The 46568-nt window shown below is 75.7% G+C and carries 39 protein-coding genes; 24 read left to right on the top strand and 15 right to left on the bottom strand.

Annotation, left to right across the window (positions count from 1 at the left end):
- Positions 1-1410, bottom strand: a 1410-nt coding sequence (locus ABD353_RS27320) for an FAD-dependent monooxygenase (RefSeq protein ID WP_344626340.1), incomplete at its 3' end; no start/stop codon positions are given.
- 115 nt (positions 1411-1525) lie between these two features.
- Between ABD353_RS27320 and ABD353_RS27315 the strand changes: the two genes are divergently transcribed.
- From ABD353_RS27315 to ABD353_RS27290, 6 genes are all read left to right on the top strand, one after another.
- Positions 1526-3073: an MFS transporter gene (locus tag ABD353_RS27315; protein ID WP_344626339.1), complete on the top strand. Its 1548-nt coding sequence runs from the start codon at positions 1526-1528 to the stop codon at positions 3071-3073.
- 119 nt (positions 3074-3192) lie between these two features.
- Complete coding sequence (locus ABD353_RS27310; RefSeq protein WP_344626338.1) at positions 3193-4143, top strand: aldo/keto reductase; 951 nt, start codon at positions 3193-3195, stop codon at positions 4141-4143.
- Between the two features lie 166 nt (positions 4144-4309).
- Positions 4310-5419 (top strand): ScbA/BarX family gamma-butyrolactone biosynthesis protein, encoded by a 1110-nt coding sequence (locus ABD353_RS27305; protein WP_344626337.1) that lies wholly within the window; start codon positions 4310-4312, stop codon positions 5417-5419.
- Between the two features lie 88 nt (positions 5420-5507).
- Positions 5508-6188 carry an HAD family hydrolase gene (locus ABD353_RS27300; protein WP_344626336.1) on the top strand — a complete coding sequence of 227 codons (681 nt, stop codon included), beginning with the start codon at positions 5508-5510 and terminating at the stop codon, positions 6186-6188.
- Positions 6189-6297: 109 nt separating this feature from the next.
- The gene (locus ABD353_RS27295) at positions 6298-7395 is read left to right on the top strand and encodes a 3-oxoacyl-ACP synthase III family protein (RefSeq protein ID WP_344626335.1); all 1098 of its coding nucleotides are present in this window, start codon (positions 6298-6300) and stop codon (positions 7393-7395) included.
- Between the two features lie 291 nt (positions 7396-7686).
- Positions 7687-8610, top strand: coding sequence for a ScbA/BarX family gamma-butyrolactone biosynthesis protein (locus tag ABD353_RS27290; protein WP_344626334.1), 924 nt, complete (start codon positions 7687-7689; stop codon positions 8608-8610).
- Between the two features lie 59 nt (positions 8611-8669).
- Here ABD353_RS27290 and ABD353_RS27285 read toward each other — a convergent pair whose 3' ends face one another.
- Positions 8670-9113, bottom strand: a complete 444-nt coding sequence (locus tag ABD353_RS27285) for a MarR family winged helix-turn-helix transcriptional regulator (protein WP_344626333.1) — start codon at positions 9111-9113, stop codon at positions 8670-8672.
- 227 nt (positions 9114-9340) lie between these two features.
- Here ABD353_RS27285 and ABD353_RS27280 point away from each other — a divergent pair, with 227 nt between their 5' ends.
- The gene (locus ABD353_RS27280; RefSeq protein WP_344626332.1) at positions 9341-10270 is read left to right on the top strand and encodes a hypothetical protein; all 930 of its coding nucleotides are present in this window, start codon (positions 9341-9343) and stop codon (positions 10268-10270) included.
- A 75-nt stretch (positions 10271-10345) separates the two neighbouring features.
- Here ABD353_RS27280 and ABD353_RS27275 read toward each other — a convergent pair whose 3' ends face one another.
- Positions 10346-11710 carry a cation:dicarboxylate symporter family transporter gene (locus ABD353_RS27275; RefSeq protein WP_344626331.1) on the bottom strand — a complete coding sequence of 455 codons (1365 nt, stop codon included), beginning with the start codon at positions 11708-11710 and terminating at the stop codon, positions 10346-10348.
- Positions 11711-11862: 152 nt separating this feature from the next.
- On the opposite strand from ABD353_RS27275, the gene ABD353_RS27270 reads away from it, so the two are divergent.
- Both ABD353_RS27270 and ABD353_RS27265 read left to right on the top strand, forming a co-directional pair.
- The gene (locus ABD353_RS27270) at positions 11863-13524 is read left to right on the top strand and encodes a sensor histidine kinase (protein WP_344626330.1); all 1662 of its coding nucleotides are present in this window, start codon (positions 11863-11865) and stop codon (positions 13522-13524) included.
- Positions 13521-14219 (top strand): response regulator, encoded by a 699-nt coding sequence (locus ABD353_RS27265; protein WP_344626329.1) that lies wholly within the window; start codon positions 13521-13523, stop codon positions 14217-14219. Before ABD353_RS27270 ends, ABD353_RS27265 begins: the two co-directional genes overlap by 4 nt.
- On the opposite strand, the gene ABD353_RS27260 is transcribed toward ABD353_RS27265, so the two are convergent.
- Positions 14220-14822, bottom strand: coding sequence for a class I SAM-dependent DNA methyltransferase (locus tag ABD353_RS27260; protein WP_344626328.1), 603 nt, complete (start codon positions 14820-14822; stop codon positions 14220-14222).
- Between the two features lie 219 nt (positions 14823-15041).
- Between ABD353_RS27260 and ABD353_RS27255 the strand changes: the two genes are divergently transcribed.
- The 4 genes from ABD353_RS27255 to ABD353_RS27240 all read left to right on the top strand — a co-directional run bounded on the left by ABD353_RS27255 (position 15042) and on the right by ABD353_RS27240 (position 20239).
- Entirely contained in the window at positions 15042-16403 is a 1362-nt protein-coding gene (locus ABD353_RS27255) for a diaminobutyrate--2-oxoglutarate transaminase family protein (protein ID WP_344626327.1), read from the top strand.
- Positions 16400-17842, top strand: a complete 1443-nt coding sequence (locus tag ABD353_RS27250; RefSeq protein ID WP_344626326.1) for a pyridoxal phosphate-dependent decarboxylase family protein — start codon at positions 16400-16402, stop codon at positions 17840-17842. The genes ABD353_RS27255 and ABD353_RS27250 overlap by 4 nt, the downstream gene beginning before the upstream one ends.
- Before the next feature lie 427 nt (positions 17843-18269).
- Positions 18270-18989 carry a tRNA-dependent cyclodipeptide synthase gene (locus ABD353_RS27245; protein ID WP_344626325.1) on the top strand — a complete coding sequence of 240 codons (720 nt, stop codon included), beginning with the start codon at positions 18270-18272 and terminating at the stop codon, positions 18987-18989.
- Positions 18990-19036: 47 nt separating this feature from the next.
- Positions 19037-20239 (top strand): cytochrome P450, encoded by a 1203-nt coding sequence (locus ABD353_RS27240; protein ID WP_344626324.1) that lies wholly within the window; start codon positions 19037-19039, stop codon positions 20237-20239.
- A 19-nt stretch (positions 20240-20258) separates the two neighbouring features.
- Here ABD353_RS27240 and ABD353_RS27235 read toward each other — a convergent pair whose 3' ends face one another.
- The 5 genes from ABD353_RS27235 to ABD353_RS27215 form a co-directional block, all read right to left on the bottom strand.
- Positions 20259-21065, bottom strand: coding sequence for an inositol monophosphatase family protein (locus ABD353_RS27235; RefSeq protein ID WP_344626342.1), 807 nt, complete (start codon positions 21063-21065; stop codon positions 20259-20261).
- Positions 21066-21162: 97 nt separating this feature from the next.
- A complete protein-coding gene (locus ABD353_RS27230) occupies positions 21163-22335 on the bottom strand; it encodes a type III PLP-dependent enzyme (protein WP_344626323.1) in 1173 nt (390 codons plus the stop codon).
- Positions 22332-24110 carry an IucA/IucC family protein gene (locus tag ABD353_RS27225; protein WP_344626322.1) on the bottom strand — a complete coding sequence of 593 codons (1779 nt, stop codon included), beginning with the start codon at positions 24108-24110 and terminating at the stop codon, positions 22332-22334. Before ABD353_RS27225 ends, ABD353_RS27230 begins: the two co-directional genes overlap by 4 nt.
- A 47-nt stretch (positions 24111-24157) precedes the next feature.
- Positions 24158-25849, bottom strand: coding sequence for an IucA/IucC family protein (locus tag ABD353_RS27220; protein WP_344626321.1), 1692 nt, complete (start codon positions 25847-25849; stop codon positions 24158-24160).
- The gene (locus tag ABD353_RS27215) at positions 25846-27042 is read right to left on the bottom strand and encodes an ATP-grasp domain-containing protein (RefSeq protein ID WP_344626320.1); all 1197 of its coding nucleotides are present in this window, start codon (positions 27040-27042) and stop codon (positions 25846-25848) included. Before ABD353_RS27215 ends, ABD353_RS27220 begins: the two co-directional genes overlap by 4 nt.
- A gap of 341 nt (positions 27043-27383) precedes the next feature.
- Here ABD353_RS27215 and ABD353_RS27210 point away from each other — a divergent pair, with 341 nt between their 5' ends.
- On the top strand, positions 27384-28157 hold the full coding sequence (locus ABD353_RS27210) for a (2Fe-2S)-binding protein (RefSeq protein ID WP_344626319.1): 774 nt from the start codon (positions 27384-27386) through the stop codon (positions 28155-28157).
- Between the two features lie 60 nt (positions 28158-28217).
- Here ABD353_RS27210 and ABD353_RS27205 read toward each other — a convergent pair whose 3' ends face one another.
- Both ABD353_RS27205 and ABD353_RS27200 read right to left on the bottom strand, forming a co-directional pair.
- The gene (locus ABD353_RS27205; RefSeq protein WP_344626318.1) at positions 28218-29108 is read right to left on the bottom strand and encodes a DMT family transporter; all 891 of its coding nucleotides are present in this window, start codon (positions 29106-29108) and stop codon (positions 28218-28220) included.
- Between the two features lie 73 nt (positions 29109-29181).
- Positions 29182-29937, bottom strand: a complete 756-nt coding sequence (locus ABD353_RS27200) for a MerR family transcriptional regulator (protein ID WP_344626317.1) — start codon at positions 29935-29937, stop codon at positions 29182-29184.
- A 207-nt stretch (positions 29938-30144) separates the two neighbouring features.
- On the opposite strand from ABD353_RS27200, the gene ABD353_RS27195 reads away from it, so the two are divergent.
- From ABD353_RS27195 to ABD353_RS27170, 6 genes are all read left to right on the top strand, one after another.
- On the top strand, positions 30145-31698 hold the full coding sequence (locus ABD353_RS27195; RefSeq protein ID WP_344626316.1) for a flavin-containing monooxygenase: 1554 nt from the start codon (positions 30145-30147) through the stop codon (positions 31696-31698).
- Positions 31695-32663 (top strand): alpha/beta fold hydrolase, encoded by a 969-nt coding sequence (locus ABD353_RS27190; protein WP_344626315.1) that lies wholly within the window; start codon positions 31695-31697, stop codon positions 32661-32663. Before ABD353_RS27195 ends, ABD353_RS27190 begins: the two co-directional genes overlap by 4 nt.
- Positions 32660-33592 (top strand): SDR family oxidoreductase, encoded by a 933-nt coding sequence (locus tag ABD353_RS27185; RefSeq protein WP_344626314.1) that lies wholly within the window; start codon positions 32660-32662, stop codon positions 33590-33592. Before ABD353_RS27190 ends, ABD353_RS27185 begins: the two co-directional genes overlap by 4 nt.
- A 253-nt stretch (positions 33593-33845) precedes the next feature.
- A complete protein-coding gene (locus tag ABD353_RS27180; protein ID WP_344626313.1) occupies positions 33846-34850 on the top strand; it encodes a zinc metalloprotease in 1005 nt (334 codons plus the stop codon).
- Positions 34851-34944: 94 nt separating this feature from the next.
- A complete protein-coding gene (locus ABD353_RS27175; RefSeq protein ID WP_344626312.1) occupies positions 34945-35718 on the top strand; it encodes an SDR family NAD(P)-dependent oxidoreductase in 774 nt (257 codons plus the stop codon).
- 73 nt (positions 35719-35791) lie between these two features.
- On the top strand, positions 35792-37642 hold the full coding sequence (locus ABD353_RS27170; protein ID WP_425555260.1) for an ABC transporter ATP-binding protein: 1851 nt from the start codon (positions 35792-35794) through the stop codon (positions 37640-37642).
- A gap of 100 nt (positions 37643-37742) precedes the next feature.
- Here the strand turns inward: ABD353_RS27170 and ABD353_RS27165 are convergent, their stop codons facing one another.
- On the bottom strand, positions 37743-38183 hold the full coding sequence (locus ABD353_RS27165; protein WP_344626341.1) for a MarR family winged helix-turn-helix transcriptional regulator: 441 nt from the start codon (positions 38181-38183) through the stop codon (positions 37743-37745).
- A 135-nt stretch (positions 38184-38318) separates the two neighbouring features.
- On the opposite strand from ABD353_RS27165, the gene ABD353_RS27160 reads away from it, so the two are divergent.
- Positions 38319-39200, top strand: a complete 882-nt coding sequence (locus ABD353_RS27160; protein WP_344626310.1) for an alpha/beta fold hydrolase — start codon at positions 38319-38321, stop codon at positions 39198-39200.
- Here ABD353_RS27160 and ABD353_RS27155 read toward each other — a convergent pair.
- On the bottom strand, positions 39173-39844 hold the full coding sequence (locus ABD353_RS27155; protein ID WP_344626309.1) for a lysophospholipid acyltransferase family protein: 672 nt from the start codon (positions 39842-39844) through the stop codon (positions 39173-39175). The genes ABD353_RS27160 and ABD353_RS27155 overlap by 28 nt on opposite strands.
- A 197-nt stretch (positions 39845-40041) precedes the next feature.
- Positions 40042-42276, bottom strand: coding sequence for a bifunctional glycosyltransferase/CDP-glycerol:glycerophosphate glycerophosphotransferase (locus ABD353_RS27150; protein ID WP_344626308.1), 2235 nt, complete (start codon positions 42274-42276; stop codon positions 40042-40044).
- Between the two features lie 919 nt (positions 42277-43195).
- Here ABD353_RS27150 and ABD353_RS27145 point away from each other — a divergent pair.
- The 3 genes from ABD353_RS27145 to ABD353_RS27135 all read left to right on the top strand — a co-directional run bounded on the left by ABD353_RS27145 (position 43196) and on the right by ABD353_RS27135 (position 44388).
- A complete protein-coding gene (locus tag ABD353_RS27145) occupies positions 43196-43471 on the top strand; it encodes a hypothetical protein (protein ID WP_344626307.1) in 276 nt (91 codons plus the stop codon).
- 170 nt (positions 43472-43641) lie between these two features.
- Positions 43642-44064: a YjbQ family protein gene (locus ABD353_RS27140; protein WP_344626306.1), complete on the top strand. Its 423-nt coding sequence runs from the start codon at positions 43642-43644 to the stop codon at positions 44062-44064.
- Between the two features lie 99 nt (positions 44065-44163).
- Positions 44164-44388 carry a hypothetical protein gene (locus tag ABD353_RS27135; protein WP_344626305.1) on the top strand — a complete coding sequence of 75 codons (225 nt, stop codon included), beginning with the start codon at positions 44164-44166 and terminating at the stop codon, positions 44386-44388.
- Between the two features lie 61 nt (positions 44389-44449).
- On the opposite strand, the gene ABD353_RS27130 is transcribed toward ABD353_RS27135, so the two are convergent.
- On the bottom strand, positions 44450-46568 hold a 2119-nt coding region (locus ABD353_RS27130; protein WP_344626304.1), incomplete at its 5' end, for an SbcC/MukB-like Walker B domain-containing protein.

Here is a 46568-nt window from a genome sequence, read left to right as displayed (position 1 = left end):
CCCCCCCCCGGGGGGGCCGGCGGTGCGGCGGGCCAGTTCGGCGGCGAGGCCGGCCGGGCCGGCGGCGGCGAGGGTCCAGCCGGCGGGCTCCTCGCCGGAGCCGGCCGGTGCGGTCGCGGCGGCCAGCGGGCGGGGCAGCACGGCGCCGGTCCGCAGCCCGCCGGGCAGCCGTCCGCGGAGGCGGCAGCCGGTGAGCCCGGACGGTTCCTGGGTCTCCCGGACGGGCGGGTAGGCGAGCCGGCGCCCGGCCATCACCGGTCCGTAGAGCCGGGAGAGCAGGCCGGTGCGGTCGCCGAGCCGGAAGGCGGCGTCGCGGAGCAGGACCTCGGCCGGGCCGTCCACCAGCCAGGCGCGGGTCTGGATGTCGGTGTCGCGGACGACCCGCCGGGCGACCGCGGAGCGCTCCGGCCCGTAGCCGTCGAGCAGGGTGGCGGGCGCCTCGCCGTGGATCACCGCCGCGAGCTTCCAGGCGAGGTTGTGGGCGTCCTGCAGGCCGGTGTTGAGGCCCTGGCCGCCGGCCGGGCTGTGCACGTGGGCGGCGTCGCCGGCGAGGAAGACCCGGCCGAGCCGGAAGTCCCCGGCGTGCCGGGCGTGCACCCGGAAGACGCTCTGCCAGACCGGCTCGCCGATCCGGACGCCCTGCGGCCCGCGCTCGTCGACGATCTCCTGCATCATCGCGACACCGACGTCCTGGCCGGGCGGCAGGCTGGAGAAGAAGCGGAAGATGCCGTCGGGCAGCGCGACGACGACCAGCGCGCCCTGCGGGGACTGGTAGTAGTGCGCCTGGTCGGCCGGGAGTTCGCCCTCGATCGGGGCGTCCACCAGGGCGAAGGCGGTCTCGTAGGTGCTGCCGAGGAAGCCGGTGCCGATCTGGGCCCGGACGGCGCTGCCGGCCCCGTCGGCGCCGATGACGAAGGGCACCCGGGTGCGCTCGATCCGGCCGTCCCGGTGCTCCAGCACGGCGGTGACCCCGTCGGTGGCCTCGACCCGGCCGGAGAAGTCGAGGTTGTCGAAGCAGAGCAGGCGGACGCCGCGCTCCACCTTGCCGCCGAGTTCGTGCAGCCGGGCCTCGACGACGTCCTCGGTGGCGCTCTGCGGCAGGCAGAGCGGGGCGAGGTCCTCGGTGAAGCCGAAGGTGCCGAGCGGCCGCCGGTCGGAGTAGTACCGGAAGGCGTTGATCCGGACGGAGGCGGCGCGGATCGCGTCCAGCATGCCGAGGTCGTCGAGCACGTCCAGGGTGCGCGGCCAGAGCAGCAGGGCCTTGGGGAGGCGGGCGGCGGCCGGGGCCCGGTCGACGATCCTGACCCGGACGCCGCGGCGCAGCAGTTCGCAGGCGGCGAGCATGCCGGTCGGTCCTCCGCCGACGACCAGGACGTCGACGTCCGATGCGGTGATCGCTTTGTCTGTCATGGAACTGACTCCTCGTCTGCCCGGAGGCTGAGTAGCAGATTGACGCTGTCCATAAGATATCTTATGGTCGTCTCGGTTTGTGAAGTACGTAGATGACTGATGGATGGGGGAAGTGATGAGCGTCCTGGCGGAGCAGGACCTGGCCGCGCCGCGCGCGGGCCGCGCGGCCGGCGGGCCGGCGATCATGGTGGCGGTCGCGCTGGCCAGCGTGATGCTGCCGCTCACCGTCACCGGGCCGGCCGTGGCGCTTCCGGCGCTGGCGACCGACCTGGGGGCCGGCGTCGGCGCCGCACAGTGGGTGCAGAACGCCTACGGCGTCACCTTCGCGGCCTGCCTGCTGGCCGCCGGCGGCCTCGCCGACCGCTTCGGCCGGCGGCGGGTGCTGCTGATCGGCGTCCAGGTGTTCCTGGCGATGTCGCTGGTCTGCGCGCTGGTGCCGAACATCATGCTGGTCGACCTCGCCCGGGCGCTGCAGGGCGTCGGCGCCGCCGGTGTCCTCACCAGCGGCGCGGCGATCCTCGCCGCCTCCTTCGACGGACCGGCCCGGGCCAGGGCGTTCGGCGTGCTCGGCGCCTCCTTCGGGTTCGGCCTGGCGCTCGGCCCCCTGGTCGCCGGTGTGCTGGTGGCCTCGGTCGGCTGGCGGGCGGTGTTCCTGCTGAACGTCGTGCTCGGCGCGGTCGTGCTCGCCCTGGTGCCGCGGCTGCCCGAGTCCCGCGACCCGGCCGCCCGCCGGATCGACCGGGGCGGACTGGTGACCTTCAGCGGCAGCCTGGCCCTGCTGGCGCTGTACTTCGTCGAAGGCCCGGAGCAGGGCTGGACGAGCGTCGCCGCGATCGGCTCACTGGTCGGCGCGGCCCTGTTCATGCTGCTCTTCGTGCTGGTCGAACTGCGCGTCGAGCGGCCGATGTTCGACCTGTCGCTGTTCCGCCGGCCGACCTTCGTGGTGGTGGTCTGCCAGCCGTTCACCATCACCTTCGGGTTCGTGGTGCTGCTGGTCTACCTGCCGCAGTACCTGCAGGGCGTCGGCGGCCGCAGCGCCACCGAGGCCGGCGCACTGCTGCTGCCGCTCACCCTGCCGGTGCTGGCCCTGCCGCTGGTCGCCGGGAAGATCGCCGCCCGGCTGCCGCTGCGGGTGATGCTCGCCGCCAGCTCCGCGCTGATCGCCGCCGGATCGCTCTGGCTGGTGGTGCTCGGCCCGGACGCCGGCTGGGCGCAACTGACCGGACCGCTCGCGGTGTTCGGCGTCGGCGTGGGCAGCGCCTTCGGCGTGATGGACAACGCCGCGGTCAGCGTCGTCCCGGTCGAGCGCTCCGGAATGGCCTCCGGCATCTTCAACACCATGCGCATCACCGGCGAGTCGGTCGCCATCGCCGGGGCCGGCGCGCTGCTGGCCGGCCTCTCCGCCGCGGGCCTGCAGGGCCGGGTGCCGGGGCTGGACACGGCCGGCGAACGCGCCCTGGCCGGCGGCGCCGTGCAGGGCGGGCTGGGCGAGCAGCTCGGCACCCTGCCCGCCGGGGTCCGCGCCGCCGCCTCGGACGCGGCCGCCGACGCCCTCACCTCGGCGATGCACACCGGATTCGTCGTCCTCGCCGTGCTCGCGCTGATCGGCGCGGTCACCACCTTCGCGGTGGTCCGCGACCGGGAGCTCACGGGCACCTCCTGACCGCGTCCGGCGCGGGGCGCGGCCCCCCCCCGTCCCCGCGCCGGACGCACCCCGGCCCCACCACCGCCCCCACACCCCCGAACCCAGCACCGCCATTCGACAGAGGAGAACACCGCACCATGCGCACACGACAGTTGGGCAGCACCGGGATCACCGTCGGCGCGATCGGCCTCGGCTGCATGGGCATGAGCTTCGCGTACAGCCCGACCCGCCGCGACGACGCCGAGTCGGTCCGGGTGATCCACCGGGCGATCGACCTCGGCGTCACCCTGATCGACACCGCGGACGTCTACGGCCCGCACACCAACGAGGAGCTGGTCGGCCGCGCGATCCGCGACCGGCGGGACGAGATCGTGCTCGCCAGCAAGGCCGGCCTGGTCGTCCGGGACGGCGAGATCCTGCCCGACGGCCGCCCCGAGCACCTGCGCGCCGCCGCCGAGGGCTCGCTGCGCCGCCTCGGCATCGACCGGATCGACCTCTACCAGCTGCACCGGGTCGACCCGGCGGTGCCGGTCGAGGAGTCCTGGGGCGTGCTCGCGGAGCTCGTCCGCGAGGGCAAGGTCGGCGCGATCGGCCTCTCCGAGGCGACCGTCGAGCAGCTCGACGCCGCGCACGCCGTCCACCCGGTGGCCACCGTGCAGAGCGAGCTCTCGCTGTGGAGCCAGGACCAGCTCGACGAGGTGGTGCCGTGGGCGGCCCGCCACGGCGCCGGCTTCATCGCCTACTCGCCGCTCGGCCGCGCCTTCCTGACCGGCGCCATCACCTCGGCCGCCGCACTGGAGGGCGAGGACTGGCGGCAGGGCAACCCGCGCTTCCAGCCGGAGGCGATCGAGGCCAACCAGAAGCTGGCCGAGGGCGTGGCCGAGGTCGCCGCCCGCTACGGGGCGACGCCCTCGCAGGTCGCGCTGGCCTGGGTGCTGGCCCAGGGCGAGCACGTGGTGCCGATCCCCGGCACCAAGCGGCTCGCCTACCTGGAGGAGAACGCCCGCGGCGGCGACCTCGCGTTGGAGGCCGAGGACCTGGCGCTGCTGACCCGGCTCGGCGCCACCGCCGTCGGCACCCGGTACTGACGGCCGGCCGCGCCACCGGCCGGCCCCCGCAGCCACCACCGAACCACCACCGCAACCACCGCGGCGCCCCGCAGCCCGCAGGGGGGCACCCGGACCGAGGGCGCCCGCCGCACCGGTGCCAGGCCGACCCCTGGACCGCATCCGAGGAGCAACGAGGAGGAACCGCATGACCACCGCACCGCTCGCCCCCGTCGAGGCACCGAGCCACCCGGCCGAGGCCGTCCCGCTGTCCTGGGCCACCACCCTGGACCGCGGACTGGTCCACCGGGACGCCGTCGGCGAGGTCTTCGTCACCGACCTGCGCGGGGACGAGGACGGCCACTACACGGCCGCCGCCCAGCTGCCCCGCTCGCACGCCTACTACGGCGACCACCTGCTCCGGCCCGGCACCCACGACCCGGTGCTGCTGCTGGAGGCCGCGCGGCAGGCCACCCTGGCCGGGGCGCACCTGTTCCACGGCATTCCGACCGACCACAAGTTCATCCTGACCTTCCTGCGGATCCACCTGATCCGGCCGCAGCTGCTGACCATCGGCGACAGCCCGCTCGACCTGGTGCTCAAGGTGACGGTGACGGACCGCCGGGTCCGCGAGGGCCGGGTGACCGGGCTCGACCACCGCGTCGACCTCACCGTGGACGGCACCGTGATCGGCTGGGCCGGCGTCGGCCTGCGCTTCCGCGACCCGGCCGGCTACCGCGAGATGCGCCTGCGCAACCGCGACGGCGCCGCGCTCCCCAGCACCGCGGTGCTGCCGCCGCAGACCGGCGGCACGGGCGGCCCCGGCCTGCCGGCCGCCCCCGACCTGGTCGGCCGCGCCGACCCGCGCAACGTGGTGCTCCTCGACCCGCGGCTCGCCGCCGGCGGCGCCACCGCGGTGCTGCGGATACCGGCCGGCAACCCGAGCATGTTCGACCACCCGCAGGACCACCTGCCGGGCATGGTGCTCGCCGAGGCCGCCCGCCAGCTCGCCCTGTTCACCGCGCTGGACACCCGTGGGCTGTCCGCCGCCAAGACCTTCCCGGTCGACCTGGCCGTCACCTTCGCCCGGTTCGGCGAACTGGAGCCGCGGACGGTGCTGACGGCGACCCTCGGCGACGAGAAGCCGCTCGGCGCGGAGGCCGGCGAACACGCCTACTACACCCAGGGCGGCCCGCTCGACCTGGACGAGGCCGAGCCCGGCGCCGCCGTCACCCAGCTGCCGGTCGTGGTGGACGCCCGCCAGAACGGCGAGTCGATCGCCCGGTTCGTCCTCTCGCTGGCACGCATCCGCGGCTAGCAGGCTGTACGCGTACCCGGCGGGCCCGGGCGCACCGCCCGGTGCGGCCCGGCCCGTGACCGACCGACAGCACAGCAGGGGGAGACCGATGTCCAGCACCGCCGCCGCGTTCTTCGACGTGGACGAGACCCTCGTCCGGGTCAAGAGCATGTTCCACTTCCTGGAGTTCTACCTGCGCCGCCGCGGCGAGCCGGAGGGCACCTTCGCCCGGCTCACCGCCGACCTCCGGGCCGCCGCCGCGGCCGGCACGCCCCGGCAGGTCGTCAACCGCGCCTACTACCGGCTGTACGCCGGGGAGAGCGCGGAGCGGCTCGCCGCGGCCGGTGAGGCCTGGTTCGAACGGGCCGTCGAGGACGACCTGTTCGTGCCGGAGACGGTCACCGCGGCCGAGCGGCACCGGGCCGCGGGCGACGCCCTCGTCCTGGTCTCCGGCTCCTTCTTCGCCTGCCTCGACCCGATCGCCGCCCAGCTGCGGGCGGACTGGACGGTCGGCACCCGGCCGGTGGTCCGCGGCGGCCGGCTCACCGGCGAGGTGGTCGTCCCGGTGATCGGCGCGGTCAAGGGCCGGGTCGCCTCGGCGGTCGCCGGCGTCCGAGGCGTGGACCTCGCCCGCTGCGCCGCGTACGGGGACCACTCCAGTGACATCCCGCTGCTGGCCGCGGTGGGCCGGCCGGTCGCGGTCGGCGACGACCCGGTGCTCACCGCGCACGCCGAACTCGCCGGCTGGCAGCGGCTGGTGCCCGCCGAGCCGGTGCGGGCGGCGGTCTGAGCACGTGCTGCGCACCCCCGCCCGGCGGGCCCGGGGGAGCGGCGCGGACGGCACCCGGCCGGGGCCGTACCGCGCGGCGACAGGCCCGCACCGACGACAGGAGGGGACCATGACACCGATCGGCATCGTGGGCACCGGCTCGTACGTGCCCGCGGAGGTCGTCAGCAACGAGGAGGTCGCGGCCGGGGCGGGCGTGACCGCGGAGTGGATCGAGGAGAGGACGGGCATCGGCCGGCGGCACCGCGCCGCCCCGCACGAGGCCACCTCCGACCTGGCCGCCGAGGCGGCCCGCAGAGCGCTCCGGCAGGCCGGGGTGACGGCAGACCGGCTCGCCTTCGTGGTGGTCGCGACGTCCACCCCGGACCATCCGCAGCCCGCCACCGCCAGCATCGTGCAGCACCTGATCGGCGCCCGCCGGGCGGCCGCCTTCGACGTCAACGCCGTGTGCAGCGGTTTCGTGTACGGGCTGGCCGTCGGCACCCAGATGCTCCGCGGCGGCACCGACCCCGCCGCGCCGTACGGACTGGTGATCGGGGCGGACATCTACTCCCGGATCCTCGACCGGGAGGACCGGAGGACGGCCGTGCTGTTCGGCGACGGCGCGGGCGCCGCCGTGCTCGGGCCCGTCCCGGCCGGGCTCGGCGTGGTGCAGACGCTGCTGCAGGGCCGCGGCGACCAGCACCGGCTGATCGGCGTCGCGGCCGGCGGCAGCCGCCGGCCGGCCTCGGCGGAGACGGTCGCCGAGGGCGGGCACTGGTTCCGGATGGACGGGCGGGCGGTGCGCGGCTTCGTCCACGAGGCGCTGCCCGGCGCGGTCTCCACGCTGCTCCGGCGGGCCGGGGTGCCCGCCCGCGAGGTGCGGCACTTCGTCCCGCACCAGGCCAACGGGGTGATGCTGAACCAGGTGTGGCCGGAGCTCGGACTGCCCGGCGCCACCATGCACCTGACGGTCGACCGGCATGCCAACACCGGCGCCGCCTCGGTGGCCGTCACCCTGGACGCGGTGCACCGCCGCGGCGGGCTGGAGCGCGGGGACCTGGTGCTGCTGGCCGGCTTCGGCGGCGGGATGAACATCGGCGCCGCCCTGCTGCGCTGGGCGCTGGACCAGCCGGCCGGCCCGCTCGGCGAGCCGGTGTACCGGGCCGAGGACGAGGCGGCCGAACGGCTCGCCTCCTGGGGGCTGCTCTCCGGGGCCGCCCTGCGCTGAGCGGGCCCCGGCGGCGAGCCGCGGTGCGCGTGCCCGGACGGCCGGGCCCGTGCCCCGCGGCTCGGCCGCGTCCGGGCGCGGCGGGACGCCCGGGAGGGGGCCGCACCACGTCCGGGTGCCGCCCGGGCGGCGTACCGACGAGCGTCCGGTGACGGCTTTCTGACGCTCCGTCGGTGTTCAGTAAAGGGATGTCAAAACCGGTCGGCCCGACTCGGAAACCCCTTCGAAAACAAACCGGTTGGTCTGTAGGATTGGGGACACCCGGTGAACACCCGAAGGGGGATTTGTACGGTGTCCCAGATACTGGACCTGCGTCCGGAGGATGTGCTGTTCGCCCGCACGGTCGACCGCGCGCTCGTGCACCGGGCCGCGGTGTCGGAGGTGCTCCTGACGGACTGCCGACCGGTCGGCGACCTGGACTTCGTCCTCGGCGCGCAATGGCCCCGCGGCCACGGCTTCCACCTGCCGGTCGCCGACCGCTGGTACGACCCCGTCCTGATGGCGGAGACGGTCCGCCAGGCCGGCCTGGTCGTCGCGCACACCGCCTTCGGCGTCCCGCTCGACCGGCACTTCCTCATGTGGGACGTGGCCTTCGAGGCCGACCCGGCCGCGCTCGCCTTCACCGGCGCGCCCGCCAACCTCTCGCTCATGGCCACCTGCGAGGACGTCCGCCGGCGCGGCACCGGCCTCGCCGGCATGCGGATCCGGATGCACGTGCTGCGCGACGGCCGGGCCCTCGGCACCGCCACCGGCGCGCTCAGCTGCACCACCCCGGGCGCCTACCGCAGGCTGCGCGGCGACCGGCTCGCCGCCGCCTTCGAGCGGCCGCTGCCGCCGCTGCCCGTGCCGCCGCCGCTGGTCGGCCGCGACCGGGCCGCCGACGTGGTGCTCGCGCCCACCGCCCAGCCGCAGGTCTGGCAGGTCCGCTCGGAGCGCAGCCACCCGGTGCTGTTCGACCACGAGGTCGACCACGTGCCCGGCATGGTGCTGGTCGAGGCGATGCGGCAGGCCGCCTGCCTCGCCACCGGCCGGCCCGCGCCGCTGGTCACCGCGCTCTCGGCGTCCTTCCGCCGGTACGTCGAGTTCGACGGGCCCTGTCTCGTCCGGGCCGAGGCGGGTGCCGCCTCGGTGCACGGGGCGGCGGTCGAGGTCGTCATGGAGCAGGGCGGCGAGACCGTGGCGCACGGCAGCCTCCGGGTCCTGCCGACCGGCTGAGCCGTCGTCCGGTCCGGGTCCCGCGCCACGGGACGGCGCGGGCGGGTGCCGGGGCGGGCTCAGGCGCCGGTCGGCGCGTTCGCCAGCGCCGCCGTGGCGCGGCCCAGCAGGGCCAGCAGCCGCTCGCGCTCCTCGGCGTCGAACTCCGCGTCGAGGGCCTGCTCCACCGCCATCGCCGCCTGGTCGGCCCTGGCCAGCAGGGTGCGGCCGCTCCTGGTCAGCCGGGCCTCCAGGATGTGCTGGTGGATCGGGTGCGGCTTGCGTTCGACGAGCCCGCGCCCCTCCAGGGTGCCCAGCACGGAGGACATCGTCTGCGGGGTGACCAGGCAGCGCCGGGCCAGTGCCGCCCCGGACAGCCCGGGCTCCTCCGACAGCACCAGCAGCACGGTGTACTGCGGGGTGCTGAGCTTGAACGGGCGCAGTGCCGCATGCTTGGCCGCGATCAGCTCCTGCTCGGCGCGCTTGATGTGGTGGCCGAGGCGCTGGTCGATAGGCATCGTCATGCCCACCTGTATATCAGGCATCTTAGGTCTGTATGAAGCCTGCGTGTCGTGGAGGCGGTACCGTACCGCGCGGTCGGTCCGTTCCGGAGCCGCCGCGCGGCGCTCCGCCGTGCCCGCGTCGGGGCCGGTCGCGGCGGTCCCCGGGCGCCCCGTCCGCCCGGGCGGGCCCGGCCCGACACACCGTCACCCGGCGGTCCGCGGGCGCGGTGCCGACGTACATTGACGGAATGATCACGTACGTGGAGCGGCAGGCGGGGGAGCTGGCGGCGGCGGGCCGCTGGCCGGAACTGCTCGGACTGTTCCGGCGGCTGCGCGACACCTCCCCCCGCACGGCCGGCCCGATCGGGCACCTCCTCGCGTACAAGGCCCCGCCGGAGCACGCCGCCCGGCTCTTCGACCGGGACGGCGGCCCGCACGCCGCCGCCGGCGAGCACGACCACGACGCGGGACCGCTCTGGGAGGTCCTCGCCACCCGGCACTCCTGGCGCCGGCTCGCCCCGCTGCTGGAGCCCGCGCCGGTGCGGCGGCTGGTCGCCCACACCCGCGCCCTGCTCGGCGAGGAGGTCGCCGGCCGCGCCGAGGCCGACCCGGAGGGCGTGCCGTTCGCGCTGGAGCCCTGGGAGCAGGCCGGCTGGGAGGAGGGCGTCCGGGTGCGCGACTACCTGCCGGCCGGCGGAGCCCGGCGGGCGCTGTTCGCGCTGCCCGACACCCGCGAGGACCTCGTCCGCCTCGACCTCCCGGTCGCCGGCCGGCCGGTCGCCGGTTTCGCCAGGGCGCGGCTGTCGCACACGCTCGCGCCCTGGCTCACCGCGGTCTGCGTGCAGGGCACCGCCCCCGAGGCCGCCGCCCGGCTCGCCCCCGGCCGCCGGGTGCTGGCCGGGCACCTGCCCTTCGCCGCCGCGTACCCGGCCCTCGTCCAGGCGGCCTCCGGCACGCCCCGGCTCGGCACCGCCCACGGCCGCCTCGCCGTCTGGCACCTGCTCGCCGCGATGGCCGGCACCGCCCGGCCGGTGGCGGCCGAGGTCAACGCCCTGGTCGCCCGGCTGCGCTGCCTCGCCTGGTCGGAGCCGCGCGACGAGCTCTGGTACCTGCACCTCGCGCTGGAGGACCCGGCCACCGGCCTGGCCTGGGCCGTCAGCGGCACCGCCGAGGCCTGACCCCGACCCGGGCGGTGCCCGGCACGCACGACGGCGCCCCCCGGGGGTCCGGGGGGCGCCGACCGGGCCGCGGCCTCAGGCCTTGGTGGTCTCCACCTCCGGTGCCTGCGGCTGTGCGGGGACGGCACCGGTGTGCGGGTCGGCGAGCGCGGACTCGTCGAACGGCAGGCCGCCGGCCAGGACGAGGTCGAGCCGCTCGCGGTCGAGCTCGCCCGTCCAGTGGCCGATCAGCACGGTGGCCACCGCGTTGCCGGCGAAGTTGGTGAGCGCCCGCGCCTCCGACATGAAGCGGTCGATGCCGACGATCAGGCCGACGCCGTCGACCAGCTCCGGCCGGTGCGACTGCAGGCCGCCGGCCAGCGTCGCCAGGCCGGCGCCGGTGACCCCGGCCGCGCCCTTGCTGGCGATCACCATGAAGAGCAGCAGCGAGAGCTGCTGGCCCAGCGACATCGGCTTGTCCATCGCCTCCGAGATGAAGATGGAGGCCATGGTGAGGTAGATCGCGGTGCCGTCCAGGTTGAAGCTGTAGCCGGTCGGCACGGTGATGCCGACGACCGGACGGCTGACCCCGAGGTGCTCCATCTTGGCGATCAGCCGGGGCAGCGCGCTCTCCGAGGACGAGGTGGAGAGGATCAGCAGGAACTCCCGGCCGAGGTAGCGCAGCAGCGAGAACACGTTGACCCCGGCCACCAGCCGCAGCAGCAGGCCGAGCACCACGGCGACGAACAGCGCGCAGGTCAGGTAGAAGCCGAACATGATCATGGCGAGGCTCTTCAGCGCGGCGGTGCCGGTGGCGCCGACCACCGCGGCGATCGCGCCGAAGGCGCCGATCGGGGCCACCCACATGATCATCGACATGATGCGGAACACCAGCCGCTGCAGGTGCTCGACGCCGCGCAGCACCGGCGCGCCGACCGGGCCCATCGCCTGCAGGGCGAAGCCGGCCAGCAGGGCCACCAGCAGGGTCTGTAGCACCTTGCCCTCGGTGAGGGCGGAGAAGAGCGTCGTCGGGATGATGCCGAGCAGGAAGTCGGCCGTCCCGGTGGCCTCGCCCGCGGCCGCCTGGGCGTGCCCGGACTTGGCCAGGGCGCTCGTGAGGTGCAGCCCGGAGCCGGGCTCGATCAGGTTGCCCACCAGCAGGCCGATGCCCAGCGCCACGGTGGACATCACCAGGAAGTAGCCGAGCGCCAGTCCGCCGACCCGGCCGACCTTGGCCGCCTTGGTGACCGAGCCGATGCCGAGCACGATGGTGCAGAAGATCACCGGGCTGATCATCATCTTGATCAGATTGACGAAGCCCGTGCCGATCGGCTTCAGCTCCACCGCCGCGTCCGGCGCGGCGAGACCGACGACGATGCCCGCGGCCACCGCCGCGATCACCGCCAGGTAGAGGTAGTGCGTACGGTCGACTCTGCGGCGGACTGCTCCTGCGCTCGACATTCCACGGCTCCTTCGCCCAGCTGTCCCTGACGGCCCCGGGGGGAGGGCCGGTGAAGACTATGGGTGCCGGAGTGACGGGGGTCACGTTTGCGTTCATAGAGTTCACACCGGACGGTGCCGCCGCCGGGGGAGGACCGTGCACACTGGCCGGTATGCGCATCCGCCCAGGCCGTCCGGCCCGCACGGCCCCGCCGGTCCGACCGGCCGCGGGGGACCGTCCCGCGCGCCGACCGCTGCGCAGCCTCGCCGGGCAGCTCTTCGCCGTCCAGGTGGTGATCGTCGCCGCGGTGGTCGCCGGCGGCGCCGTCCTCGCCTACCTCTTCACCGAGCACCGCACCCACGACGCCGCGGTCCGCCAGGTCACCGCCGCCGCCCGGGCCGTCGCCGACGCACCGGCCGTCGCCGAGGCCGCCACCGGCCCGGACCCGACCGCCGTGCTCCAGCCCTACGCCGAACGGGTCCGCCGGGACACCGGCGTGGACTTCGTCACCGTCATGGACACCCACGGCATCCGCTGGGCGCACCGCGACCCGGCCCAGATCGGCCGCCCCTTCCTCGGCCACACCGACGGCGCGCTCGCCGGCCGCACCACCAGCGAGACCTACACCGGCACCCTCGGCCCCTCCGTCCGGGTCGTCACCCCGATCCTCGACGGGCACGGCCGGGTGGTCGGCCTGGTCAGCTCCGGCATCACCCTGGAGTCGATCAGCGCCCGGCTGCGCGGCCCGCTGCTCGCCCAGGCCGGCGTCGCCGCGGGCGCCCTCGCGCTCGGCGGCGCCGGCACCTACCTCGCCAACGCCCGGCTGCGCCGGCACACCCACGGCATGGGCGCCGCCGAACTCAGCCACCTGTACGACTACCACCAGGCCACCCTGCACTCCGTCCGCGAGGGCCTGGTGCTGCTCGACCGGGCGCACCGGGTGGTGCTCTGCAACGACGCCGCCCGCGAACTCCTCGGCCTGCAGGGCGAGGTGGAGGGCCTGCCGTTCGACGCGCTCGGCCTGCCCGAGTCGCTGGTGCGGGCCGTGCTCGGGCCGGAACCGGCCCACGACGAGGTGCACCTGACCGCGGAGCGGGTCGTGGTGCTCAACACCTCGCCGATCGGCACCGGCCTCGGCAGCGTGCTCACCCTCCGCGACCACACCGAACTCCAGTCGCTCACCGGCGAACTGGACAGCGTCCGGGGCTTCGCCGACGCCCTCGGCGCCCAGGCCCACGAGGCCGCCAACCGGCTGCACGCCGTCGTCTCGCTGGTCGAACTCGGCCGCCACCAGGACGCGGTGGACTTCGCCACCGCCGAACTCGAACTCGCCCAGCGGCTCACCGACAAGGTCGTCGGCGCGGTCGGCGAACCCGTCCTCGCCGCCCTGCTGCTGGGCAAGGCCTCGCAGGCCGCGGAACGCGGCGTCGACCTCGTCCTCACCGAGGACAGCCGGATCGACGACGGCGTGCTGCCGCCCGACCTCGCCCCGCGCGACCTGGTCACCGTGCTCGGCAACCTGATCGACAACGCCGTCGACGCGGCCATCGAGAACGCCGCCGAGCACCCCGGCCCGCCCGAGGTCACCGTCATGGCCCGGGTCGACGGCGGCCACCTGCTGCTCCGGGTCGCCGACACCGGCGCGGGCATCGACGCGGCCGCCGCCGGCGAGGTGTTCCGCCGCGGCTGGACGACCAAGCAGCACGGCCGCGGCCTCGGCCTCGCGCTCGTCGCCCAGACCGCCCGCCGCAACGGCGGCACCGTCGAGGTCGGCCGCGACCGCGGCGCCGTGCTCACCGTCCGGCTGCCGCTCCAGCGGGAGGCCGCCCGATGACCGCCGAGATCTCCGTGCTGGTGGTCGAGGACGACCCGGTGGCCGCCGACGCGCACGCCCTCTACGTCGCCCGCACCCCCGGATTCCGGGTGGCCGCCACCGTGCACAGCTGCGCCGGGGCGCTGCGCGCCCTGGAGCGGGCCCGGGCCGGCGGCGCCCCCGTCGACCTGGCCCTGCTCGACCTCTACCTGCCGGACGGCCACGGGCTGCAGCTCTGCCGCACCCTGCGGGCGGCCGGCCACACCACGGACGTCATCGCCGTCACCTCCGCCCGGGACCTGGCGATGGTCCGCCAGGCCGTGTCGGCGGGCGTCGTCCAGTACCTGCTGAAGCCGTTCAGCAGTGCGGCGCTGCGCGAACGGCTGGACCGCTACGCCCGCTACCGGGCCAGCCTCGGCCGGCCCGGCGAGGCGGTCGGCCAGGACGAGGTCGACCAGGCGTTCGCCCTGCTCCGCACCCCCGAACGGTCCGCGCTGCCCAAGGGGTTGAGCGCCCCGACGCTGGAGACCGTGGCCGGGGTGCTGCGGGCCGCCGACGCCGGGCTCTCCGCGGCCGCGGCGGGCACCGCCGCCGGGGTCTCGCGGATCACCGCCCGCCGCTACCTGGAGCACCTGGTCGACACCGGGCTCGCCGTCCGGGAGCCGCAGTACGGCCAGGTCGGCCGGCCCGAGCTCTGCTACCGCTGGCGCGGCTGATCAGACCCGTTCGGCGACGGCGAGGAAGCGCTCGTCGGTGTCGGTGTACGAGAGCGTCCGCCAGCCGTTCGCGGCCAGCAGCGGGCGGAGGTTGGGCTCGGCCCGCAGGTCGTCCGGGGTGAGCGCGCGGCCGTGCCGGGCGGCGAGCGCGGCCCGCCCGATCGGGTGGTAGAGCGCGAGACGGCCGCCCGGCGCCGTCACCCGGGCGAGTTCGCGCAGGCCCTCGGCGGGTCCGGGCAGATGGGCGATCAGGCCGGCGCCGAACACCAGGTCGGCCACCCCGTCGGGCAGCGGCAGCCGGGCGCAGTCGGCCTGCACCAGGGCCGCGACCGGGCGGTGAGCCGAGGCGACGGCCAGCATCTCCGGCGTCAGGTCCACCCCGAGCACGGTGCCCCGGGGCCCGACCGCGTCCCGCAGCAGCGGCAGCGCCCGCCCGGTGCCGCAGCCGGCGTCGATCACGAACGCACCCTCGCCGGGCGCCAGTTCGGCGATCGCCGCGGCGTACCGCGGTCCGTCGTCGGGGAACTTCGCGTCCCACCCCGCGGCCCGGACCGCGAAGAACTCCCGGGTGCGTGCGCGCTCCGCGCGATCGTCCTCGGCCATGCACCGCAGTCTAGGGGCCGGTCGGGGAGGGGAGCGGTGCGCCGGGCGGCCGCAGCTGTCGCACCCGCTCGGGCCGTGACCTTTCGGCGGCCGGCTCGTTGGGGCAGGGCGGAGCCGTGCCCGGGGTGGACTTCGGTAGGAAATGTCCGATCCTGCGGCGGCGGACCGGCTCCAGCCGGTAAAGTTAGGCTTACCTAACTTCGCGAGGAGAGCCCGTCCGTGAGCCCCACCGTCGACACCGCCGCCCCGGCCGGTGACGCCATCCTGCGCCGCCAGCGCATCCGCGAGTCCGCCGCCCGCACCTACGCCCGGTCCTTCCCGATCGTGCCGGTCCGGGCCAACGGCATGACCGTGGAGGGGGCCGACGGGCGGCGCTACCTCGACTGCCTCAGCGGGGCCGGCACCCTCGTCCTCGGCCACAACCACCCCGTCGTGCTGGAGGCCATCCGCCGCACCCTCGACGGCGGCGCCCCGCTCCACCTCCTCGACATCGCCACCGCCGAGAAGGACGACTTCACCACCGCCCTCTTCGAGGCGCTGCCGCCCGCCTTCGCCGCCCGCGCCAGGGTGCACTTCTGCGGCCCGGCCGGCACCGACGCCGTCGAGGCCGCCCTCAAGCTCATGCAGACCGCCACCGGCCGCAGCGGCGCCCTCGCCTTCACCGGCGCCTACCACGGCATGACGGCCGGGGCGCTCGCCGTCACCGGCTCGGTCGCCGTCAAGGCGCCGCTGCCCGGCGGCGGCGAAGTCACCCGGCTGCCCTACCCGTACCCCTACCGCTGCCCCTTCGGCGTGGGCGGCGAGCGCGGCGCCGAGCTGTCCGCCGCCTACACCGAACGGCTGCTGGACGACCCGGCCGGCGGGGTCACCGCCCCCGCCGCGATGATCCTGGAGGCCGTCCAGGGCGAGGGCGGAGTCGTCCCGGCCCCGGACGACTGGCTGCGCACCATGCGCCGGATCACCGCCGACCGCGGCATCCCGCTGATCGTCGACGAGGTGCAGACCGGCGTCGGCCGCACCGGCGCCATGTGGGCGGTGGAGCACAGCGGCATCGAACCGGACGCGATGGTCCTCTCCAAGGCCATCGGCGGCAGCCTCCCGCTGGCCGCCGTCGTCTACCGCGAGGACTACGACGGCTGGCGGCCCGGCGCGCACACCGGCACCTTCCGCGGCAACACCCTCGCCATGGCGGCCGGCGCCGCCACCCTGCGGTACGTCGCCGCGCAGGGCCTGGTCGAGCGCTCCCGCACGGTCGGCGCACGGATGGCCGCCCGGCTCGCCGGCCTGCAGGGCCACCTCCCGGTGATCGGCGACGTCCGCGGCCGCGGCCTGATGCTCGGCGTCGAACTCGTCGACCCGGCCGGCACCCCCGACAGCTGCGGCGCCCTGCCCGCCGACCCGGCGCTCGCCGTCCGGGTCCGCGAGGCCTGCCTGCAGCGCGGCCTGATCGTCGAACTCGGCGGCCGCCACGGCGCGGTGCTCCGCCTGCTGCCGCCGCTCACCATCACCGACGAACAGGCCGACGCCGTCCTCGACCAGCTCGCCGACGCCGTCGAGGCCGCCGCCCGGGCGCAGCCGTGAGACCCCCGGCCGGCCCCGCCGCCCTGCGGCCGCTGCTGGACGAGGTGCTGACCGCGCTCGCCGCCGTGGCCGAGGACCGCGGCGGCCCGATCCCGGCCGGCCGGCCCGACGTCATCACCGGACTCGTCCGCGACGCCCTCGCCGCCCCGCCCGGCCCCGACGCCCTGGCCCGGCTCACCCGGCTGCTCGCCGGGTACGCCGCCGACCCGGCCGACCCCGCCTGCGCGGCCCACCTGCACTGCCCGCCGCTGGCCGTCGCCGCCGCCGCGGATCTCGCCGTCAGCGCCCTCAACCCCTCCCAGGACTCCTGGGACCAGGCCCCCGCCGCCACCGCCCTCGAGACCGCCCTGCTCGCCGAACTCGCCGCCCTGGCGGGCCTCCCGGCGACAGCCGCGGGCGTCCTCACCTCGGGCGGCAGCGAGTCCAACCTGATGGGCCTGATGCTCGCCCGCGACCGCGCCTTCCCCGGCGCCGAACTGCACGGCCTCCCCGCCGGGGCCCGCCCGCGGATCCTCGCCTCCGCCGCCGCGCACTTCTCCGTCCAGCGCGCCGCCGCCGTCCTCGGCCTCGGCGAACTGGCCGTCCGGTCCGTCCCCGTCGACCGCACCCTGCGGATGGACGGCCGGGCCCTGGCCGACACCCTCGCCGACACCGTCCGCCGCGGCGAGACCCCGATCGCCGTGGTCGCCACCGCCGGCACCACGGACACCGGCGCGATCGACCCGCTGCACCGCGCCGCCGACCTCGCCGCGCAGTACGGCGCCTGGCTGCACGTCGACGCCGCGTACGACGGCGGCGCCCTGCTCTCCGACCGCCTCGCCCCGCTGCTCGACGGCATCGGCCGCGCCGACTCCCTCGCGCTCGACTGGCACAAGCTCGGCTGGCAGCCCGCCGCCGCGGGCATCTTCCTCGTCCGCCGCGCCGACACCTACGCCCCGCTCGCCCGCCGGGCCGTCTACCTCAACCCGGCCGACGACGAGGAGGCGGGCTACCCCAGCCTGCTCGGCCTCTCGCTGCGCACCACCCGCCGCCCGGACGCCTTCAAGCTCGCCGTCACCCTCGCCGTGCTCGGCCGCTCCGGCCTCGGCGCCCTGGTCGACGCCTGCCACCGGCTGGCCCGGTACGCGGCCGAGGCCGTCGCCGCCGAACCCGAGCTGGAACTCCACTGCCCGCCGGTGCTCACCACCGTGGTCTTCCGCCACCGGCCCCGGTCGGCCGACCCCGCCCGGCTCGACCGGCTCAACGCCGAACTCCGCCGCGAGCTGCTGCGCACCGGCCGCGCGGTCGTCGGCCGCACCGAACTCCCGGGTGACGGCCCCGGCCGCGTCCGCCTGAAGCTCACCCTGCTGAACCCGCACACCGCACCCGCGGACGTGGACGCCGTCCTCGCCGCCGTCCTGGCGGCCGGGCGCCGGGCGGAGGAATCGCACAGCGGCTGATGGCGGTCGGCCAGTTCCTTTCGGAGGAAGACACACTGGCCATTTCTCCGGCGATTTGTTAATCGGCGAACATTCGTTCCGTGGACATACGGTGTGACGCTTGTCCAGCACTTTTCAGCCGTGCCCGGTGGGAATTCCGCCAATTCCCGGGCCGGGCTTGCCGACCCGGTGAAGATCGGCGGTAGCTTCTCGTGGTCGCCGCCACACCGGGAGCACACGGCTCCCCGGGACTAGCGGCGCGAGGGGGCTCCGCCGTGCCGTCTTCGGCCTGCTCGCGGGCGATCTGAGCCTGCCCGCCCCCACTCCCCGGCCCCGTCCGCAGCGCCCCACCCCGGCGCCGGACCCGTGCGGCCGCCCTGCACGCGCACCTCCGGCCCGGTGAATCCGGAGCCGTCCGCACCCGTCCCCGTCCGGCGGAGGAATCGGCATGAGCGAAACACTGCTGAGCACCACGATCGACGAATTCCAGGCATTCCCGTACTCCGAGCAGTGCCGCCGGGTCTTCGCCCGCGGCGACCACCTGCTGATCGGCGTCAGCCCCGGGAACAGCTATTTCAGCGCCCGCCGCATCACCCAACTCGTCCACTGGGGGAAGGAGTTCTTCGACTCGGTGGACATCGTCCACGCCGACCTGCACGTGGACGCCCAGTTCGGCGCCCAGGGCTACCCGCCGGACGCCGCCGCCCGCCGCGCCGCCAAGGAGGTCAAGGCCACCCGGCGCCTCGCCGGCCGCTGCCCCGCCGACGCCGGCCGCCCGGGCGTCCGCACCCACGCCCTCTCCGACTTCACCGGCGGCGAGACGTACCGTCGCCTGCACGCGGAGGTGCTGGCCGCCCTGGCGGACGACCGGCCCTTCCGCGAGGCCGCCGAGCGGATGGCCCTCGGCTTCCTCCGCGCCCGGCTCGACGGCGCCGCCCCGACCGCCGACCAACTCGCCGCCGGCCTGCGCTACATCGCGGCCGAGCTGCCGTTCTTCCTGGACACCCCGGCCCTGCTCGGCGTGCCCAGCTCCGTCGCCTGCTACCACGTCGAACTGCCGCTCACCCCCGTGCTGTTCGGCCGGTCCGACGGGCTGCGCGCGGCCCCCGGCCAGGCCTACGCGGTCGTCCGGCCCACCGACGCCGCGGCCGACCGCCGCGCGGCCTGAACCCCGATCACCGCACCACCCCCACCCCTGCCACCGCGAGGAGCCCGATGACCGTCACCGAACAGCCCGAGTTCACCTTCCCGCTCTCCCGCCGGGGCGACCTCGTCCCCGAGGAGGTGGCCGCCCTCCGCGCGAAGCACCCGGTGGCCAAGGTCCGCACCATGACCGGCGATCCGGCCTGGCTGGTCAGCAGCTTCGACCTCGCCCGGCAGGTGCTGGAGGACGAGCGGTTCAGCCTCAAGGACACCGCCAACCCCGGCGTCCCGCGCCAGTACGCCCTGACCATCCCGCCCGAGGTGGTCAACAACATGGGCAACATCAACAGCGCCGGGCTGCGGCAGGCCGTCATGAAGACCCTCAACCCGCGCGCCGACCGGGAGTTGGCACCCTGGCTGGCCGCCGAGGCGCACCGGCTGATCGACCGGCTGATCGAGCAGGGCGCCCCCGGCGAACTGCGCGACGGCTTCACCGAGCCCTACTCGGCCGCCCTGCACTGCAGGCTGCTCGGCATCCCCACCGACGACTGGCGGCGGCTGATGGCCGGCATCGACGTCGCCTTCCTCACCAGCCCCACCCCCTTCGAGGGTTCGGCCGCCAACTGGTACAAGGACCTCGGCTACATGGTCGACCGGCTCAACGCCGACCCGGAGCCCACCGAGGGCCTGCTCGGCCGCTTCGCCGAACTGCGCCGCTCGCCGGACGCCGCCGACCGGATCCCCGACGAGCTGCTCGCCACCGTGGCGCTCTCGCTGTTCGGCGCCGGAGCGGTCTCCACCTCGTCCTTCCTGCTGCACGCCGTCATCATGCTGGTGCAGCAGCCGGAGCTCGCCGGGCGGATCCGCACCGAGCCGGGCGTGATCGACCGCGCGGTCGAGGAACTGCTGCGCTGGAACCTGTCCATCGGCGACGCGCTGCCCCGGCTCGCCCTGGCCGACGTCCGGCTGGGCGAGGTGCTCGTCCGGAAGGGCGAACTGGTACTCGTCCTGGTCGAGGGCGCCAACCACGACCCGGAGGTCTTCCCGCACCCCGAGCGGATCGACTTCGACCGCCCGGAGAACCCGCACCTCGCCTTCGGCGCCGGCCGGCACTTCTGCCCCGCCTCCGCGCTCGGCCGCACCCACGCCGGGATCGCACTGACCGCGCTGGTCCAGCGGCTGCCGGAGCTGCGGCTCGCCCTGCCCGTCGAGCAGCTCGCCTGGCGCCCCGGCTTCATCAAGCGGCTGCCGGAGCGCCTCCCGGTGCTCTGGTAGCACGGGAGGCCACCGGGGGTCAGTGCACGGCGGCGCCGAGCAGGATCTCCTGGGTGCGGTCCCACACCGCCGGGTCGCAGGCGACCAGCAGCCCGTCGAGACCGCCCGGCGGCTCCGGGCGGTACTCGCTGCCGTCGAGCCGCGCGGACACGCCGCCGGCCTCCGTCACCAGGAGCGAACCGGGGGCGTGGTCCCACGGCAGGGTGCGCCAGTAGAGGATGAACTCCTGCCGGCCGTCGGCGAGCTGCGGGTACTCCATGCCCGCCGACCGCCGGCCGGCGGACACCTCGCCGAACACCCGGGCATTGGTCTGCAGTCGGTGGTGCAGCACCGGGTCGAGGAAGCGGCTCTTCACCGAGCCGCGCCACGTCGCCGGCTCCGGGGCGGCCGGCTGCCGGACGATCCGCTGCCCGTCCCGCCAGGCGCCGGCGCCGAGTTCGGCGGAGTAGCAGACGCCGTCGACCGGCTGGTAGATCCAGGAGGCGACCGTACGGCCGGCCCGGACGAGCGAGGCCATCACCGCGAAGTCCGGGCGGCCGGCCACGAAGTTCGCGGTGCCGTCGACCGGGTCCACCAGCCAGCACGCCGGCTCGGTGGAGAGCGCCCGGGCCAGCGACGGATCGGCGGCCACCGCCTCCTCGCCGACCACCGGCACCGGCAGCAGCTCGCGCAGCCGCCGGGAGATGATCACCTCGGCCTCCCGGTCGGCGACGGTGACGATCTCACCGGGTGCCTTCTCCAGCACCTCGCCCGCCGCGAGGGCCCGGAACCGGGGCTCGACCGCCTCCGCCGACGCCTCGGCGAGGATCTCCGCCACCTTCTCCATCAGCACCCGAACGCTCCCTTCGCCGGGTACCACTCTCCCATGCCCGGCCACCCCCGACCTGCGGCGGCCCCGGGACCACCGGGCGCACCCGGGACCGCTACCCGTCCAGGAAGTGGAAGCCCGGGTGGGGGTGCATGAGGAACTCGTGGTGGGAGATGTTCCAGGCGTAGGCGCCGGCCATGGCGAACACCACCCGGTCGCCCGCCCGCAGGCCCGCCGCGGGCACCCGGGCGGCCAGCACGTCCTTCGGCGTGCAGAGCTGGCCCGAGAGGGTGACCGCCGGGCCCGCCGCGGTCGGCCGCTCCCACGGGTGCGGCCAGTGCTCGGACGGCAGCACGGCGAACGGCTGGGCGTGGCCCCGGGTGGCCGGGGTCCGCAGGTGGTGGGTGCCGCCGCGGACGACCGCGAAGTCCTCGCCGTGGCTGTGCTTGAGGTCCAGCACCTCGGTCGCGTACCAGCCGCAGTAGGCGGTGAGCGAGCGGCCCGGTTCGATCCGCAGCCGCAGTCCGGGGTGCCGGTCGAGCAGCTTCTCCAGGCCGGTGCCGTAGGCCGTCCAGTCGAAGCGGCGGCCGGGGTCGGCGTAGTCCACCGCCATGCCGCCGCCGACGTTGGCCTCGGCCAGGCCGAGGCCGGCGGTGTAGTCCACGATCCGCTCGGTGAGGGCGAGTTGGCCCGCGGCGTCGAGGCCGCTGGCGAGGTGGGCGTGGATGCCGCGCAGCCGCAGCCCGCCGGAGCCGGGGGAGTCCAGCAGGCGCAGGCACTCCTCGACGCCGGCCGGGTCCATGCCGAACGGGCTGGGCCGGCCGCCCATGGCCAGGGCGACACCGTCGAGGCGGCCCTCGGCCACCGGCAGGTTGGCCCGCAGCAGGACGTCCACGGCCTCGCCGGAGGCCGCGAGCAGGCGCAGCTCGTGGACGCTCTCCACGTGCCAGCGGTGCACCCCGGCGGCCAGTGCGGCGGCGATCTCGGCCGGGGTCTTGCCGGGGCCGCCGAACGCGGTCGGCGCGCCCGGCACCGCGGCCCCGACGTGGGCCGCCTCGCCGCCGGAGGAGACCTCGTAGCCGTCCACGTACGGCCGCAGGGCGGTCAGCAGGGCCGGCTCCGGGTTGGCCTTCGCGGCGTAGTACAGCTCGACCCGGGCGGGCAGCGCGGCCCGGACGGCGGCGGCGTGGGTGCGCAGCGCCGGCAGGTCGTACAGGAAGGCGGGCAGCTCCTCCGGGGCGAGCGCCTCGACGCGGCGGGCGACCAGGGCGCCCGGGGCGGCGTTCACCGGGCGGCCCCGCTGCGGGCGGCCTCGGCGAGCACCTCGGGGGCGAGCGGCGAGGGCAGCCGCACGTAGCCGGCCTGCCGGTCGGGGAGGCGTTCCCAGCGGGTCAGCAGATTGGCCTTGGCGGGCAGCGGGGCGCCGTCCAGCAGGGCGGTGAGCCGGGCCGGGCGGCCGTGCGCGTCGGCGCACTCGTCCAGCACGGTGCCCAGTTCGGCCCAGAGGTCGGCCTCCAGCCGGCCGGACCGGGCCGGCGGGGCCTGGTCGGCGAGGGCGGCGAGCAGCTCGGAGAGGTGGTTGACCAGCAGGCAGTAGACCACCCGGTCCCAGCCGCGGTCGGCGTCGTAGGTCATCGGCCCGGCGACCTCGGGCGGCAGGCCCGCGAGCGCCGCGCCGTGCCGGCCGGGCAGCAGCTTGGTGCCCTCCAGGTCGCGGAAGAGCACCTGCCCGGGCCGCCCGTCGCCGTCCACGCAGACCAGCACGTTCTGCAGGTGCGGTTCCAGCACCACGCCGTGGTCGAAGTAGGCGGCGAGCACCGGCGGGACGACCAGCCGCAGGTAGCGGGCCCACCAGTCGCGGGCGGCGGTCGGGCCGGCGCCGTCCAGCAGCGCGGCGACCTGCGCCGAGCTGGTCGGGTACTCGTCGGCGACGGCGGCGGCCAGCAGCGGCGTGAGGCCGGGGCGGACGGCGCCGGCCAGGCCCTCGCGGACGATCAGGCCGAGGCCCTCGTACAGCGCGGTGTCGGGGCGGCCGTCCGGGCCGGGCAGGGCCAGCGTGCGGAAGGCGGGTTCGCGCAGCACGGCGGCGTCCGGGAAGCGCCGGGCGAGGTCGGCGAACGGCCCGGCCAGCAGCCGGGTGAGCGCGACGGCGCCGGCCAGCTCGTACGCGGCGTTCTTGCGCAGGCAGTTGGTGATCCGCACGTTGAGGCTGAACTTGAGGAAGGCGCCGGCGCCGTAGAGCGTGCGGACGGAGGCGGTGGCGGTGAACGGCGCGCCGCCCGGGCCCAGGTCGAGCACGTCGCCGCGGGCGAGCGCGGCGGTGAGCGCCGGGTGATCGCGCAGCAGCGAGAACTGCCACGGGTGGGCGGGCAGCAGCCGGTAGCCGGCCGGGACGGAACCGCGCAGCCCGTCGAGCAGGACGACCGCGGCGGGGTCGGCGGCGTCCTCGGCGAGCAGCTCTGCGCGGACGGCGAGGTGGCGCAGCCGGAAGGCCGCCCGGGCCTCGGGCGCGTAGGCCGTCCAGGTGGCCGGGTCGGCGGTGCGCCCGGCGGAGCGGGCCTTGGGCGCGGGGTGGAAGCGGTGCCCGAACAGCAGCGCCTGCTCGGACTCCAGGTAGCGGTCCGGCCCGGGCTCCGGGCGGTCGGCCAGGGCGGCGCTCACCCCGGCGTGGCTGGAGGCGAGTTGGGCGAGGAACTCGTCGTTGGCGGTGCCGCCGCGGTGGCCGAGTTCCGCCTCGACCTGCTCGGCGAGCTCCCGCCAGCCCAGCTCCCGCCAGGCGCCCTCTCGCAGGCTGTTCGCCCGCGGGGCGTCGGCGGTGTGGGTGAGGACGGGGCCGGTGAAGCGGTGCGCGCCGGAGAGCGAGGTGCGGCGCAGCGCGACCCGCAGCAGCGCGCCGCGGCGGGGCAGCCGGACGACCAGGTGGCCGTCCAGGACGGCGGTCTGGTGCTCGGGCGCGGAGACCTCGCGCAGCAGGCAGTTGAGCAGGGTGTGCGCGACGGCGTGGTCGGCGCTGGGCAGCCCGGTGGGGGCGCAGGTGTGGCGGGCGTCGAGCCGTGGGGTCATCCGGTTGCTCCCTCGCGGGTGTGGGCGGCGGGCGCCTGCGGGTGTGCTCACCTGGGCGCCTCCAGCAGGTAGTTGGGCCCGGTGGTGTAGTGCTTGTTGATGTCGGCCGCGCCGGAGCGCTCCTTGCTGAGCAGAGTGCCGGCGGTGACCATCGCCTTCACCGGCAGGTCCGGGGCGTCGAGCAGGGCGGTGCGCAGCGGGGCGCCGGCCGGGCCGAGCCGGTCGACGGCCTCGGTGAGCCGGGTGCGCAGCAGTCCGAGGGTCCGTGCGAGCGGGGCGCGGCCGAGGGCGGCGAGCCCGAAGGCGAGGGCGCCGGTGCACAGGTGGCCGGTGATGGTGGTGAACAGGTCGGTGACCGGCCGGTCGTCCGTGCCGGCGATCCGGGCGTCGTCGAACGCTTCGGCGTACGGCGCCAGTTCGCCGAGGCGGGTGGTGTTGAGGCGGGGGCCGTCGTCGTCCTTGAGCAGCAGCCGCATCCGGGTGCGGCCGCCGGGGCGGTCCAGCACCAGCGAGGTGTTCTGCTGGTGCGCCTCCAGGGCGATGCCGTAGGAGAAGAGCGTGGTGTGCCAGTCGAGCAGCAGCTGCAGCAGCTCGTCGTAGAGGCGCAGCACGTCGCCGCCGTGGAAGCGGTCGGCGAGGTGGTCGAGGACGGTGCGCCCGCCGGGGGAGGGGGCGAGCAGGGCGGCCAGCGGGACGGTCACCGACCCGTCCAGGCCCGCGGGTTGGCGGCGCAGCAGGACGGCGAGGAGCTCGTGGCCGGCGTGGGCGAAGCACTGCTCGTCGGCGTGCAGCACGGTGCCGGCGAACCGGGCCTCGCGGGCGGTGACGGCCTCCAGCAGCCGCTGCCCGGCGGCACCGTCGACCAGGCTGCCGGGCTTGATGGTGCGCCGGTTGCGCAGGCCCAGGGTGGCGGTGGCGACGGGCAGTTTGAGGTGGACGGACGGGTCCTCGACGACCGCGACGGTGCGCATCGACAGGGTCGGGCGGACGGTCAGGTACGGCCGCTCGGCGAGCCGGGCACCGGGCACCGGTGCGGCCAGGCCGGGTGTCGCGGTGAGCGGGTGGACGGGCAGGGCGAAACCCGGGCCGGGCTCGCCGAGGTCGGCCGGGGCGGGCCACCACCCGGGCAGCGTGCCGGCTCCGTGCCGGGTGATGGCCGCCTCGGGCAGGATCAGCCAGCGCAGTTCGAAGGCGGGGTGGAACTCGGGTGCGTGGCCGCGCAGCTGGTCGTCGGTGAGGCCGGCCCGGCCCCGTCCGGCGGGGTGCACCGGGTGGTCGAGGTAGGCGGCGAGGGTGTCGAAGCCGAGCGAGGCGGCCGGGCCCGTCCAGTCGGCCGGGTCGGGGCCGAGGCGCTCGGCGAGGCCGTCGAGGACGGCCGGCCGGGCCAGGTCGTGCAGCCGCATGGTGGCGAGCGCCTGCCGGCACTCCTCGGCGAAGGCGGTGTGGCCGTCCCGGTCGCGCGGGTCGGCGAGGCCGGCGACCGCGGCGAGGATCTCGTCGAGGCCGGTCAGCGGGCGGCCGTCGACCTCCAGCAGCGGGCGGCGGGCCGTCCAGCGGCTCTGGAACCCGTCCTCGGTGACCGGCAGGGCGAGCCGGCCGCCGCGCAGCCAGACGCCGTCCGGCCGCTCTTCGAGCGCGGCGGCCGAGCGCAGCCCGAGCACGTCCTCGCGGTGCAGGGCGCCCAGCACGCGGCGGGTCAGCAGCTCCTCCGGGTCGTCCGCGCGGACGGCCGCGGTCACGGGGTGATCTCCCAGCGGTTGGCGGCGAGGAACCGGTCGACCGCGGCGTCCACGGCCGTGCGGTCGGCGCCGACCGCCCAGACCACGCCGAGGTAGTCCCGGTTGGTGCGGTGGTGCTCGTGGTGCTCGCCGATCGGGCGGAACGGCCGGTAGACCAGGCGGACGCCGTCCTCCTCGTGCTCCTGCGCGGGCGGCGCGGCGGTGAGGGTGCCGGCCCGGTCGGCGAGCACCGGCCGGTTGTGGCCGTGCGTGCCGGTGCGGGCGCCCAGGTCGTCCGGGAGCGCCTCGCCGAGGTGGACGCGGAGCACGAGTTCGAAGTACGGGATGTCCAGCAGCTCGGCCAGCATCAGGTCGCACTGGTCGCCGATGGCCCGGTAGTTGACCTCGATGATGCGGGCCCGGCCGTCCGGCTGGACGACGAACTCGGTGTGGCAGGCGCCGAGCCCCACCCCGAGGGCGTCCAGCTGGGCCAGCACCTGGTCGACCACCGGGCCGGGGTGCTCGGCGACGAACTCCAGTGCCTCCTCGACGAAGTGCGGCGGCGGGGAGAGCCGGGTGCGGAACCCGCCGAGCACCTGGCGGCGGGTGCCGTCGCCGAGCGTCTCCAGGGTGTGCAGCTCGCCCTCCAGGAACTCCTCGACCACCAGGGCGTCCTGCGGCCGCCGCCGGCGCACCGCGGCGCAGTGGGCGGCGAGTTCGGCGGCGTCGGCGACCAGGGCGACGTCCTCGCTGGCGACCCCCTCGCGCGGCTTGACCACGCACGGGTACGGCGGGTCGAGCTCGGACACCGGCTGCCCCGGGGCGAGTTCGAGGGCGCGGACGGCGTCCGGGCCGGCCGCGGCGAGGTGACGGCGGAGCTGCGCCTTGTTCTTCGCCCGCAGGGTGGCCCGCCAGTCCTTGGCCGGCAGTCCGAAGTAGTCGGCCGCCAGGGCGGTCTGGGTCTGCAGGTGGTCGCTGTTGCTGAAGACCGCGTCCGGGGCGTGGTGACGGGAGACCGTGCCGACGACCTCGCGGAAGTCGCGGACCTCGCAGCCCAGCACCTCGGGCGGCGCGGCCAGCCCGCGGTAGGCCTCGCGGTGGGCGTCCGGCTGGTCGGTGAGCACGGTGACCGAGAGGCCGAGCCGTTCGGCGGCGGGCAGGAAGCCCTCGGTGACCGAATCGGTCGGGTTCAGGGCGAGCAGGTACAGCCGCATGGGCGTCGTCCTCGGGTGGTGGCAGGGGCCCGCGGGGCGCGGGGCGGGCACGTGTCGGCGGCGGGCGGCGGGGTCGGGCCCCGACGGGCGGTCAGGCGGCCGGTCCGGTGCGGTCGATCGTGCCCGGGGGCGGCGCCCGGAAACCGCGGTCCGGCCGGGGGCCGGTGGCGGCGGTGCGGGCTTCGGCCACGGGACGCTCTGCGGTGGACACGGAACGGAACCTTAGGTTAGGCGTACCTAATCGCGTCAAATCGGCCGATCTGTCGGGGTGTCGGTGTGTCGACGGCCCGTCAGGTCCATGTAAGGTGAGGCATACCTTAGTTGATCACGGGAGTCCTCCGATGCTCCAGCTGACGGCCGCGCGCGCCTCTGCCGCCGGGCCACCCGCATCGATTCGGCGTCTTGTCGACATCTGCCCGGCACTGCCGGTCACCCTGCTCGACAGACCGCCGGCCGACCGCGAACGCTGGTGCCCCGGAGACGCCCTGGCCGCCCGCGCCGAATCCCTCGTCGCCGCCGAGGCCGCCCGCATCGAGGCCGCGCACGGCACCGCCCCGCGGCCCCACGTCGCCGCGTCCCGGCTCCTCCACCACTACCTGTGGTCGCTCTGCCTGCTCACCGCCGGGCCCTGGTACCTCGACGAACGGGCCGCCCGGATCGCCCCCTCCGCCCTCTGGATCGAGGAGTCCACCGGAGACCTCGCCCTGCTCGCCGACCTCCCCGACGGCGGACCGCACGGACCGGACGGCCTGCGGACGGCGGTCGCCGCCCACGCGGGGCCGGTGCTCGGCGCCTTCCAGCCGTACGTCCGGCGCGGACCCCACGCCCTCTGGGGCATGGTCACCGACGACCTGGTCTCCGCCCTCTGGTACCTCGGCCGGATCCTCGGCGAGGAGGACCGGGCGGTCACCGCCGCCTCCGTCCTGCTGCCCGGCGGCACCCCGCCCTTCAGTGGCGCCGCCGCCTTCCGCTGCCTCCCCGGCACGGAGGGCCGCCGCCACTGGACCCGCACCCGCCAGGGCTGCTGCCTCTACTACGCCGTCCGCCCGGACGAGGCCTGCACCACCTGCCCCCGCACCCCCGACGACGAACGCGTCCGCCGCCTGGAGTCGTGAGTGCGGGTGGACCAGGTGCCCCCACGCGCCCCTGATCGGGCTCCCCCGATCCTGCGAGGTTCAGGCCCTGCGGGAGACGGCCACGCCGGTGAGGCAGAGGGCGCCGCCGGCGAGGGCGAGGGGGGCGGGGAGTTCGCCGAGGAGGAGCCAGGCCATCAGCACCACCAGGGCGGGGACGGCGTACGTGGTGGCGCCCATCCGGCCGGCGGTGGTGCGGGAGAGGGCGTAGGCCCAGGTGGTGAAGGCGAGGGCGGTCGGGAAGAGGCCGAGGTAGACCAGGCCGAGGACGGCGGAGGCCGGGGCCCGGCCGAGGTCGTGCACCAGGCCGGGCGCGAACGGCAGGCAGGCGACCGCGCCGATCAGGCAGCCGAAGGTGGTGGTCTGCAGGGGAGTGGCGTGCCGCAGCGCGGGCTTCTGGAGCACCACGCCCGCCGCGTACGCCGCGGCGGACAGCAGGCAGAGCACGATGCCGAGCAGCGAGCCGTGCCCGCCGTCGCCGGACATCGACAGCCCGGTCACCACGGCGCCCGTGAAGGAGACCGCGATCCCGGCGACCAGTCCGCGCGGGAAGCCCTCCTTGAGCAGCCAGCCGCCGAGCAGGGCGATGAGCAGCGGGCCGATGTTGACCACCATCGCGGCGGTGCCCGCGTCGACCTGCTGCTCGCCCCAGTTGAGCGCCACCATGTAGAACCCGAACCAGAGCACTCCGGAGGCGGCGATGCCGGGCCAGGCGGCCCGCGGCGGCAGCCCCTCGCCGCGGGCGGCCAGCAGGACGATCAGCGCGATCGCGCCGACGGCGAGCCGGCCGAGGGCGAGTGCCCCGGGGCCGAAGGAGGTGCCGGCGTCGCGGATGACGACGAAGGCGGAGGCCCACAGCACGACGGTGGTGGCGGCCGCGCCGAGGGCGCGTCCGTCGAGCGGCGCGGCGGCGTCGGTGAGTGTCTGCTCCATGCCGCGCACGGTACCGGCCGGAGGGTTCGTTGCCGACCGAAATATCGCGGGCCGAAACGGCGCAGGCCGCCGGTCAGCAGCCCTCGGAGAGCAGCTTGTCGTACGCGGCCCGGACGGTGCGGTCCATGGCGAGCATGAACTGGGCGTCGGCGGTGGCCCGGGCGAGCGGGCGGACCCGGCGGATCCGCTCGGTCAGTCCGGCGGCCTCCTCGGGGGTGAGGTCGTCGACGTGGGCGAGTCCGCCGAGCAGGTGGTCGCGGGCGAGTTCGGTGAAGGCCTCGGCGACGGCGTCGAGGTGTTCCTGGGTCCTGCGGCTGACGTCGAGGACGGCGGCGAGCGGGACGCCCTCGGCGACCAGGGCGAGGGTGGCGTCCATCAGGCGGCGGCTGATGTGGGTGATGCCGTCGTCCTCGACGGTGATGTAGCCCTGGGCGATGGACTCGGCGGTGTTCTCGGGGGTGAGCTGGTCGCCGAAGGCGGCGAGGAGTTCGTCCCAGCCGAGCCGGACGGGGGTCTCGTCGGACCAGGGGGCGGCGATCTCGTCGCGCAGGCCGATCAGGTCGGCGACGTCGCGGCCGCTCTCGCCGGCGCCGATGAGTTCGCTGATGCCGCCGAGGGTGTGGCCGCGGTCCAGCAGTTCGCCGATCATCCTCAGCCGGGCGAGGTGCTGCTCGCCGTACCAGGCGATCCGGCCCTCCTTGCGGGGCGGCTGCAGGAGCTTGCGTTCACGGTAGAAGCGCAGGGTCCGGGTGGTGATGCCGGCGGCCGCGGCGAGCTCCTCGACGCGGTACTCGCGGGGCTGTCCGCTGCTGCTGGTGATCTCCGCCACGCCGCTCAGCATAGGGCGGTCGCGCCGCGAGACGTCGTGTCCGGCTCCTTCCGCACGGGGGCGGCAGCGGCTACTCTGCCAATCGTGCCAGTGATTACTGGCACGGTTAGGCTCGACAGTCCCCGCCGTTCCACCAGCTCCACCCGGATCCACCCGCACCCCGCACCTCATACCCCCCACCCTCGCCACCTGCCCTGGAGCCGCCGCATGGCATCGCGCAGCAAGCAGCCCGCCGCACCCGCCGCGGGCGCGACCGACCATCCGCACGTGCGGGTCGCCGTGATCGGCTCCGGCTTCGGCGGCCTCGGCGCCGGCGTCCGGCTCCGCCGGGCGGGCATCACCGACTTCGTCATCCTGGAGCGGGCCGCGGCCGTCGGCGGCACCTGGCGCGACAACAGCTACCCGGGCTGTGCCTGCGACGTCCCCTCGCACCTGTACTCCTTCTCCTTCGCGCCGAACCCGGAGTGGCCGCGCAGCTTCTCCGGCCAGCCCGACATCCGCGCCTACCTGGAGAAGGTCACCGACACCTTCGGGCTCCGCCCGCACCTGCGGTTCAACGCCGAGGTCACCGAGGCGCGCTGGGAGGAGGGCCCGGCCCGCTGGCGGCTCACCACGTCCGCCGGCACCTGGACGGCCGACGCCGTGGTCTCCGCCGCCGGGCCGCTCGCCGACCCGCAGATCCCGGACGTCCCCGGCCTCGCCGACTTCCCCGGCACGGTGTTCCACTCCTCCCGCTGGGACCACGACTACGACCTGGCCGGCAAGCGGGTCGCGATCGTCGGCACCGGTGCCTCCGCGGCCCAGATCATCCCGGCGATCCAGCCGCAGGTCGGCCGGCTCACGGTCTTCCAGCGCACCCCGGCCTGGGTGCTGCCGCGCCGCGACCGCGAGATCACCGGCCTGGAGAAGTGGCTGCACGGCGCCCTGCCGCCGACCGGCGCGCTGCGCCGCGGCACGCTCTTCGCGCTGCGCGAGCTCCAGGTGGACGCCTTCGTCCGCCGCCCCGGCCTGCTGAAGCTCGTCCAGAAGATCGCCGAGAAGCACATCGCCCGCGGTGTCGCGGACCCTGCGCTGCGGGCCCGGCTGACCCCGGACTACCGGATCGGCTGCAAGCGCATCCTGCTGAGCAACACCTACTACCCGGCGCTGGCCGCGGCCAACACCGACGTGGTCTCCTCCCGGCTCGCCGAGGTCCGCGGCTCGACCCTGGTGGCCGGGGACGGCAGCGAGCACGAGGTGGACGCGATCGTCTTCGGCACCGGCTTCCACGTCACCGACATGCCGATCGCCCGGCGGGTCTTCGGCATCGGCGGGCGCAGCCTGGCCGAGGAGTGGAAGGGCGGCATGGAGGCGCTGCGCGGTTCCACCGTGCGCGGCTTCCCCAACCTGTTCTTCGTGATCGGCCCGAACACCGGCCTCGGCAACAGCTCGATGATCCTGATGATCGAGTCGCAGCTGAACTACCTGGTGGACGCGCTCACCACCCTGGACTCGGTCGGCGCGACGGCCATGCAGCCCACCGCCGTCGCCCAGAGGCACTGGAACCTCGAACTGCAGCACCGGATGGACCGCACGGTCTGGACGACCGGAGGCTGCGTCAGCTGGTACCTCGACGACAGCGGGAAGAACACCGTGCTGTGGCCCGCGTCGACGACCGCCTTCCGCCGCGCCACCCGCCGGGTGGACCTCGCCGAGTACGAGCTGATCAAGCGCCCCGCGGCCGTCACCGCCGCGGCGCCCGCCGAGGAGGTCCCGGCATGATCGACGCGGACTGCGTGCTGCCCGACCCGGCCGCGATCAGGCGGGTCCGCTCCGCCGACGGCACCGGGCTCAACGTGGAGCTGTACGGGCCGACCGGCGCCCCGGTGGTCGTCCTCGCCCACGGCTGGACCTGCTCCACCCCGTTCTGGGCGCCGGTGGTGAACCGGCTCGCCGCCGACCACCGGGTGGTCGCCTACGACCAGCGCGGCCACGGCCGCAGCGACGTGCCGTCCGGCCCCGGCGGGTACGGCACGGCCCGGCTGGCCGACGACCTGGAGGCCGTGCTCACCGACGTCCTGCCGGACGGCGGCCGCGCGGTGCTGGCCGGCCACAGCATGGGCGGCATGACGATCATGGCGGCGGCGGACCGCGGCGGGGTCGCCGCCCGGACGGCGGGCGCGCTGCTGATCAGCACCGGCCCGGCCGACCTGGTCGCCGAACTGCTGGTCGTCCCGGCGGCCGTCCGCGGCACCGGGCTGCGCCGGGCGCTGCACCGTGCGGTGCTGGAGTCGAAGCTGCCGCTCGGCCCGGTCAACGGCGTCAGCCGCGCCCTGCTGAAGTACGCCACGATGGGTCCCGGCACGCCCGCGGCCCGGGTGGACGCCTGCGCCCGGATCGTGCACGCCTGCCCGACGTCCGTCCGGCACAGCTGGGCGAAGGTGCTCGGCGAGCTGGACGTCACCGCGGGCCTGGCGAGGCTGACCGCGCCGACCGCCGTGGTGGTGGGCAGCAGGGACCGGCTCACCCCGCCGGTGCACGCCCGCCGGATGGCCGCCGCACTGCCCGACCCGCAGGGCCTGTTGGAGCTGCCGGGCGTCGGGCACATGTCCCCGATGGAGCGGCCCGCCGAGGTCGCCGCCGAGATCCGCCGGATCGTCACCCTCGCCGCCGACACCCGCGCCGACACCCGCGCCGACACCCGCGCCGACACCCGCGCCGACAAGCAGAGGAGCGCCACCGCATGAACCCGCCCCTGTCCTCCCAGGTCGTGGTGGTGACCGGTGCCGCCCGCGGCATCGGTGCCCTGATGGCCCGCCGGCTCTCCGCGCAGGGTGCCAAGGTGGCGCTGGTCGGCCTGGAGCCGGCCGAGCTGAAGGCGGTCGCCGCCGAGTGCGGTCCGCACGCCTCCGCCTGGGAGGCCGACGTCACCGACCTGGAGGCGCTGAGCGCCGTCGCCCGGCAGATCCAGGACCGCTACGGCCGGATCGACACCGTGGTGGCCAACGCCGGCATCGCCATCGGCGGCCCGCTGCTGGACAGCGACCATCGCGCCTTCACCCGGGTGATCGAGGTCAACCTGCTCGGCAGCGTGGCCACCGCCCGGGCCTTCCTGCCCGCGCTGACCGAGAGCCGCGGCTACCTGCTGCAGATCGCCTCGCTGGCCGCACTGACCCCGGCGCCGCTGATGTCCGCGTACTGCGCCAGCAAGGCGGGCGTCGAGGCATTCGCCCACGCGCTGCGCGCCGAGGTCGCCCACCGGGGCGTCAGGGTCGGTGTCGGCTACCTCAGCTGGACCGACACCGACATGGTGCGCGGCGCCGACCAGGACACCGTGCTCAAGCAGATGCGGGCCCGGCTGCCCTGGCCCGCCAACAAGACGTACCCCCTCGGACCGGCGGTGGACCGGCTGATCGCCGGCATCGCCCGCCGCTCGGTGCACGTGTACGCGCAGGCCTGGCTGCGCGGCATGCAGCCGGTCCGCTGGCTGGTGCCCTCGGTGGTGGCACTCGGCGGCCGTCGCGACATGGCCCGGCTGGAGCCGGAGCTGAGGGCGACCGCGGACCAGCGGCTGCGGCCGGTCGGCGCGGGCGGCGAGGCCGACACCGCGGCCCGGAGCACCGGCACGCTTCCGGGTGAACCGGCGGCGGGTCGAGTGGACGGCACGGCGGACTGACCGTCAGTCTCGGGCCGGGGTGGCGGATTCCGGCACCCCGGCCCTGACGGCTTTCGGCCAACCGGGTGCGGTTACGTTGGCGTAAAAGCTCCCCATGAACAGCCCAACGGCCGGTAAACCTCCGGCATTTGAGTGATTTGTCCGCACTATTTCGCGGCCGGAACGCATCTGACACGTGCACGGCGGGAATGCGTAGCCTCTGCTCGGCGGCCCCCAATGCCGCCATTCCCCCACACCCTCCTCGGGAGAGCAGATGCGCCGTTCTGCCCGTGTCATCCGTCCTGCCCTCGCGGCCTTCCGCGGCAACCGGCTGCTCGTCGCGGCCGCCCTCGCCGGCGTCCTGTCGGTCGGTCAGCTGGCCCTGCCGGCCTCCTCCACCGTGCTGGCCGCGCCGAGCGCCTCGGCCTGCACCGGGGGAGAGGACGCGGCCGCCCGCCGCGCCGCCGGCTCCACCGCGCACGAGCCGAACGCCGTCAGCGACGTGCAGGCCCAGGCGATGGACGCCGAGCTCAAGGCCCGCGTGGCCAAGCTGGCCAAGACCTCCCAGGGCTCCCAGCTGCTCGCCGACTCGGCGCTGGCGGCGACGAGCATCCCGGTCTACGTGCACGTCGTCCACTCCGGCACGACGGGCAAGCTGTCGGCCGCGACGATCGCGAACCAGATCGCCGTGCTCAACGCCGCGTACGGCGGCCAGGGCACCGGCAACACCGCGACACCCTTCACCTTCACCCTGGCCGGCACCGACTACACGGACAAGGCCGCCTGGTACAACGGCATCACGCCGGGCTCCAGCGCCGAGTCGCAGATGAAGTCCACCCTGCGCAAGGGCGGCGCCAACGCGCTCAACCTCTACACCGCGAGCCTCGGCCAGAGCCTGCTGGGCTGGGCGACCTTCCCGAGCTCCTACTCCTCCAACCCGACCGACGACGGCGTGGTGATCCTGGACGCCTCCGTCCCCGGCGGCTCGGCCACCAACTACAACGAGGGCGACACCGCCACCCACGAGGTCGGCCACTGGCTCGGGCTCTACCACACCTTCCAGGGCGGCTGCAACGGCAACGGCGACTACGTGGCCGACACCCCGGCCGAGAAGAGCGCCGCGTACGCCTGCCCGACCGGCCGCGACACCTGCACCACCAAGACCGGCGTCGACCCGATCCACAACTTCATGGACTACACGTACGACTCCTGCATGTACCAGTTCACCCCGGGCCAGGTGACCCGGATGACCAACTCCTGGGCCGCCTACCGGGCCTGACCCGGCGCAGCCCTGCCGCGCCGCCCGCCCCGGGTCCGTCCCGGGACGGGCGGCGCCCGTGCGCCCCGGCGGTTCGACCCAGTACGGTCGGCGCATGACCACTGCTCTCATCACCGGCGCCACCGCGGGGATCGGTGCCGCCTTCGCCCGACGCCTCGCCAGGGACGGCCGCGACCTCGTCCTGGTCGCCCGCGACACCGAGCGGCTGGAGGCGGCCGCCGCGGACCTCGGCAAGCGCTTCGGCGTCCGGGTCGAGACGCTCACCGCCGACCTCGCCACCGACGCGGGCATCACCGCGGTCGAGGAGCGGCTGCGGGACGCCGAGCACCCGGTCGACATCCTGGTCAACAACGCCGGCTTCGGGAACAAGGGCGCCTTCCTCCAGGTCCCGCTCGGGGCCGAGCTCGACATGCTCAAGGTGCACGTCGAGGCCGTCCTGCGGATCACGAGCGCGGCCGTGCCCGGGATGCGCGAGCGGGGCCGCGGTGCGGTGGTCAACGTCGCCTCGGTCGCCGCCTTCTTCCCGCGCGGCACCTACGGGGCCAGCAAGGCCTGGGTGGTCAGCTTCACCCAGGGCGTCGCCCGCGACATCGCCGGCAGCGGGGTCCGGCTGCAGGCGCTCTGCCCCGGCTTCACCCGGACCGAGTTCCACCAGCGGGCCGGCATGGGCACCTCGAACATCCCCTCCTGGGGCTGGCTGGACGCCGACCGCGTGGTCGACGACTCGCTGCGCGACCTGGTGCTGGGCAAGACCGTCTCGGTGCCCGGCAAGCGCTACAAGCTGGCGGTGGCGCTGGCCCGGCTGGTGCCGAGCGGCCGGGCGGGCGCGATCTCCTCCAAGGCCGGGCGCAGCTACGGGCCGAACTGAACGCCAGACTGGGGATGGCGCGGCCGGACCGCCAGGAATAGGGCCAGGCTCATTATTAGTTAGGCTAATGATGATGCAGCCCTTGCCCGGCGGTCCCGCCCGCCCCCGCCCCCGGAGGTCGCCCTTGAAACTCGACCGGATCGACTGGACCCCGCCCGAACGGGACCGGGCGGAGCCGCCGCCGCCCGCCCAGCTCCGCCGCATCCTCGCACTGTTCCGGCCCTACCGCGGGCGGCTCGCCGTGGTCGGCCTGCTGGTCGCTGCCTCCGCGGTCGTCTCGGTGGTCACCCCGTTCCTGCTGCGGGCCACCCTGGACACCGCGATCCCGCAGGGCCGCACCGGGCTGCTCACCCTGCTCTGCCTCGGCATGATCGCCGCCGCGGTCGTCAACAGCATCTTCAACGTGCTGCAGACCCTGATATCCACCGTGGTCGGCCAGCGCGTCATGCACGACCTGCGCACCGCCGTCTACGCCCACCTGCAGCGGATGTCACTGGCCTTCTTCACCCGCACCCGCACCGGCGAGGTGCAGTCCCGGATCGCCAACGACATCGGCGGCATGCAGTCCACCGTCACCATGACCGCCACCTCGCTGGTCTCCAACCTCACCGGCGTCGTCGCCACGGTCGTCGCCATGGTCGCCCTCGACTGGCGGCTGACCGTCGTCTCGCTGCTGCTCCTCCCGGTCTTCGTCTGGATCAGCCGCCGGGTCGGCAACGAGCGGAAGAAGATCACCACCGAGCGGCAGCACAAGCTCGCCGCGATGAGCTCCGCCGTCCAGGAGTCGCTCTCGGTCAGCGGCATCCTGCTCGGCCGCACCATGGGCCGCGCCGACTCGCTCTCCCGGGACTTCACCCGGCAGTCGGACGAGCTCGCCGACCTGGAGGTCCGGGTCAACATGGCCGGACGCTGGCGGATGTCCACCATCCAGGTCGTGATGGCCGCGATGCCCGCGCTGATCTACTGGGCCGCCGGGCTGACCTCCGCCGGCGGCGCCCCGATCGTCTCGGTCGGCACCCTCGTCGCCTTCGTCTCGCTGCAGCAGGGCCTCTTCCGGCCGACCGTCAGCCTGCTCTCCACCGGGGTGCAGGTGCAGGTCTCGCTGGCGCTCTTCCAGCGGATCTTCGAATACCTCGACCTGCCGGTGGAGATCGCCGAGCCGGCCCGCCCGGTCCGCCTGGACCGCGTCCGCGGCGACGTCACCTTCGAGGGCGTCGAGTTCCGCTACCAGGGCGACCAGGACCGCCCCACCCTCGCCGGCGTCGACCTCAAGGTCCCGGCCGGCAGCTCGCTCGCCGTGGTCGGCGAGACCGGCTCCGGCAAGACCACCCTCAGCTACCTCGTCCCGCGGCTGTACGACGTCACCGGCGGGCGGGTCTGCATCGACGGCACCGACGTCCGCGAACTCTCCTTCGACACCCTGGCCCGCGCGGTCGGCGTGGTCTCCCAGGAGACCTACCTCTTCCACGCCTCGGTCGCCGACAACCTGCGCTTCGCCAAACCCGACGCCACCGACGAGGAACTCGTCGCGGCCGCCGAGGCCGCCCAGATCCACCCCATGATCGCCGCCCTGCCGGACGGCTACGACACCCTGGTCGGCGAACGCGGCTACCGCTTCTCCGGCGGCGAGAAGCAGCGCCTCGCGATCGCCCGCACCATCCTGCGCAACCCGCCCGTGCTGATCCTGGACGAGGCCACCAGCGCCCTCGACAACCGCACCGAGGCCGCCGTCCAACAGGCCATCGACGCGCTCGCCGTCGGCCGCACCACCATCACCATCGCCCACCGGCTCTCCACGATCCGGCACGCCGACCAGATCGCCGTGCTCGACGCCGGCGAGGTGCTGGAGCTCGGCAGCCACGAGGAACTCCTCGACCGCGGCGGCCACTACGCCGCCCTGCTCCGCCGCGAGGAGGCCGCCTAGGGAGTGTCCTCACGGGGGCACCACGCGGGTGCACCCACGCGCCCCTGGTGGTGCATCCGTACCTTGGTGGTGCACCCCCTCCTGCGGGCCGGGCCCGGTGTCAGTCGGTGGATTCGCGGGCCGCGGCGGCGGCCGCCAGTGCGGCCGTCAGGTAGCGGCGGACGGTCGCGAGTTCCGAGGCGTCGAAGTCGTCCGCCGTGCCCACCAGGGCCCCGATCAGCGGGCCGAAGAACGACCAGCCCAGGCCGACCGCCTTCTCGTCCACGGTGAGCAGCACCCGGCGGCGGTCCCGGTCGTCCCGGGTGCGCGCCACCAGGCCGAGCCGTTCCAGCCGGTCGACCAGACCGGTGGTGCCGGCCGAGTTGAGCCGCAGCGCCGCGCCGAGCCGGCCGGGGGTGACGGTCTCGCCGGCCCGGGCCGCGTCCAGCAGGTGGATGAGCGCCCGCAGGTCCGTCGGGTGCAGGCCGTGCCGGGCCGCGAACTCCGCGCCGAGCAGGTCGAACTCCACCGTCACCGCGCGCAGCAGGTGCACCAGTTCCATCGCCGGCCCCTCCGGCCGTTCCTCCGTCACCGCGGCCACCGTCCTTCCTCCGTCGACCCCTCCGGAGTTATTCTCTCGTTCAGCGAGAGAATTGGTCAACGAGACACCGTCGCCGAGACGACCGGGGGGTCAACCGTGTCCAGCACCGCGTCCCGCACGCACCAGGACTTCGACGCCGCCTACGACGCCCTGCTGGCCCGCTGGCCGGCCGGCACCGCCGAACTCGACGTCCCCACCCCGTACGGCACCACCCGGGTGCACGCCCACGGCCCGGCCGGTGCGCCGCCGCTCGTCCTGCTGCCCGGCGGCGGCGCCACCGGCGCGGTCTGGGCCGGCACCGCCGCCGCCCTCGGCGGGCAGCACCGGGTGCTCGCGGTCGACCTGCCCGGCGACGCCGGACGGAGCGCCCCCGGCGGACGGCCGCTGCGCGCCGGCGAGGACCTGGCCGCCTGGCTGGACGCGCTGCTGGACGGGCTCGGCGCCGAGCGCACCGACCTCTGCGGCCACTCCTACGGCGCCCTGCTGGCGTTCGGGTACGCGGAGCGCAGGCCGCAGCGGGTCGACCGGCTCGCCCTGCTCGACCCCACCCAGTGCTTCGCCGGCTTCCGGCCCGGCTACGTGCTGCGCGCGCTGCCGCTGCTGCTCCGCCCCACCCGGGCGAACGCCCTCGCCCTGCTGGCCCGGGAGACCGCGGGCACCGCCGACCCGGACTGCGCCGAGGTGTACGGGCAGGGCGCCGGTCTGCCCGGCCTGGCCCCGCCGCTGCGGCTGCGCCGGCCGGACGCCGCCGCGCTGCGCGGCCCCGTGCTGGTGCTGGTGGCCGGCCGCAGCGGGGCGCACGACGCGCGGAAGGTCGCCGCGGCGGCCCGTAGGGCGCTGCCGGACGGCGAGGTGGCGGTGCTGGAGGGGGTCACGCACCACGGGCTGCCCGCGGTGGGCGGGGACGCGCTGAACGCCCGGCTGGCGGCCTTCCTCGGCCGCGGGCGGGATCAGGCGGCCTTCGGCGCCTCGTTGTAGGCCTCGGCCAGCTCCTGGCCGGACAGCTCGTGGATCGCCGCCATCACCTCGTCGGTGACCTGGCGGCGGGCCCGGGCCGAACGGGCCTGGCCGTGCAGCTCCGGGAAGTGCAGGGGCTTGCCGAAGCGGACCGTCACCCGGCGGATCCGCGGGATCCGGCGGCCGACCGGCAGGATCTCCTGCGGGCCCTCCAGGGCGACCGGGACGACCGGCACGCCGGCGGTCAGCGCCAGCCAGGCCACGCCCGTCTTGCCCTTGTAGAGCCGGCCGTCCAGCGAACGGGTGCCCTCCGGGTAGATGCCGAAGGCCTTGCCGTCGTTGAGGATCTCCAGCGCCTGCTCCAGCGAGGCGGCGGCCGCGCGGATCTCGCCGCGCTCGACCGGCACGGCGTTGATCACCGAGGTGAAGAACGCGCGGGAGATCGCACCCTTGAGCCCGGTGCCGGTGAAGTACTCGGCCTTCGCCAGGAAGTACACCTGGCGCGGGGCCGTCAGCGGGATCACCACGCTGTCGATGAAGGACAGGTGGTTGCTGGCCAGGATCACCCCACCCTTGCGAGGCACGTGCTCCAGGCCCTCGACGACCGGCCGGTAGACGGTCTTCGCCAGCGGCTTGAGCACGAGCTTCGTGATGAGGTTGAGCATGGGCCCTCCCTGGCCGGCCGACGGTGTCCCGACCGGTCGGCGCGGGATCAGTCCGCACACTACGACATGCACCCCGGCGTCCGTCCACTCCCTCCCGGGGCGGGTCGACCGAGATCCTCGTCACGCTGCGCACCCGCGCGGTCGCGCAGCCGGACGCGGTAGGCTGACGGACCGTCACCCGGTGCGCCGGGGCGGTGTCAGGCCGTGAGCACCCGGCGGTCCGGGGCGGTGGCCTGCGCGCCGCTCGGGAAGACCTCCCGGACGACGCGCTCGGCGGCGTGTCCGTCGTCCCACGGGCAGAACCGCTCGCGGAAGCGCGCCCGCAGCTGCGGGTCCGGGTCGCCGGCCAGCAGGGCGTCGGCCGCCTGCCCGGTGGTGGTGGCGACCGCGCCGGGCGGCTCGGCGAGCAGGTCGAAGTAGACGCCGCGGACGGCCCGGTACTCGTCCCAGTCCGGGGCGAAGAGCGTGATCGGCCGGTCCAGCACGGCGTAGTCGAACATCATCGAGGAGTAGTCCGTGACCAGCGCGTCCGCGGCGAGGTACAGGTCCTCGACCACCGGGTGGTCGGAGACGTCCACGATGCGGGCGGCGTCGGGACCGGCGGTGAGGTCGCCCGCACCGCCGGTGTGGAAGTAGTGGGTGCGCACCAGCACGGTGTGGCCGGGGCCGAGCCGGCGGGCCAGCTCGGGCAGGTCGAGCAGCGGCAGGTAGCCGCCGCGGGCCTCCCGGTGGGTCGGCGCGTAGAGCACGGTGCGCTGCCCGGTGCGGATGCCGAGTGCCTCGCGGACGGCGGCGCACTCCTCGGCGGTGGCGAGCGCCAGCCGGTCGTTGCGCGGGTAGCCGGTCTCCAGGATCCGGTACCGGCCGGGGAAGGCGCGGGCGAAGTGCTCGCTGGTGTGCGGATTGGGGGAGACCAGGTAGTCCCAGCGGTCGACGGCCTCCTGGAGGCGGCCGAAGTCCATGCCGTCCGCGGCGATCGGATGGTCCTTCAGGTCCATCCCCATGCTCTTGAGCGGGGTGCCGTGCTGGGTCTGCAGGTGCACGGAGCCCGGCCGCTTGCCCATGGTGTGCGGGAAGTTGACGTTGTTGACGAAGTACTTGGCGGTGGCCATCGCCCGCAGGTAGCCGGGGGAGTTGAGCAGCACGTACGGCACCCCGGGCGGCAGCGCGGCGGCCTGCGCGGGGGTCTCCACCACCCACACGCCGCGGATCTGCGGGGCCAGTTCGCGGGCCCGCTCGTAGATGGCGGCCGGGTTGCAGGCGTAGCCGCGGTGCCAGTAGGCGGCGTACACCGCGAGGTGCTCGTCCAGCGGCAGCCGGCGGAAGACGTTGTAGACGGCGAACCGGGCGCCGCCGCGCACCACCCGGCGGACGGCCGGGGCGACGGCCAGGGTGCCGCGGCGGGCGGCCCGCGGCAGGGCGCGGGTGCGGCGCAGTTCGTCGTAGGAGCGGCGGGCGCCGCGGGCGGCGAGCCGGTAGGGCAGTCCGCGCGGCCCGCGCGGGAAGAGGTGGCCGGGCGGGCGGTGCCGCGCGATGTGCGCGGTGATCCGGCGGAAGAAGTCCGGGCGGGACGCCGACGGCACCAGGCCCGGCGTGTCGTAGACGGTGAGGGCCTGCCGGACGGTCCGCTCGAAGACGGTCGCCCGCAGCGGGCCGGGGCGCCGGTCCAGGAAGGCGAAGATCTCCTCGTACTGGGCGAAGGCGTCGGCGTGCTTGGGGGAGGGGGTGCTGGTGATCGCCCCCGGGCGGCCGCGGCGGTACGCGTAGCAGGGGCGGTCCAGGAACCGCAGCCGGCCCGCGGCGAGCAGCGCCGGGTAGGTGACGGAGATGTCCTCGTAGTAGCCGCGGCCGAAGGAGACGCCGAGGCCCAGCAGGTAGTCGCGGCGCAGCACCTTGTTCCACACCGCCATCACGGCGCGCAGCAGGTCGGGGTGGTCGGCCGCGGTGCAGCCGGCGGCCAGCTCGGGCCCGGTCAGGTGGTGGTGCCAGGGGTTGGGCTCCGTCCCGCCGTCGTTGTAGACGTGCACGAAGTCGGTGAGCAGCACGTCGGCCGGGGGCAGCCCGGACGCGGCCCGCTCCTCCTCGGCGCGCAGCTCGGCGAGGACGGCGTCGAGGGCGCCGTCCAGCAGCCGGTCGTCGCTGTCGACGAACCAGACCCAGCGGCCGCCGGCCTCGGCCAGCCCGGCCTCGCGGGCGCCGCCGAGGCCGAGGTTCTCGGTGAGGTGGCGGACCCGCAGCCGGTCGTCGCCGGCCGCGTACCGGTCGAGGATCGCCCCGCAGCCGTCGGGGGAGAGGTCGTCCACCGCGATGATCTCGACCTCGCCGGGGGCGGCGGTCTCCGCGCGCAGGGAGTCCAGGCAGTCGGGGAGGAAGCGCTCCACTCCGTGGACCGGCAGGACGATGCTGAGGAGGGGGATCACGCTCGTGTTCACTCCGCGCAGGACAGGTGGGTCGGCGGCTGCTCGCCCGGTACAGCCCACTGTAGCGAGCGCAAGTGGACGGCCGGTTGACAGAAAGTGATCGCCGGGGTGTCGGGATGTGTCCCGGGCCGACCGCTTCGGACTGTGAAAGCGCGGCGGGTGTCGAGAGGGCGCCGACGGGCGCGGACGTCACGGCCCGCCGTCCGGGGACTGGGCAGCGGCCCCGGACGGCGGCCGGAAAACGCGACCGCCGGTGCCGCGCCGTGCGAGCGGCGGCACCGGCAGTCCGGTTTGGCGGTCCGGCCGACCCTCAACGACCGACCGCCGGTCCGTCACCGCACCTGAGTCGGGCCGCCGCAGCGTCGAGACGGCCGGACAGTGACTCAGCAGGTGTCGGAAGTTTTCTTCATCTGTCGAACTCATTCGACAGGAGTCTCGAGGGGTGGCTCGGGAACTCCGTGTCTGAGGAAATATTGCTTGTAGGTTTCCGCCGCGTCAATCCCTCAGACGCGTTCAAGTTGTGAAGGCACTCCGGATGGTCCCCCGTAGGCGGGCCGGGCTGCGGCGCAGGCCCGCACTCTCACCCGCACCGGTGACCCGGCCGCCCGCCGCGTCACCCGCGCGGGCTGCCCGCCGGCCGCACCCCCGGAGCTCCTCCCGCCCCCTGCGCGCCGGGCCCGTGCCGCCGTACGCGGCTGCGGCATCCGGCGTGCTGCCGCCGACAGGTTTGAAGCGCGTCCGATATGCCCGACCTGCGGTGCTGTGTCGTCGGTGATCGATGCCCAGTCGTGACCGAGGCCACGGCCGTCTGGTGAAGTGTCAGATCCGTTCGCACGATACGGTGGCAGAACACCAGGACGCTTGCGCGCGGAGAGCCACTCACGGATAGTCTTCGCCTCACGGCCCTGGCGCCTCGTAGGGGTGGGAAACGATGGAACAGATGCAAGTGCGACCCCGGCCGCGAGTGCCGGCGATCCAGTGCGGTGTCGGCACGACCGGCCGCCGGATCGACCGCCACCTGGCCGTACTCGGCGCGCCCGCGCTCTCGACGGTCGACACGGCCGAGGCCCTCGGCCTGATAAGGGAGCTCACACCGCGCGGCACCGGTGCGACCGGCACACAGGCCGCGCCCCGGCGCACCGCCCGGGTGTCGCTGCTCACTCCGCTGCGCCGCCTGCGCCGCAGCCTGTTCGGCAGCCGGCACTAGCGGCGCGGCGGCGGCCCGGCAGGGGGGGCCGCGCGGCGACCGGGCCGGGGCCGGCCGGGCCCGGCCGACGACCCGACGGACAGTCACCGTCCGCCGGGTCTTCGTCATGCCGCCGTCCCACTCCCCGGGACATCCGCCGGTCCGAGGCGGCCATGCGTCAGGATGGCCCCATGGCGGACACCTTCCACACGCTGACCTTCGAGACCACCACCGGCACCGGTGAGGTCGCCCTCGACATCACCGAGCGCTGCGCGGCCTTCCTCACCACCGCGGCCGCCGGCCGCGACGGGCTGCTCAACGTCTTCGTCCCGCACGCCACCGCGGGCATCGCCGTGATCGAGACGGGCGCCGGCAGCGACGACGACCTGCTCGCCCTGCTCCGCGACCTGCTGCCCGCGGACGGCCGCTGGCGGCACCGGCACGGCACCCCCGGCCACGGCCGCGACCACGTGCTGCCCGGGCTGGTCGCCCCGCACGCCACCCTGCCGGTGATCGGCGGCAAGCTCGCGCTCGGCATCTGGCAGTCCGTCGTCCTGGTCGACACCAACGTCGACAACCCGCGGCGGACGGTGCGGCTCAGCTTCCTCGGCTGACGGGCATACCCGCCCGCCGTACGGCGTTGCCGACGGTGCCGCCGCCCACCCGCCCGGGGCGGACCCGGGAACGCCCCACCACCGCCGAGGAGGCCGACCATGACCGAGCCCGACACCTCCACCGCCGCCGCGACGGACGCCGTCTGCGAGCTCGCCCCCGCCGACCGGGCCGTGCAGGGCCTCACCCCGGCGGCCGACGCCGGCCCGCGTGCGGACTGCGTCCTGTGCGGCGAGCCGACCGAGTACCCGGCCGACCACGCCGGCTCGGCGCTCTGCGCGGTCTGCACCTGGCAGCAGGCCCAGCGGATCGCCTGCGCGGGCTGACCGCCCGTCACCCCGATCGGCGGGCCCGCCGCGCCCCGGCCGGAACGCCGCTGACACAGGCTCAGGCGTCCTCCCGGTCGGCGACGGCCAGGGTCGAACCGTGCCGCTGCTTGCGGACGAGCAACTGGGAGGGGATCCGGCTGCGCAGATCGGCGACGTGGCTGACGATGCCGACCGCGCGGTCCCGCTCGCGCAGGCCGTCGAGGACGTCCATGACCTCCTCCAGGGTCTGCTCGTCGAGGCTGCCGAAGCCCTCGTCGATGAAGAGGGTGTCCAGCGGCATGCCGCCCGCCTCGTCCGTCACCACGTCGGCCAGGCCGAGGGCCAGGGCCAGCGAGGCGAAGAAGCTCTCGCCGCCGGAGAGCGTCGCGGTGTCGCGCTCCCGGCCCGTCCAGGCGTCCACCACCCGCAGCGACAGGCCGGAGCGCTTGGTGCCGGCGACCGGGCCGTCACTGTGGACCAGGGTGTAGCGGCCGCCCGACATCCGCACCAGCCGGTCGCTCGCCGCCGCGGCCACCTGCTCCAGCCGGGCCGCCAGCACGTACGACTCCAGCCGCATCCGCAGCGCGTTCTCCGCCGGGGCACCGGCCACCAGGGCGGCGAGCCGGCCGATCCGGCCGAGCTCGGCGAGCTCCGGGGCCAGCGCCGCGGCCAGCCGTGCCAGCTCGGCGCCGATCCGGGCCAGCGCGGCACAGCGCCGCTCCGCGGCACCGGCCTCCGCCGCGGCCCGCTGCAACCGGTCGGCGGCCCGCGCCTGACCGGCCCCCGTCGCGGCCGGATCCGCGGGCGGCGGCGCCGCGGCGGCCACCAGCTCGGGACGCACCAGCTCGGCCTCGACCGCGGCCAGCGCCCGGTCGAGCGACTCCAGCCGGGCCTCCAGCGCGGACCTGCCGGCCGCCGGCAGGACCGCGGCGCGGGCCTCGTCCGGGGTGGCGAACCCTGCCTCCGCGGTGGCCCGCAGCAGCTCCCGCTCGGCCTCGGACAGCCGTCCGGCCGCCTCCTCCGCCGCGTGCACGGCGTCCAGGGCCGCGGCCACCGCCGGGGCGTCCTCGTCCAGTTGCCGGGCGCGGGCGGCCACCGAAGGGGCGTCGCCCTGGGCGTCGCCGTCCAGCTCGGCGAGCCGCAGCCGCTCCTCGGCGAGGTCCTGCAGCCGGGCGTTGGCGGCGGCGGCGTCCGCACCGCCGGCCCGCAGCTGCTCCTCGCGGCGGCGGTGCTCGGCGGGGCGCTGCTCGGCGCGGCGGACGGCCGTGCCCAGGGCGTCGGCCCGCCGGACGGCGGCCGACCGCTCCGCCTCGGCGGCCGCCAGCTGCTCGGCGAGCTCGGCGGAGGCCGTCTCGCCGGCGACGGCCAGGGCCGCGGACTCGTCGGCCCGCAGCCCGGCCACCGTGCGCCGGGCGTCCTCCAGCCGCTGTTCGGCGTCGGCCTGCGCGGCGGCGGCGCGCCGCTGGTCCCCGGCCGTGACCTGCCCCTCGCCGGGGCGGGCCGGGGCCGGGTGCTCGGCCGCGCCGCACACCCGGCAGGGGTCGCCGGCGCGCAGTGCACCGGCGAGTTCGGCGGCCATCCCGGCCAGCCGGCGCTCCTGCAGGTCGAGCGTGGTCGCCCGGGCGGTCAGGGCCAGATCGTGGGCGTCCCGCTCGTGCTGCTCGGCGCGGGCGAGGGCGGCCCGCACGGTGTCGCGGCGGTCGGCGGCGGTGCGGCGGCCGGCCAGCTCGGCCCGCCGCTCGTCCAGTCGGAGCACCGTCCCCGCGGCGGCCTCCGCGGCGGCCTGTTCGGCCTGCAGCGCCTTCAGCCGGGCGTCGACCTCGGCCAGCCAGTCCCGGGCGTCCTCGACGAGCTGTTCGGCGGTGTCCCGGCGGTGCGTCAGGTCGGCGGCCTCGCGCCCGGCCTCGTCGTGGCGGCGCTCGGCGGCCCGGGCGGCGGTGAACTCGCCGACCGCGGTGCGCAGCCGGCGCTCCTCGGCGGCCAGCGCGGTCGCGTCCGCCCCGGCGCCAGGCCGTGCCCCGTCCGGCCCGGCCTCGTGCGGCAGCAGCGTCCCGAGCCCGCCGTCGCCGCCTCCGCCGTCGCCGGTGCCGGAGCCCGCGGCACCGGCCCGGACCGGCATCGCGGCGAAGCGCCGCCGCAGGGCGGGCCGGCCCCGCTCCTCCCCCTCGGCCGGCCCGGCGTGCGCGGGCTCGGGGGGG

Origin of the sequence: Kitasatospora arboriphila (assembly GCF_039528095.1) — a bacterium.
Classification (GTDB): domain Bacteria; phylum Actinomycetota; class Actinomycetes; order Streptomycetales; family Streptomycetaceae; genus Kitasatospora; species Kitasatospora arboriphila.
Note: the sequence above shows the minus strand (reverse complement) of the source record. Positions and strands in the feature narration are given on the sequence as shown.

Bases quoted from the DNA above. Each gene is read 5' to 3' on its own strand.
- ABD353_RS27265 (WP_344626329.1), top strand. From the start codon at position 13,521: ATGACCGCCGAGATCTCCGTGCTGGTGGTCGAGGACGACCCGGTGGCC.
- ABD353_RS27225 (WP_344626322.1), bottom strand. From the start codon at position 24,110: ATGACCCCACGGCTCGACGCCCGCCACACCTGCGCCCCCACCGGGCTG.
- ABD353_RS27145 (WP_344626307.1), top strand. From the start codon at position 43,196: ATGGAACAGATGCAAGTGCGACCCCGGCCGCGAGTGCCGGCGATCCAG.
- ABD353_RS27185 (WP_344626314.1), top strand. From the start codon at position 32,660: ATGAACCCGCCCCTGTCCTCCCAGGTCGTGGTGGTGACCGGTGCCGCC.
- ABD353_RS27235 (WP_344626342.1), bottom strand. From the start codon at position 21,065: ATGGAGAAGGTGGCGGAGATCCTCGCCGAGGCGTCGGCGGAGGCGGTC.
- ABD353_RS27170 (WP_425555260.1), top strand. From the start codon at position 35,792: ATGCAGCCCTTGCCCGGCGGTCCCGCCCGCCCCCGCCCCCGGAGGTCG.
- ABD353_RS27210 (WP_344626319.1), top strand. From the start codon at position 27,384: ATGCTCCAGCTGACGGCCGCGCGCGCCTCTGCCGCCGGGCCACCCGCA.
- ABD353_RS27310 (WP_344626338.1), top strand. From the start codon at position 3,193: ATGCGCACACGACAGTTGGGCAGCACCGGGATCACCGTCGGCGCGATC.
- ABD353_RS27190 (WP_344626315.1), top strand. From the start codon at position 31,695: ATGATCGACGCGGACTGCGTGCTGCCCGACCCGGCCGCGATCAGGCGG.
- ABD353_RS27260 (WP_344626328.1), bottom strand. From the start codon at position 14,822: ATGGCCGAGGACGATCGCGCGGAGCGCGCACGCACCCGGGAGTTCTTC.
- ABD353_RS27175 (WP_344626312.1), top strand. From the start codon at position 34,945: ATGACCACTGCTCTCATCACCGGCGCCACCGCGGGGATCGGTGCCGCC.
- ABD353_RS27270 (WP_344626330.1), top strand. From the start codon at position 11,863: ATGCGCATCCGCCCAGGCCGTCCGGCCCGCACGGCCCCGCCGGTCCGA.
- ABD353_RS27295 (WP_344626335.1), top strand. From the start codon at position 6,298: ATGACACCGATCGGCATCGTGGGCACCGGCTCGTACGTGCCCGCGGAG.
- ABD353_RS27155 (WP_344626309.1), bottom strand. From the start codon at position 39,844: ATGCTCAACCTCATCACGAAGCTCGTGCTCAAGCCGCTGGCGAAGACC.
- ABD353_RS27215 (WP_344626320.1), bottom strand. From the start codon at position 27,042: ATGCGGCTGTACCTGCTCGCCCTGAACCCGACCGATTCGGTCACCGAG.
- ABD353_RS27245 (WP_344626325.1), top strand. From the start codon at position 18,270: ATGAGCGAAACACTGCTGAGCACCACGATCGACGAATTCCAGGCATTC.
- ABD353_RS27180 (WP_344626313.1), top strand. From the start codon at position 33,846: ATGCGCCGTTCTGCCCGTGTCATCCGTCCTGCCCTCGCGGCCTTCCGC.
- ABD353_RS27240 (WP_344626324.1), top strand. From the start codon at position 19,037: ATGACCGTCACCGAACAGCCCGAGTTCACCTTCCCGCTCTCCCGCCGG.
- ABD353_RS27315 (WP_344626339.1), top strand. From the start codon at position 1,526: ATGAGCGTCCTGGCGGAGCAGGACCTGGCCGCGCCGCGCGCGGGCCGC.
- ABD353_RS27275 (WP_344626331.1), bottom strand. From the start codon at position 11,710: ATGTCGAGCGCAGGAGCAGTCCGCCGCAGAGTCGACCGTACGCACTAC.
- ABD353_RS27205 (WP_344626318.1), bottom strand. From the start codon at position 29,108: ATGGAGCAGACACTCACCGACGCCGCCGCGCCGCTCGACGGACGCGCC.
- ABD353_RS27135 (WP_344626305.1), top strand. From the start codon at position 44,164: ATGACCGAGCCCGACACCTCCACCGCCGCCGCGACGGACGCCGTCTGC.
- ABD353_RS27140 (WP_344626306.1), top strand. From the start codon at position 43,642: ATGGCGGACACCTTCCACACGCTGACCTTCGAGACCACCACCGGCACC.
- ABD353_RS27300 (WP_344626336.1), top strand. From the start codon at position 5,508: ATGTCCAGCACCGCCGCCGCGTTCTTCGACGTGGACGAGACCCTCGTC.
- ABD353_RS27165 (WP_344626341.1), bottom strand. From the start codon at position 38,183: ATGGAACTGGTGCACCTGCTGCGCGCGGTGACGGTGGAGTTCGACCTG.
- ABD353_RS27195 (WP_344626316.1), top strand. From the start codon at position 30,145: ATGGCATCGCGCAGCAAGCAGCCCGCCGCACCCGCCGCGGGCGCGACC.
- ABD353_RS27305 (WP_344626337.1), top strand. From the start codon at position 4,310: ATGACCACCGCACCGCTCGCCCCCGTCGAGGCACCGAGCCACCCGGCC.
- ABD353_RS27280 (WP_344626332.1), top strand. From the start codon at position 9,341: ATGATCACGTACGTGGAGCGGCAGGCGGGGGAGCTGGCGGCGGCGGGC.
- ABD353_RS27285 (WP_344626333.1), bottom strand. From the start codon at position 9,113: ATGACGATGCCTATCGACCAGCGCCTCGGCCACCACATCAAGCGCGCC.